This window comes from Bradyrhizobium sp. 22 (assembly GCF_000482425.1).
GTDB lineage: Bacteria > Pseudomonadota > Alphaproteobacteria > Rhizobiales > Xanthobacteraceae > Bradyrhizobium > Bradyrhizobium japonicum_B.
Genome location: NZ_KI519399.1, coordinates 2,251,512 through 2,309,182 on the forward strand (window position 1 = coordinate 2,251,512; position 57,671 = coordinate 2,309,182).

General features: G+C 65.0%; 51 protein-coding genes and 1 pseudogene (1 of these 52 only partly in view). 29 read left to right on the forward strand and 23 right to left on the reverse strand.

The window, feature by feature from the left end:
* The coding region (locus tag K410_RS0111985; protein WP_155253358.1) for an integrase core domain-containing protein at positions 1-226 on the forward strand (226 nt) is incomplete at its 5' end.
* Positions 227-259: 33 nt separating this feature from the next.
* Here the strand turns inward: K410_RS0111985 and K410_RS0111990 are convergent.
* Together K410_RS0111990 and K410_RS0111995 are read right to left on the reverse strand one after the other, a co-directional pair.
* Positions 260-1,060: an SDR family NAD(P)-dependent oxidoreductase gene (locus tag K410_RS0111990; protein ID WP_028135073.1), complete on the reverse strand. Its 801-nt coding sequence runs from the start codon at positions 1,058-1,060 to the stop codon at positions 260-262.
* Positions 1,061-1,444: 384 nt separating this feature from the next.
* Positions 1,445-2,233: a thermonuclease family protein gene (locus K410_RS0111995; RefSeq protein ID WP_028135074.1), complete on the reverse strand. Its 789-nt coding sequence runs from the start codon at positions 2,231-2,233 to the stop codon at positions 1,445-1,447.
* Positions 2,234-2,433: 200 nt separating this feature from the next.
* On the opposite strand from K410_RS0111995, the gene K410_RS0112000 reads away from it, so the two are divergent.
* The 4 genes from K410_RS0112000 to K410_RS0112015 all read left to right on the forward strand — a co-directional run bounded on the left by K410_RS0112000 (position 2,434) and on the right by K410_RS0112015 (position 7,564).
* Positions 2,434-4,032, forward strand: a complete 1,599-nt coding sequence (locus tag K410_RS0112000; RefSeq protein WP_028135075.1) for a GMC family oxidoreductase — start codon at positions 2,434-2,436, stop codon at positions 4,030-4,032.
* A gap of 198 nt (positions 4,033-4,230) precedes the next feature.
* Positions 4,231-4,680 (forward strand): hypothetical protein, encoded by a 450-nt coding sequence (locus K410_RS0112005; RefSeq protein ID WP_028135076.1) that lies wholly within the window; start codon positions 4,231-4,233, stop codon positions 4,678-4,680.
* A gap of 81 nt (positions 4,681-4,761) precedes the next feature.
* Positions 4,762-5,781, forward strand: a complete 1,020-nt coding sequence (locus K410_RS0112010) for a S1C family serine protease (RefSeq protein WP_028135077.1) — start codon at positions 4,762-4,764, stop codon at positions 5,779-5,781.
* A 58-nt stretch (positions 5,782-5,839) separates the two neighbouring features.
* Positions 5,840-7,564, forward strand: coding sequence for an FAD-dependent oxidoreductase (locus tag K410_RS0112015; protein WP_028135078.1), 1,725 nt, complete (start codon positions 5,840-5,842; stop codon positions 7,562-7,564).
* A 159-nt stretch (positions 7,565-7,723) separates the two neighbouring features.
* Here the strand turns inward: K410_RS0112015 and K410_RS0112020 are convergent, their stop codons facing one another.
* A complete protein-coding gene (locus K410_RS0112020) occupies positions 7,724-11,200 on the reverse strand; it encodes an indolepyruvate ferredoxin oxidoreductase family protein (RefSeq protein ID WP_028135079.1) in 3,477 nt (1,158 codons plus the stop codon).
* Between the two features lie 165 nt (positions 11,201-11,365).
* Between K410_RS0112020 and K410_RS0112025 the strand changes: the two genes are divergently transcribed.
* The 3 genes from K410_RS0112025 to K410_RS0112035 all read left to right on the forward strand — a co-directional run bounded on the left by K410_RS0112025 (position 11,366) and on the right by K410_RS0112035 (position 15,012).
* Positions 11,366-12,316: a hypothetical protein gene (locus K410_RS0112025; RefSeq protein ID WP_028135080.1), complete on the forward strand. Its 951-nt coding sequence runs from the start codon at positions 11,366-11,368 to the stop codon at positions 12,314-12,316.
* Positions 12,317-12,635: 319 nt separating this feature from the next.
* The gene (locus K410_RS0112030) at positions 12,636-13,334 is read left to right on the forward strand and encodes a cysteine hydrolase family protein (protein WP_028135081.1); all 699 of its coding nucleotides are present in this window, start codon (positions 12,636-12,638) and stop codon (positions 13,332-13,334) included.
* Between the two features lie 10 nt (positions 13,335-13,344).
* Positions 13,345-15,012 carry a hypothetical protein gene (locus K410_RS0112035; protein ID WP_028135082.1) on the forward strand — a complete coding sequence of 556 codons (1,668 nt, stop codon included), beginning with the start codon at positions 13,345-13,347 and terminating at the stop codon, positions 15,010-15,012.
* A 50-nt stretch (positions 15,013-15,062) separates the two neighbouring features.
* Here the strand turns inward: K410_RS0112035 and soxA are convergent, their stop codons facing one another.
* The 7 genes from soxA to K410_RS0112070 all read right to left on the reverse strand — a co-directional run bounded on the left by soxA (position 15,063) and on the right by K410_RS0112070 (position 21,242).
* Positions 15,063-15,842 carry a sulfur oxidation c-type cytochrome SoxA gene (gene soxA / locus K410_RS0112040; protein WP_028135083.1) on the reverse strand — a complete coding sequence of 260 codons (780 nt, stop codon included), beginning with the start codon at positions 15,840-15,842 and terminating at the stop codon, positions 15,063-15,065.
* Entirely contained in the window at positions 15,839-16,156 is a 318-nt protein-coding gene (gene soxZ, locus K410_RS0112045) for a thiosulfate oxidation carrier complex protein SoxZ (protein WP_028135084.1), read from the reverse strand. The genes soxA and soxZ overlap by 4 nt, the downstream gene beginning before the upstream one ends.
* Entirely contained in the window at positions 16,156-16,623 is a 468-nt protein-coding gene (locus K410_RS0112050; protein WP_028135085.1) for a SoxY-related AACIE arm protein, read from the reverse strand. The genes soxZ and K410_RS0112050 overlap by 1 nt, the downstream gene beginning before the upstream one ends.
* A gap of 7 nt (positions 16,624-16,630) precedes the next feature.
* Positions 16,631-17,053: a sulfur oxidation c-type cytochrome SoxX gene (soxX, locus tag K410_RS0112055; RefSeq protein WP_245269364.1), complete on the reverse strand. Its 423-nt coding sequence runs from the start codon at positions 17,051-17,053 to the stop codon at positions 16,631-16,633.
* A gap of 214 nt (positions 17,054-17,267) precedes the next feature.
* Positions 17,268-18,539 (reverse strand): NAD(P)/FAD-dependent oxidoreductase, encoded by a 1,272-nt coding sequence (locus K410_RS0112060; protein ID WP_028135087.1) that lies wholly within the window; start codon positions 18,537-18,539, stop codon positions 17,268-17,270.
* A gap of 55 nt (positions 18,540-18,594) precedes the next feature.
* Positions 18,595-20,781, reverse strand: a complete 2,187-nt coding sequence (locus tag K410_RS0112065) for a xanthine dehydrogenase family protein molybdopterin-binding subunit (RefSeq protein ID WP_028135088.1) — start codon at positions 20,779-20,781, stop codon at positions 18,595-18,597.
* Positions 20,782-20,792: 11 nt separating this feature from the next.
* Positions 20,793-21,242 carry a (2Fe-2S)-binding protein gene (locus K410_RS0112070; protein ID WP_028135089.1) on the reverse strand — a complete coding sequence of 150 codons (450 nt, stop codon included), beginning with the start codon at positions 21,240-21,242 and terminating at the stop codon, positions 20,793-20,795.
* Between the two features lie 269 nt (positions 21,243-21,511).
* Here K410_RS0112070 and K410_RS0112075 point away from each other — a divergent pair, with 269 nt between their 5' ends.
* A complete protein-coding gene (locus tag K410_RS0112075; protein WP_028135090.1) occupies positions 21,512-23,131 on the forward strand; it encodes a B12-binding domain-containing radical SAM protein in 1,620 nt (539 codons plus the stop codon).
* 7 nt (positions 23,132-23,138) lie between these two features.
* On the opposite strand, the gene K410_RS0112080 is transcribed toward K410_RS0112075, so the two are convergent.
* Positions 23,139-24,527 (reverse strand): MFS transporter, encoded by a 1,389-nt coding sequence (locus K410_RS0112080; protein WP_028135091.1) that lies wholly within the window; start codon positions 24,525-24,527, stop codon positions 23,139-23,141.
* 177 nt (positions 24,528-24,704) lie between these two features.
* Here K410_RS0112080 and K410_RS0112085 point away from each other — a divergent pair, with 177 nt between their 5' ends.
* Positions 24,705-25,025 carry a hypothetical protein gene (locus K410_RS0112085; protein ID WP_155253360.1) on the forward strand — a complete coding sequence of 107 codons (321 nt, stop codon included), beginning with the start codon at positions 24,705-24,707 and terminating at the stop codon, positions 25,023-25,025.
* Positions 25,026-25,044: 19 nt separating this feature from the next.
* Here K410_RS0112085 and K410_RS0112090 read toward each other — a convergent pair whose 3' ends face one another.
* The 5 genes from K410_RS0112090 to K410_RS0112110 form a co-directional block, all read right to left on the reverse strand.
* Entirely contained in the window at positions 25,045-26,772 is a 1,728-nt protein-coding gene (locus tag K410_RS0112090; protein WP_028135093.1) for a SulP family inorganic anion transporter, read from the reverse strand.
* A gap of 329 nt (positions 26,773-27,101) precedes the next feature.
* Positions 27,102-27,377, reverse strand: a complete 276-nt coding sequence (locus K410_RS0112095) for a hypothetical protein (RefSeq protein WP_028135094.1) — start codon at positions 27,375-27,377, stop codon at positions 27,102-27,104.
* A 14-nt stretch (positions 27,378-27,391) separates the two neighbouring features.
* The gene (locus K410_RS0112100) at positions 27,392-27,823 is read right to left on the reverse strand and encodes a pyridoxamine 5'-phosphate oxidase family protein (RefSeq protein WP_028135095.1); all 432 of its coding nucleotides are present in this window, start codon (positions 27,821-27,823) and stop codon (positions 27,392-27,394) included.
* A 120-nt stretch (positions 27,824-27,943) separates the two neighbouring features.
* The gene (locus K410_RS40360; RefSeq protein ID WP_018322718.1) at positions 27,944-28,120 is read right to left on the reverse strand and encodes a hypothetical protein; all 177 of its coding nucleotides are present in this window, start codon (positions 28,118-28,120) and stop codon (positions 27,944-27,946) included.
* A 185-nt stretch (positions 28,121-28,305) separates the two neighbouring features.
* Positions 28,306-29,049, reverse strand: coding sequence for an SDR family NAD(P)-dependent oxidoreductase (locus K410_RS0112110; RefSeq protein ID WP_028135096.1), 744 nt, complete (start codon positions 29,047-29,049; stop codon positions 28,306-28,308).
* A 148-nt stretch (positions 29,050-29,197) separates the two neighbouring features.
* On the opposite strand from K410_RS0112110, the gene K410_RS0112115 reads away from it, so the two are divergent.
* From K410_RS0112115 to K410_RS0112130, 5 genes and pseudogenes are all read left to right on the forward strand, one after another.
* Positions 29,198-29,968: a methyltransferase domain-containing protein gene (locus tag K410_RS0112115; protein ID WP_028135097.1), complete on the forward strand. Its 771-nt coding sequence runs from the start codon at positions 29,198-29,200 to the stop codon at positions 29,966-29,968.
* Between the two features lie 193 nt (positions 29,969-30,161).
* Positions 30,162-31,163, forward strand: coding sequence for a DctP family TRAP transporter solute-binding subunit (locus tag K410_RS0112120; RefSeq protein ID WP_028135098.1), 1,002 nt, complete (start codon positions 30,162-30,164; stop codon positions 31,161-31,163).
* Between the two features lie 155 nt (positions 31,164-31,318).
* A pseudogene (locus K410_RS41415) lies at positions 31,319-31,798 on the forward strand (TRAP transporter small permease); the annotation flags it as partial.
* Between the two features lie 216 nt (positions 31,799-32,014).
* Entirely contained in the window at positions 32,015-33,295 is a 1,281-nt protein-coding gene (locus K410_RS41420; RefSeq protein ID WP_245269464.1) for a TRAP transporter large permease, read from the forward strand.
* 178 nt (positions 33,296-33,473) lie between these two features.
* On the forward strand, positions 33,474-35,402 hold the full coding sequence (locus K410_RS0112130; RefSeq protein WP_028135100.1) for an alkyl/aryl-sulfatase: 1,929 nt from the start codon (positions 33,474-33,476) through the stop codon (positions 35,400-35,402).
* A 178-nt stretch (positions 35,403-35,580) separates the two neighbouring features.
* Here K410_RS0112130 and K410_RS0112135 read toward each other — a convergent pair whose 3' ends face one another.
* Positions 35,581-36,651: a glycosyltransferase family 4 protein gene (locus K410_RS0112135; RefSeq protein WP_028135101.1), complete on the reverse strand. Its 1,071-nt coding sequence runs from the start codon at positions 36,649-36,651 to the stop codon at positions 35,581-35,583.
* 274 nt (positions 36,652-36,925) lie between these two features.
* Between K410_RS0112135 and K410_RS0112140 the strand changes: the two genes are divergently transcribed.
* Genes K410_RS0112140 through K410_RS0112155 form a run of 4 tightly spaced genes read left to right on the forward strand, consistent with a single transcriptional unit; the run spans position 36,926 to position 42,801 of the window.
* A complete protein-coding gene (locus tag K410_RS0112140) occupies positions 36,926-38,689 on the forward strand; it encodes an ABC transporter ATP-binding protein (protein ID WP_028135102.1) in 1,764 nt (587 codons plus the stop codon).
* A 58-nt stretch (positions 38,690-38,747) separates the two neighbouring features.
* Positions 38,748-40,952 carry an amylo-alpha-1,6-glucosidase gene (locus K410_RS0112145; protein ID WP_028135103.1) on the forward strand — a complete coding sequence of 735 codons (2,205 nt, stop codon included), beginning with the start codon at positions 38,748-38,750 and terminating at the stop codon, positions 40,950-40,952.
* Positions 40,953-40,972: 20 nt separating this feature from the next.
* Entirely contained in the window at positions 40,973-41,491 is a 519-nt protein-coding gene (locus K410_RS0112150; RefSeq protein WP_028135104.1) for a PRC-barrel domain-containing protein, read from the forward strand.
* Positions 41,492-41,514: 23 nt separating this feature from the next.
* On the forward strand, positions 41,515-42,801 hold the full coding sequence (locus tag K410_RS0112155; protein WP_028135105.1) for an MFS transporter: 1,287 nt from the start codon (positions 41,515-41,517) through the stop codon (positions 42,799-42,801).
* An 82-nt stretch (positions 42,802-42,883) separates the two neighbouring features.
* Here K410_RS0112155 and K410_RS0112160 read toward each other — a convergent pair whose 3' ends face one another.
* The 4 genes from K410_RS0112160 to fixL form a co-directional block, all read right to left on the reverse strand.
* Positions 42,884-43,582 (reverse strand): helix-turn-helix domain-containing protein, encoded by a 699-nt coding sequence (locus K410_RS0112160; RefSeq protein WP_028135106.1) that lies wholly within the window; start codon positions 43,580-43,582, stop codon positions 42,884-42,886.
* A 103-nt stretch (positions 43,583-43,685) separates the two neighbouring features.
* On the reverse strand, positions 43,686-44,102 hold the full coding sequence (locus K410_RS0112165; protein ID WP_028135107.1) for a response regulator: 417 nt from the start codon (positions 44,100-44,102) through the stop codon (positions 43,686-43,688).
* Positions 44,103-44,145: 43 nt separating this feature from the next.
* Positions 44,146-44,763: a response regulator FixJ gene (gene fixJ, locus K410_RS0112170; RefSeq protein ID WP_028135108.1), complete on the reverse strand. Its 618-nt coding sequence runs from the start codon at positions 44,761-44,763 to the stop codon at positions 44,146-44,148.
* 2 nt (positions 44,764-44,765) lie between these two features.
* Positions 44,766-46,283 (reverse strand): sensor protein FixL, encoded by a 1,518-nt coding sequence (gene fixL / locus K410_RS0112175; RefSeq protein ID WP_028135109.1) that lies wholly within the window; start codon positions 46,281-46,283, stop codon positions 44,766-44,768.
* A gap of 216 nt (positions 46,284-46,499) precedes the next feature.
* On the opposite strand from fixL, the gene K410_RS0112180 reads away from it, so the two are divergent.
* From K410_RS0112180 to ccoS, 10 genes are all read left to right on the forward strand, one after another.
* On the forward strand, positions 46,500-47,333 hold the full coding sequence (locus tag K410_RS0112180; RefSeq protein ID WP_028135110.1) for a universal stress protein: 834 nt from the start codon (positions 46,500-46,502) through the stop codon (positions 47,331-47,333).
* Between the two features lie 34 nt (positions 47,334-47,367).
* A complete protein-coding gene (locus K410_RS0112185; protein ID WP_028135111.1) occupies positions 47,368-47,793 on the forward strand; it encodes a CBS domain-containing protein in 426 nt (141 codons plus the stop codon).
* A 258-nt stretch (positions 47,794-48,051) separates the two neighbouring features.
* On the forward strand, positions 48,052-49,701 hold the full coding sequence (gene ccoN / locus K410_RS0112190; protein WP_028135112.1) for a cytochrome-c oxidase, cbb3-type subunit I: 1,650 nt from the start codon (positions 48,052-48,054) through the stop codon (positions 49,699-49,701).
* A 12-nt stretch (positions 49,702-49,713) separates the two neighbouring features.
* Positions 49,714-50,448, forward strand: coding sequence for a cytochrome-c oxidase, cbb3-type subunit II (gene ccoO, locus K410_RS0112195; protein ID WP_028135113.1), 735 nt, complete (start codon positions 49,714-49,716; stop codon positions 50,446-50,448).
* Between the two features lie 13 nt (positions 50,449-50,461).
* Positions 50,462-50,626 carry a cbb3-type cytochrome oxidase subunit 3 gene (locus K410_RS0112200; protein ID WP_028135114.1) on the forward strand — a complete coding sequence of 55 codons (165 nt, stop codon included), beginning with the start codon at positions 50,462-50,464 and terminating at the stop codon, positions 50,624-50,626.
* Between the two features lie 6 nt (positions 50,627-50,632).
* Positions 50,633-51,508 (forward strand): cytochrome-c oxidase, cbb3-type subunit III, encoded by an 876-nt coding sequence (ccoP, locus tag K410_RS0112205; protein WP_028135115.1) that lies wholly within the window; start codon positions 50,633-50,635, stop codon positions 51,506-51,508.
* A 120-nt stretch (positions 51,509-51,628) separates the two neighbouring features.
* Entirely contained in the window at positions 51,629-53,095 is a 1,467-nt protein-coding gene (gene ccoG, locus K410_RS0112210) for a cytochrome c oxidase accessory protein CcoG (RefSeq protein WP_028135116.1), read from the forward strand.
* Between the two features lie 15 nt (positions 53,096-53,110).
* On the forward strand, positions 53,111-53,596 hold the full coding sequence (locus K410_RS0112215) for a FixH family protein (protein WP_028135117.1): 486 nt from the start codon (positions 53,111-53,113) through the stop codon (positions 53,594-53,596).
* 11 nt (positions 53,597-53,607) lie between these two features.
* Complete coding sequence (locus K410_RS0112220) at positions 53,608-55,791, forward strand: cation-translocating P-type ATPase (RefSeq protein WP_028135118.1); 2,184 nt, start codon at positions 53,608-53,610, stop codon at positions 55,789-55,791.
* Complete coding sequence (gene ccoS, locus K410_RS0112225; RefSeq protein ID WP_028135119.1) at positions 55,791-55,958, forward strand: cbb3-type cytochrome oxidase assembly protein CcoS; 168 nt, start codon at positions 55,791-55,793, stop codon at positions 55,956-55,958. Before K410_RS0112220 ends, ccoS begins: the two co-directional genes overlap by 1 nt.
* Here the strand turns inward: ccoS and K410_RS0112230 are convergent.
* Complete coding sequence (locus K410_RS0112230) at positions 55,955-57,157, reverse strand: MFS transporter (protein WP_028135120.1); 1,203 nt, start codon at positions 57,155-57,157, stop codon at positions 55,955-55,957. The two genes, ccoS and K410_RS0112230, sit on opposite strands and share 4 nt — an antisense overlap.
* A gap of 92 nt (positions 57,158-57,249) precedes the next feature.
* Positions 57,250-57,671 carry the 3' portion of a cupin domain-containing protein gene (locus K410_RS0112235; protein ID WP_028135121.1) on the reverse strand. It continues 61 nt past the right edge of the window, so the window shows 422 of its 483 coding nt (coding positions 62-483); its start codon lies off the right edge, out of view; it ends in the stop codon at positions 57,250-57,252.

Sequence of the window (57,671 nt, forward strand, 5' to 3'; positions counted from 1 at the left end):
CATGACGGCATCAATGAGCCGCAGGGCCGATTGCTACGACAACGCCCCGATGGAAAGCTTCTTCCATACCCTGAAGACCGAGCTCGTCCATCATCGCAACTACAAGACCCGCACTGAGGCCCAGCGCGATATCTTCAGCTTCATCGAAGGATTCTATAACCGGACAAGGCTCCATTCCGCACTCGGATATATCCCCCCGATCGAGATGGAGCTAAAAGCCGCTTAACCCGTCCACTTTATCGGGGGAAGATCACCTCACCTACCCCCGTCTCACGCTCGCTCCGCCGTCCACTGGCAGGGTCACGCCGGTGATGAAGTTCGCCTCGTCGGAGGCCAGAAACAGTGCGGCGTTGGCGACGTCCCACGCCGTTCCCATCTTTCTGCGCAGCGGCACCTTGCTGTCGCGGTCGGCTTCGACCTCGGCCCGGGTCTTGTGCCATTCGCGGGCGCGGGTATCGACGGCCATCGGCGTGTTCATCAGGCCGGGCAGGATGACGTTGGCGCGGATGCCGTAGTCGGCGTTCTGGTAGGCAAGCTGTTCGGTGAAGGCGATCATCGCCGACTTCGTCGCCTTGTAGGCGACGTAGGGGTAGGTCGTGATCGCGGCCATCGAGGAGATGTTGATGATGGCGCCGCTCTTCTGCGCGCGCATGATCGGGATCACTTCCTTGGCGGCGAGAATGCAGCTCTTCAGGTTGATGGCGACGACGCGGTCGAACGCTTCCTCTGTCAATTGCAGCAGCTCGGCGTCCCCGCCGGAGAGGCTGACGCCGACATTGTTGTGCAGCACGTCGATCCGGCCCCAGCGCGACTGCGCGTCCTCAACCATCGCCTTGATCTCGGCCGACCTGGTCACGTCGGCCTTGAACGCCGCGGCGGTGCCGCCCTTCGCGGCGATCATCGCAACGGTCTCCTGCGCGGATTCCAGATGATGGTCGACGCACAGGACCTTCGCGCCCTCGCGCGCGAAGGTCAGCGCGGTGGCGCGGCCGTTGCCTATGCCTTCGCCGGGGCTTTGTCCGGCTCCGACCACGATGGCGACCTTGTCGTTCAGGCGCATGACGCTTTCTCCCCGCTTTTTCATCACGATAGCACGGACGATGCGAGGCAGAAGACAGATCGTGCCGGTCATGGTCGCGCCCGGCGCACGCGGTCCCGCCGGGCATGCATGGCGCATCTGAATGCGAACATGGCGCCGATGGACCAGATCATGCGGATGCAGTGACGAGACCCGCCCCAAAAAAGAAGAGCCGCTTGCGATGACAAGCGGCCCAAGTCTAGGGAGGAAACGCCCAAGCAAAGACAATCCGATGAGGATCGTCCGCCAAGGAAACGCTCGCGCAAGCGCTTGCGTACGCATACAAATGCAGCAAGTCCCGGCCTGGTTCAATTCCGGATCAATACGGAGCCGGACTACTACTCACGGCTGCGTGAAGCGCTTTGCTCACTTCGGGCGGCGGCAATTATAAGCCTTGCGAAAGCCGGCCGCCTGGGCGTCGTCCTCCGAGCAGAACCAGCGGTCCGGCCTGGTGGTCGCCGGATAGCTCGGGCAGCCCCGCAAATGATAGATGCCGATATTGCCGGTGACGCGCGCGCGCACCGCAAGCTTGCCCTTGATGCTGCAGCTCGGGGGCATCGTCAGCTCCTCGGGGAACAGCACGGCGCGAATCTCCTTGTCGCGATCCGGGCGGCAGGCCGAGCCCAGGAGTGCGCCGTCCTTCTTGCCGGCGCGGAAGTCCTGCGGTGCAACAAAGCAGCCCTTCCAGATTCCGGCCGACGCCGTCTTGGCTTCGCTGGCCGCCGGCTTGACGTTCGCCTTGATCGGCTCCCGCGCGACGGCAAAGCCGAGCCTGATCAGCTGCTCGTTCAGGCTGACCTTGTCGCCCTCGGCCGTGCAGATTGCCCGGTGCCGCTTGCCGAAGCTCTTCTCCGGCCCGACATCGTCGCAGCGCACGGAGCGCTTGTTGATCAGCTTGGCCAGCTGGTCGCGCGCCTCGATACCGCAGGTCCAGGGATCGGCGTGATCGTCGATGCAGACCTGGTCCAGCTCGGGCGCATCGACGCCGTCGAGCCGGTAGGTGACGTCGCCGAGCTGGATGGAATTGCCGTCGCGGGCCGTCGCGGCGGCGGTCAGCGCCGCGGCCGGCTGGGCAGACGCCAGGAAGCCGGGCAAGGCGCAGAACCAAACGAGCGCGAAGGCGCGGGCGGCGGCAAAGACATTTCGGAAGGACATGCGGTCTCGCTATCGATTGCCAGTCTGCCCGTTCCTAGCATCCGGATATGGCGATACCAATGGTCTGCACCCCACGAAGTGCGTCATTCCGGCCTCGCGGCTTTACTCCCCCGCCGCTCTGATCCTATCGTTCGCGGGACTTGCGAACCGTGCAGGCCGAATCGCCCGGAAAGCGGCGAGGGCGGGAGGAAAAGGTTGCGATGAAAGACCCCGTGGACGTCCTGATCATCGGCGCCGGCGCTTCGGGCGCCGCGGTGGCGTGGTCGCTGGCCGAGACCAAGATGCACATTCTCTGCCTGGAGCAGGGCGGCTGGATGAACCCGGCGGAATATCCGAGCACCAGCCGGGACTGGGAGGCCAAATTCTACGGCGAGTGGTCGTCGAGCCCGAACGTGCGCGGCCGGCCCGAGGACTATCCCGTTAACGACGACAATTCGCCGATCAAGGTCGTCAACTACAATGCGGTCGGTGGCTCGACGGTGATGTACACCGCGCATTGGCCGCGGCTGCATCCCTCCGATTTCAAGGTGAAGACGCTGGACGGGGTCGCCGACGACTGGCCGATCGACTACGACGCGCTGACCCCGTTCTTCGAGGAGAACGACCGCATGATGGGCACGTCGGGCCTCTCAGGCGATCCGCTCTCGCCGCTGACCCATCCGCCGATGCCGCAGCAGCCGCTCGGCCTGTCCGGCGCCATCATCGGCAAGGCCATGAACGAGCTCGGCTGGCACTGGTGGCCGTCGGACACCACGGTCGCGACCATGGACTATGAGGGCCGGGCGCGCTGCATCAATCTCGGCCATTGCACCCCGGCCTGTGCGCAAGGCGCGAAGTCCTCCACCGACATCACCTATTGGCCGCATGCGATCCGCGCCGGCGTTGAGCTGCGCACCCATTGCCGGGTGCGCGAGATCACCACCGACGAGAACGGCATGGCCTCGGGCGTGGTCTACTACGACAAGGACGGCGTCGAGCAGTTTCAGCCCGCGCATGTCGTCATCATCGCCTGCAACGGCGTCGGCACGCCGCGGCTGCTCTTGAATTCTGCCTCCAGCCGCTTCCCGAATGGGCTCGCCAATTCGTCCGGTCTCGTCGGCAAGAATTTGATGTTCCATCCCTATGCGCAGATCTACGGCTATGTGACGGAGCCGACCGACAGCAACCGTGCGCCGCCGACCTGCCTGTGGAGCAAGCAGTGGTATGACACGGATCTGTCGCGCGGCTTCGTGCGCGGCTACGGCGTGCAGTTCGTGCGGGGCGCGGGCCCGGTGTTCGAGGCCGTCGTCAGCGAGCAGAAGGGCATCTTGCCCTGGGGTAAGGATCATCACCGTATCTTCCGCAAGCTCAATGGCCATCGCCTGGGTTTCTCCGCGATCTGCGAGGATCTGCCGGAGGAGCACAACCGGGTCACGCTCGATCCCGTGCTGAGGGATAGCCACGGCATTCCCGCGCCGAAGGTCGACTACACGATCAGCGAGAACAGCCGGAAGATGATGGAGCATGCACTCGCCCGCGGCCGGGAGATTCTGGAGACGGCAGGCGCGACCGACATCTGCATCAACTCACCGATCCCCTGGGGCGGCTGGCATCTGCTCGGCACCGCGCGGATGGGCACCGATCCGGAGCGCTCCGTCGTCAACGAATGGGGCCGCACCCACGACGTCAAGAACCTCTTCATCGTCGACGGCAGCATCTTCGTCACCTCGGGCGGCGTGAACCCGACCTCGACCATCCAGGCCCTCGCGCTCTACATCGCCGACCAGATGAAGCAGCGCCTCGCCAATTTGTTCGATTGATCATGATGTGGATCCAAGCAAGCGACGGCCTCGGTGCACCTCTCCCGCTTGCGGGAGAGGTCGGCACGAAGTGCCGGGTGAGGGTTCTCTCCTCTGGGGGAGCCCCTCTGTGGAAAGACCCTCACCCCAACCCTCCCCCGCAAGCGGGGGAGGGAGCGCACCTTCACTGCGGCTGCAAGGTTTCCACGAGAGGACGACATGCCTGAACAGCTCACGCTCACGCCGCGGCAGCGCCAGGATCTCCGCACGATCGCCGCCATGATCATTCCTCCGAGCGAGGAATATCGCGTCCCGGGCGCGGATGACGACATCATCCAGGCCGACATCCTTGCGACGCTCGGCCGCGACGCCAAGCCGGTGGCAGCGGCGCTGGACCATCTGGCGAGGCTTGCGGGGATGCCGCTCGCCGATATCGCCCCCGATGCGCGCGAAGTCGTCGCGCAGGAGTTCCGCAGGGACGGCGGCGCGGCCGCCGCAACACTCGTCCGCGTGGTCCTGCAATGCTACTACCGCGACGACCGCGTGCTGCGCTCGCTCGGGCTCGAGCTGCGCGCGCCGTTCCCCAAGGGCCACGTGCTGCCGGACGGCGACTGGTCGCTGCTCGATCCGGTCAAGGCGAGGGGCGGCTCGCTGAGGCGGGCGCCCTAGCCATCTGGGCAGTCCGGCCCTGCGGTCCTTGCGCGGTAGGGAACAAGCCACCATCTGTGTGAGCCTTCAAGGACTCTTGCCATGCTGGATTTCACCTCAGATGTCGTCGATGACACACCGTCATCGCGAACGGCGGCGGCTGCCCCGGTCGATGACCGGGCGTTGCTGGACGCCTATTCCAATGCCGTGATCGACGTCACCGACCGGGTCGGCCCCGCGGTCGTGCGGGTCGAGACCGGACCAAAAGTGCCTGATAGACGCGAACGCGGCGGGCTCGGCTCGGGCATCGTGATCTCGCCGGACGGGCTCGTGCTCACCAACAGCCACGTGGTCGGCACGTCGAAGGAGATCCGGCTGCGCGATGTCGAGGGTCATGTCGGCGACGCCCAGGTGCTCGGTGTCGATCCCGATACCGACCTCGCCTTGCTGCGCGCCAACGGCGTGCGCCATTTGCCCTATGCCGCGCTCGGCAATTCCAAGACGTTGCGTCGCGGCCAGCTCGTGATCGCCATCGGCAATCCGCTCGGCTTCGAATCGACCGTCACGGCCGGCGTGGTCTCGGCGCTCGGCCGCTCGATCCGCTCGGTGAGCGGGCGCACCATCGAAGACGTGATCCAGACCGATGCCGCGCTCAACCCTGGGAATTCCGGCGGACCGCTGCTGTCGTCGCATGCCGAGGTGATCGGCATCAACACCGCCATCATCAACGGTGCGCAGGGCATCTGCTTCGCGGTCGCCAGCAACACCGCGCAATTCGTGCTGTCGGAGATCATCCGCCACGGCTATGTCCGCCGCGCCTATATCGGCGTCGCCGGGCAGACCGCGCCGGTGCCACGGCGGCACGCGGTGCTGGCCGGCGTCGAGAACAAGATGGGCGCGCTGCTCGCGCAGATCGAGCCGGACGGCCCTGCGGCGAAAGCAGGTCTGCTGCCCGGCGACGTCGTGATCAGGCTGGATGGCGTCGAGATCAACGGCGTCGACGATTTGATCCGCGTGCTCGATCGCGACCGCATCGGCCGGCGGCTCGCCATGGACGTGCTCCGGCTCGGCCGCCTGCGGGCAATCGACATCGACCCGATCGAGCGCAAGCCGCAACGCTAGCTGCAGGCTCAGGGGCGAGGTATGACAATGTCATGCCCCGTCCCAGGAACAATGCCGCATGATGCCGGCGCATGCGACCTACGACGTCATCGTCGTCGGTGCCGGCGCCGGCGGCATGACGGCGGCCGCCGTGGCGGCGGCCGAAGGCCTGCGCGTGCTGATGATCGAGAAGACCGCGTTCGTCGGCGGCACCACGGCCTGGTCCGGCGGCATGGTCTGGATCCCTGCCAATGCGAAAATGAAGGAGGCCGGGCTCTCCGACAGTGTCGCGGATGCCGTCCAATATCTGTCGAGCACGGTGCCCGAGCCCGCCGATGCCGGCCTGCGTGCCGCCTTCCTCGCGCGCGGGCCCGAGGCGATCGCCTATCTCGAAGCCAACACCGAGGTTCGTCTGCAGTCGGTTAAGGCCTATCCGGATTATTATCCGGAACGACTGGGTGCGACTTCGGGCGGCCGCGTGCTGGCGCCGGTTGCTTTCGACGGCAGGCGGCTGGGTGAGGCCTTTGCGCGCCTGCGGCCACCGCTGCCGGAGTCCACGCTGTTCGGCGGGATGATGGTCGATCGTCTCGACATTCCGCATCTGCGCAGAGTTGGAAATTCCCTGCGCTCGACCATGCGCGTGGCAAGGCTGGTTTCGGCCTATGCGTTGCAGCGGCTGCGAAGCCCGCGTGGCACGACGCTGCATCTCGGCAATGCGCTTGCCGCGCGGCTGTACGTCTCGCTGCTGGCGCGGCAGGTCGAATTTCTCTTCAGCGCCGATGTCGAAGATCTCTCGATGCAGGGCGATCGCGTCAGCGGCGTGGTGATCCGCCATGGCTCCCGTGACCGGTCGATCGCAGCGCGCCGCGGCGTGGTGCTGGCGACCGGCGGCTTTTCGCACGATGTCGTGTTGCGCAAGCGTCTTTTTCCGGCGGCGGCCGGATTGGTCTCGGCGGCCAACACCTCCAGCACCGGCGACGGGCTGCGGCTCGCCGCAGCGACAGGCGCCGCGCTCAACACGGACGCGACCAGCCCGGCCTATTGGGTGCCGGCCTCGTTGTTCCCCAGGGCCGACGGCAGCCGCGGCGTATTTCCGCACATGGTGACCGACCGCGCCAAGCCGGGCGTGATCGCCGTCAATGCCGCGGGCCGGCGCTTCGTCAACGAAGCGCTGTCCTGCCACGAATTCGTGCTCGCCATGCTGCGCGACGGCACCGGCGAGCCGGACCGGCCGTTCCATTTGATCTGCGACCGCCGCTTCCTATGGGCTTACGGACTCGGCCGCATCAGGCCGTTCACGCGCCGCTATCGGCGTTATGTGGCGAGTGGCGAGCTGATCGAGGCGGCCGATATCGCGCAGCTCGCCACCAGGATCGGTGTCAAGCCGTCCACCCTCACGGCGACGATCGTGAACTACAATGCCGACGCCGAGGAGGGCCGCGACCCCGAGTTCGGCCGCGGCAGCACCCTCTATCAGCGCCATCTCGGCGATGTCAGCCACAAGCCCAACCCATGCGTGGCCCCGATCACGCGGGCGCCGTTCTTCGCGATGCGCATTCATCCGGCCGATCTCGGCACCGCGATCGGCATGAAGGTCGACGCGCAGGCCCGTGTGCTGCGCGCGGACGGCAGCCCGATTGCTGGCCTCTATGCCTGCGGCAACGACATGGGCTCGATCATGAACGGGAATTGTCCGGGGTCGGGTATCACGCTGGGACCGGCGCTGACGTTCGGGTATATCGCGGGGCGGCATTTGGCGGAGGGGGTGGCAGTGGCGCCGACCGCCGCGAAGAAGGTCGTCTGATTGTAACTCGCTCTATCCCCCGTCATTGCGAGCGAAGCGAAGCAATCCAGAGATGTTTCCGCGGAAGCAATCTGGATTGCTTCGTCGCATCAGCGCAAATTGCTGCGCAATTTTGTCGCGAGCTCCTCGCAATGACGTGGAGAGAGCTGGTCCCAGTCCTTATTCCGCCGCTGCCGCAAAGCGGCTGTTCTCGAGTTCCGCTTCAAGCCGCGCCGTCTCGGTTGCCGCGAGCTTGATGTTGGCTTCCTTGACGTGGCCGAAGCCGCGGATCGTCTCCGGCACGCGCGCGAGCCGCGTCAGCAGCGGGATCTGCTCCGGCTTCAGGTTGGCGATCCGCTGGTCGATCATCGCCAGATAATCTGCGACCAGCTTGCGCTCGGTCCGGCGCTCCTCGGTCCGGCCGAACGGATCGAACGCACTGCCGCGCAGGAATTTCAGCCTGGCGAGCACGCGGAAGGCATGGAGCATCCAGCCGCCGAACTCCTGCTTCTGGAGCCGGCCCGTCACCTTGTCGCGCTTGGCGAAGATCGGCGGCGCGAGGTGATATTTCAACGTGAAGTCGCCGTCGAATTTCTCCGACACTTTCTTCGCAAAGCTGCCATCGGTATAGAGCCGCGCGACCTCGTACTCATCCTTGTAGGACATCAGCTTGAACAGGTTCTTCGCGACGGCCTCGGTCAGCTCCGTTGACGCGGGTGAGACGGCGCTCTCCGCCTTGCGTACCTTGGCGACGGCCGCGAGATAGCGGTCGGCGTAGGCCTTGTCCTGATAGAAGGTCAGGAATTCGGCGCGGGTCGCGATGATGTCGTCGAGTGACTTCGCGGGCGCGGACGCACGGCTCTTGAACTGCAGCACGCTGCGCACCCGCGACATGTCGTGGGCGGCGAGGCGGCCCCAGGTGAAGGCGAGCTTGTTCATCTCGATCGCGGCGCCGTTGATCTCGATGGCGCGGAGCAAAGCCTCCAGCGACAGCGGGATCGCGCCCTTCTGAAAGGCGAAGCCGAGCATGAAGGGATTGGTCGCGATGGAATCGCCCATCAGCGCCGCTGCAATGCCGGTGGCGTCGATGATGTCGAGGTTGTTATCGCCGATCGCGTCGCGCAGCACGGTCTGCATCGTGCCCATCTCGAAGTCGAGATCCGGATTTTGCACGAAGCTCGCGGTCGGCTGCAGATCGGCGTTGATATAGGCCTTCGTCACGCCGCGCTCGGCACGGCTGAGGGCGGCGGGGCCGGCCGAGACGATCATGTCGCAGCCGAGAATGACGTCGGCGCCCCCGGTGGTGATGCGGACGGCGGAGATGTCCTCCGGCTTCGGAGCGATGCGGACGTGGCTCATCACCGCACCGTTCTTCTGCGACAGGCCGGTGAAATCCAGCGCCGAGCAGCCGCGGCCGTCGACATGGGCGGCCATGCCGAGCAGCGCGCCGATGGTGATGACGCCGGTGCCGCCGATGCCGGTGACGAGGATGTTGTAGGGGCCGTCCAGCTCACGCGCCGGCGGCAGCGGCAGGTCGGCGAACAGCTGGCCGGAATCGACCGCCGAAGTCTTCATGCGCTTCAGCGTGCCGCCGTGCACGGTGACGAAGCTTGGGCAGAACCCTTCGACGCAGGAAAAATCCTTGTTGCAATTGGACTGGTCGATCTGCCGCTTGCGGCCGAACTCGGTCTCCAGCGGCTGCACCGAGACGCAGTTCGAGGCCTGCGAGCAATCGCCGCAGCCTTCGCAGACCAGCTCATTGATGAAGGCGCGCTTGGCGGGATCAGGATAGAGCCCGCGCTTGCGGCGGCGGCGTTTCTCGGCGGCGCAGGTCTGGTCGTAGATGATGACGGTGAGGCCCTTGATATCGCGCAGCTCGCGCTGCACGGCATCGAGCTCGCGGCGGTGGTGGATGGTCGCGCCTTGCGGGAAGTAGTTGCCTTGCGGGTATTTGCTCGGATCGTCCGAGACGATCGCGAGCCGCTTGACGCCCTCGGCCCAGACCTGATGGGCGATCTGGGCGACGTTGAAGGCACCTTCGGCTGGCTGGCCGCCGGTCATGGCGACGGCATCGTTGTAGAGGATCTTGTAGGTGATGTTGATGCCGGCGGCCGATGCTGCGCGCAGGGCCAGAAGCCCGGAATGCGTATAGGTGCCGTCACCGAGATTCTGGAAAATGTGCTTCTCGCTCGTGAAGGGCGACTGGCCGATCCAGTTCACGCCCTCGGCGCCCATATGCGAGATCAGATCGGTGCGGCGGGTCGGCATGCTCAGCGCCATGCCGTGGCAGCCGATGCCGGCCATGGCGCGGCTGCCCTCGGGCACGCGCGTCGAGGTGTTGTGCGGGCAGCCCGAGCAGAAGAACGGCGTGCGGGCGAGCTTGATCTGCGTGCTCGTGGTGACGGGATGGTCGAACGCCTCGAGCCGGGCGAGGCGCTGCTCCAGCACCGGGCTGTGGTGGCCGAGCTTGCGCAGCCGCGCCACCAGGGCGCCTGCAACGATGGTCGGCGTCAGCTCGCCCTCGCTCGGCAGCAGCGGCGCGCCGCTTTCGTCGCGCTTGCCGGTGACGGTCGGGCGCTTCGAGGCATCGACGTTGTAGAGGATGCGCATCAGCTGGTCTTCGATGAAGCCGCGCTTCTCCTCGACCACGAGCACGTCCTGGAGACCTTCGGCGAAACGCTTGGCGCCGCTTTCCTCCAGCGGCCAGGTCAGCGCGACCTTGTAGATGCGCAAGCCAAGGTCCTGCGCGTCCTTGTCGGTGATGCCCAAATCCGCCAGCGCCTGCCGCAGGTCGAGATAGGCCTTGCCGGTCGCGACGATGCCGAGCCGCGCCGGCTTGGAATCGAGCACGATGCGGTCGAGCCGGTTGGCACGGGCAAAGGCCTGCACCGCGGCCATCTTCGGCCCGAACAGGCGTTTCTCGGCTTCCAGCGGCGGATCGGGCCAGCGGATGTTGAGGCCGCCCGGCGGCATCTCGAAATCCTCGGGGAGCACGATCTTGATGCGCTCAGGGTCGCTGTCAATCGAGGCCGAGCTCTCGACGGTCTCGCTGATCGCCTTGAAGCCGACCCAGCAGCCGGAGAAACGCGACAGCGCGAAACCGTAGAGGCCGAGATCGAGATAGTCCTGCAGCGTGGCGGGATTGATCACGGGGATCAGCGCGGCCGCGAACACCTGCTCGCTCTGATGCGCCAGGGTCGAGGACTGGCAGCCATGGTCGTCGCCGGCGAGCGCCAGCACGCCGCCATTGCGCGACGTGCCGGCCGCATTGGCGTGCTTGAGCGCGTCGACCGAGCGATCGACGCCCGGGCCCTTGCCGTACCAGATGCCGAACACGCCATCGACCTTGGCGCCGGGAAACAGGCCGACTTGCTGGCTGCCCCACACGGCGGTTGCCGCGAGGTCTTCGTTCAGTCCGGGAACGAAGGCGATGTCGTGCTGCTGGAGGTGCGACTTCGCCCGCCACAACGCGTGGTCGTACATGCCGAGCGGAGAGCCGCGATAGCCGGAGATGAAGCCGCCGGTATTGAGTCCCTGAAGCCGGTCGCGTTCGCGCTGCAGCATGGGTAAGCGGACCAGGGCCTGTGTGCCGGACAGGAAGATCCGCTTCGATTCGAGCCGGTATTTATCGTCCAGCTCGACCTGCAACAGCGTCATGTGGTGGAGTCCTTATTGTTCTGGCCCGGCGAGGATTTTGCACCGCGGGAGGATTGCGGCTTGCGAAGCGGAGGATCCCAGTCAAGAGCATGGGCCGGCGAAGTCAATACGGCTGGCCGCATCCGTGGCGCTCCTGCTAGTCATGGCTTGCGAGCGGAGGACATCATGGCTGCAAAAGCATTCGACACCGAAATCACCGAGACGACCGAGACCCTGATCGGGCCGTGGCGCCAGCCGCGTCAGATGCTACAGGCGCAAACCTACGACGCGCATGCCTCGATCCATGACGACGCCACCGCGCAGAAGCTCGGCTTCAAGGGCGGCACAATCGAAGGCCCGACGCATTTCAGTCAGTTCGCCCCGCTCGGCGCGCGATTGTGGGGACAGGCCTGGTTCGAGACCGGATGCCTGTCCGCGCATTATCGCAGCGTCTGCTACGAGGGCGAAGAGGTGCAGGCGATCCTGTCGAAGCCATTGCCCGGCACCAGCCAGTGCCAGATCCAGATGGTCAAGCGCGACGGCACCGAGGTGCTGCGCGGTACGGCTTCGGTCGGCGAACCGCACGCGGCGACGGCGCTGGAGACCCGCCTTGCCGAGCTCAAGCCGCTCGCCGATCCCGTGATCCTGCGCGATGTGAAGGTCGCTCAGACCGGCAAGCGCCAGACGGTGCGGATGGCGTTCGACCAGATCATGGGTGACCTCTACCCGTTCTCCCTCAGGCAGAAGCTCGCCGTCATCACCGAGAGCTCGCCTTACTACTCGACTGCCGACAATCCCTGGCGCAGGCCGATCATCCCGATGGAGATGCTGAGCGTGCTGTTCCAGTACCGCTCCAAGGACGATCCGCTGCCGGCCAGGGGCCCGGCCGTCGGCCTGTTCGCGGACCAAGAGATCCGGCTGGTGAAGGGCCCGCTGTTCGTCGACGAGGACTACGAGGTCGAGCGCGAGGTGGTCGCGCTCTCCGGCAGCCGCCGCACCGAAAGCGCCTGGGTGAAGACGCGCGTGTTCGACAAGGCGGGCGCGGTGGTGGCGACCATGCTGCTCAACATGGCGACACTGAAGGACTCGTATGCGCCGTATGAGGAGGAGTATCGGCGGCTGTATGGGGCCAAGTAGCCGCCATTCTCTCGGTCGTCATTCCGGCCGCGACGAAGTCGCGAGCCCGGAATCCATACTCACGATCGTGGTTATGGATTCCGGGCTCGCCGCTTCGCGTCGCCCCGGAATGACGGCGGACGGAGCTTCAGCACTCGCCCATCCTTTATGCAAATGCACGTCGCAAAGCCGTCGCACAGCGAATGAGCAGGCGCCGAACGCTCGCCTAACCTTCTGAGCCCACAGCAAATTCTTTCGCAGCCTGGGCGCCATCGCAATTGTACACAATGGCACGCCGCTTGCAGAACTCCTCGCGCAGTTCTCGCGAGGGGCGGGCGTCATGCTGGACTTGAGCAAGCCGACATTGGGCGTCATCAACGCCGAGCCCGAGCCGGTCAGATTGGACTGGTCCGCCACCGCGCTTCTCATCATCGACATGCAGCGCGACTTCATGGAGCCCGGTGGCTTCGGTGAGACGCTCGGCAACGACGTCAGCCAGCTTGCGCACGCGGTGAAGCCGATCGGCGCGGTGCTGAAAGCGGCGCGTGACACCGGCATGCTGGTGATCCACACCCGCGAGGGCCATCTGCCCGATCTCTCCGACGCGCCCCCGGCGAAGATCGAGCGCGGCGCGCCGTCCTTGCGCATCGGCGATCCCGGCCCGATGGGTCGCATCCTCATTCGCGGCGAGGCCGGCCACGACATCATCCCCGAGCTCTATCCGCTCGACAGCGAGGTCGTGATCGACAAGCCCGGCAAGGGGGCGTTCTACGCCACCGAGCTCAATGACGTGCTGGAGAGATACGGCATCGAAAACCTGCTGGTCTGCGGCGTCACCACCGAAGTTTGCGTCAACACCACGGTGCGCGAGGCCAATGATCGCGGCTATCGCTGCGTCGTCATCTCCGACGGCTGCGCATCCTACTTCCCCGAATTTCACGAGATGGGCCTGAAGATGATCAAGGCCCAGGGCGGCATCTTCGGCTGGGTCGCGGATTCAGCCGCAGTTCTGGAGGCAATGAAGGTTTCGACCACATAGGGGTACTATCATGAGCACATTGACGGGGGCGGCCGGCAGTTCTGATCTGAACAAGTCCGAGTTCAAGCCGGCGCTATGGACATCGGGCGACTGGAATGCGTTTTTCGGCTTCGGTACCAACATCCTCGTCAACATGCTGGTGCTGACGGGCCTGTTGCGCTTCGTCCTGAAGATGCCGGACAGTCTGGTGTTTGGCCGCATCCTGCCCGCGCTCGGGCTGATGATGTGCCTGTCGACCTTCTACTACGCCTACCTTGCCTATCGTCTGGCGCAGAAGACCGGCCGCAGCGACGTCTGTGCGCTGCCCTCGGGCGTCAGCGTGCCCCACATGTTCATCGTCACCTTCGTGATCATGCTGCCGATCACCCTGAAGACCGGTGATCCGCTCAAGGGCTGGTCCGCGGGCCTGGTCTGGGTGTTCTTCCAGAGCTTCATTCTCATGATCGGCGGCTTCATCGCGCCGTTCATCCGCAAGATCACGCCGCGCGCGGCGCTGCTCGGCACGCTTGCCGGCGTCTCCGTCACCTTCATCTCGATGCGGCCGGCGCTCGAAATGTACATGACGCCGCAGATCGGTCTGGTCTGCTTCGCCATCATCCTGGTGAGCTGGTTCGGCGGAGTGAAGTATTGGCGCGGCATTCCCGCCGGCCTCGTCGCCATCGCCGTCGGCATGGTCATCGCCTGGGGCTCCAATCTGTTCGGGCTCGGCACCGGCGGCTTGAGCCTCGCCGGCGTCGGCGCAGCATTTGCCAATTTCGGCTTCTCGGTGCCGATCCCGGCAATAGGCTATGTCTTCTCCGGCTTCGAATTCCTCGGCATCATCCTGGTCACTGCCATTCCGTTCGGCATCTACGATCTGGTCGAAGCCATGGACAATGTCGAGAGCGCGGAGGCTGCCGGCGACGAATATCCGACCACGCGCGTGCTCACGGCTGACGGCGTCGTCAGCCTGATCGGCTGCCTGATGGGCAATCCCTTCATCAACGCCGTCTATATCGGCCATCCCGGCTGGAAGGCGATGGGCGACCGGATCGGCTATTCCGCTGCGACCGGCATCATGGTGATCGTGCTGTCTTGGTTCGGCATCATTTCGGTGCTGCTGGCCCTCGTGCCCGTCGTCGCGATCTCGCCGATCCTGCTCTATATCGGCATGCTGATCGGTGCGCAGGCGTTCCAGACCACGCCGGTCAAGCACGCGCCCGCGATCGTGCTGGCGCTGACGCCGCATCTGGCCGCCTGGGCCAAGCTCCAGATCGACACGATGCTGGGCTCGACCATGAATGCGGCGGCAACCGTCGGCGGCTTGGCGGCCGACAAGGCCGACGCCGTCAAGGCGGCCGCGATCGCCGCGCTGCCGCAGCAGGGCGTGTTCTATCATGGGCTCGAGGTGATGGGCGGCGGCTCCATCCTCGGCGGCCTCATCCTCGGCGCGATCGGCGTCTTCATCATCGAGCGGGATTTCGAGAAGGCCTCGGCCTTTGCTCTGGTCGGTGCCGTGCTCACCTATTTCGGCTTCATGCATGGCGAGGCCGTCGGCATCGGTGGCGGCTTTGGCGTGACGCCCGCGGTCGCGCTGGCCTACGCCGTGATGGCGGCCGGCCTGTTCGCCGCCGGCAAGCTCGGCGTCAGCGAACATTATGCCGCGCATCCGGAGATGTCGGCGGCGCCGGCGGAGTAGGCAACGCGCGAACGCGTTCGAAGCGGCCGGCAAATGCCGGCCGGTTCCTTTCAAGGACGCACCGCCGGCGTCTCCATCGGCAGGCCACGCGCCCGCGACATCAGATAGAGCTCGAGCGCGACCAGCTCGGGCGAGCCGTAGTCATACGCTTGGGCCCGGACGCCCGTCATGCAGCTCCGCAGCCGCCGCTCGAGCGATCCCAGCGTCTGCCATTCCAGGCGGTAGAGCGGATAGCCGGTCGGCTGCGCTTGCGTGATCGGCGCGCCCGCAAGGCGCTTGTCGAAATTGTCGTCATGGCAATTGGTGCAGGCAAGGTTGAGCTGGCCCTCGCGCTGCATGAAGAGCTCGCGGCCCTGCTCCACGAAGGGTTTTGCCTGCGGATCGTCGCCGGCGGTGATCGCGACACCGCGCGATTGATGGGCGACGAACGCGGAGAGCGCCAGGAGGTCGCGGCTCTCGTAGGGCAGCGGCGTTGCCCGCTGGTGATCGGCGCGGCAGAGATTGATGCGCTGGTCGAGCGTGACGGGACGGCGACGCGCCTTGTCGATGGCGGGATAGCGCGCCGCGACGCCCTTCATGCTGGCGCGCGCCTCCCCATGGCAATCCGCACAGGCCTTCTCCGCGCTGCCGGTCTTCTTCGCCCACAGCGCCTCGCCGTCGAGCACGAACAGCATGGCCGGATTGGAGGTGTCGTCGTCCTGCATCGCCCGGGTATCCGGCCCCATGAACGAATAGCCGGATCGGCGCGCATCGGGCGGGATTTCGCCGGCAATCAAGGCAGGGGCCGTGGCGAACAAGGCCGCCGCCGCTATCGCGCGCCAAACGCTCATTCGACCGTGATCGATGCCGATGCGGTTGTCGAATAGCCGTTGTCGCCGATCCATTCGAACTCGAATCTGCCGCTGTCCTTGGCGACGGTGAAGAACGACAGATACGGATTGGCCGCGATCGCCGGAAAGAGATCGGCGCGAAAGATCTCGGCGCCATTGTAGCGGCAGGAGAAGCTCGTGATGATGTCGCGCGGCACCAGCTTGCCGTCCACGGTGTGGCGAAATCCGGTCTCCATGATGTGCGAGGTCAGCGCGCGGATCTCGATGACGTCGCCGCGCCTGGCCTTTGGGGGAACGTTGATGAGCGCGGCCATCAGTTCATCTCCTCGGTGCAGGCGGCCAGAGTCACGACCACGTCGGCGGCGACCTGCCAGAACGTGTCGTCGGACAGGCGCGCGATCGCCACCACTTTCTGGGTGTCGGCGAGCCTGATCCGGGTCGAGACCTGGGCCCGGCCGGAGGAGGGGCCGAGATAGAAATTGCCGATGTTCGGCTGCGGGTTCTTCTCGTTGAAGACGTGGATGCTCTTGACGTGGTCGTCTGCCGTCATCGGGCTTGCGACGCTCACCGTCATCGGCACCACGTTGCCGTTCTCGACCAGCGGCGGAATGTCGAGCTTCATCCTGCCGGTGCGGATCGGGGCTTCGCCGACGATATTGCGGATCGCGTGATCGAGCATCGCGGGCGTTGCTTGCAGCGGACGCAGGGTGACGACCGGGATCGTCCCGGCGGCCGTGACGCCTCCGGCGAGGCTCAGGAATTGTCGTCGCGTGGTTGGCATGACGGTCCTAGTCGCGAAGCGTTGCAAGAAAGGCCACGATGTCCTCGATCTCGGCAGCCGACAAGATCGGCTTGCCGGCGAAATTGCGCCCGACCCGCACGAGGCCGTCGGTGCGATAATAGGACGGCATGATGGTCTCGGCGTTGAATCGTGACGCATCGACCAGTCGAAGCCGCAACTGGCTCACCGTCCATCGGTTCCCGGCGCCGGCAAGGTCGGGCGCGAGATCTCCCTGGAACCGCGTTTCCGGGAACGGGCCGGAATGACAGAGGATGCAGGTCGTGGTGCGCGCGAGCACGAGCGCGCGTCCGCGCTCGGCATCGCCGGGCGAGCCGGTGAGCGATTGCGGGATGCCGTCGCCGACGATGTTGTAGGGGATGAGGTCTTCGGCTCTAGCGTTGATGGCAAGCGTAAAGCCTATCGTGATCACCGCGGCGGCAATCGATCGAATGTAAGAGGAGAGGTCGAGCCGCGGGCTCCTCTTACCTCTCCCGCTTGCGGGAGAGGTCGTCGCGCAGCGGCGGGTGAGGGCTCTCTCCTCTTGGGGGTTCTCGCGAGCGGAGAAACCCTCTCCCCAACCCTTCCCCGCAGGCGGCGGAGGGAGCGCACCGTGATGGTTCCGGCAGCTTCTTCCCATCATTGCTCTAGCCAAAGGTGTCCGCCGTGATGGCTTCAAACCAGCGCTCCGCTTCAGCGGCCTCGCGCACCCGCAATTCGCGCGGGGCATCGACTGGGCTGGTCGCGCCGCCCTCGACCTCGGCGAAGATGTCGCCTCTTGGCTGGTAGTTGCCGGCAAGGGAGAAGCCGTAGCCGGGAGCGACGGTGCTGTAGCAGATGCCGGCCAGCCGCGGCGTTTGCGGCGCTCGGCCGGCGAGGAGATCGGTGATGGCCGCGGCGCAGGCCTTGCCTTGCCAGCTTGCGGCCGACGCCGATTTGGGAATGCCGCCGCCGAGGCAGGCATCGCCGATGACATGGATGTTCGGGACGAGTTTCGACTCGAAGCCGACGGGATCGATCGGACACCAGCCGGTCGCATCCGCAGCGCCCGCGATCTCGGCGATGCGTCCTGCACGTTGCGGCGGGATGACGTTGGCGACATCGGGCGTGTAATTGCCGAATTCGGTGACGATGGTCATGGTTGCCGAATCGACCGAGATGACGCGGCCGCCTTGCGACAGCGCGATGCGCTCGATCATGCCGCCGTAGAGCTCCTTCCAAGCCTTCTCGAACAGCCGCTGCTGGGAGAAATTGTCCTTGGCATCGAGGATCAGCACCTTGGAGCGGGGCTTGTTCGTCTTCAGGTAATGCGCGATCAGGCTGGCGCGCTCGTAAGGCGCGGGCGGACAGCGCGAGGGATTGGCGGGAATGGCAATGGCGACCGTGCCGCCGTCGTCCATCGCTTCCAGCTGCTTGCGCAGAAGCAGCGTCTGCGCGCCTGCCTTCCAGGCATGGGGCATTATTTCCGATGCCGCATCGTCGTAGCCGGGCAGGGCTTCGACATGGAAGTCGATGCCGGGCGAGAGCACGAGACGATCATAGGGCAGCACCGTGCCATCGGCCGTCGTGACGTGTCGCTGCTGCGGCTCGATCTTCGCGGCGGCCTGGCTGATCACGGTGACGTCCGCAGCAGCGAGCTTGTCGTAGCCGAAATGTTGCGTCTCCATCTTGCGCAGGCCGGCGATCACCTCGTTACTGAACGGGCAGGAGGCGAAGATCTTGTTCGGCTCGATCAAGGTGACCTGCAGGTTCGCGCCGGCGCGCTTGAGCGCACGCGCGCAGGCCGCGCCGCCGAAGCCGCCGCCGACCACGACGATGCGGCCTGCCGATTGCGCGCGCAGGATCGAAGGTATGGCGAGCGATGCGGCCGCGGCGGTGATGCCGAGGACGGCATTCCGCCGTGTCACCGGCACATTCATGGGACTTGTCCGGAAAAGCGTGCGGCGGCGGCCGTCGTGGCCGCCGCCGCGTGTCTCAGGCAAAGGTGATGTTCTGGTCGCGCAGCGGCACCGAGCGGATGCGTTTGCCGGTCGCTGCGAAATACGCGTTGAGCACCGCCGGCGCCGCGACGCCGATGGTGGGTTCGCCGACGCCGCCCCAGAACCCGCCGCTCGGCACCATCACCGATTCCACCTTCGGCATCTCGCCGATGCGCATCGAATTGTAGGTGTCGAAGTTGGTTTGCTCGATCTTGCCGTCCTTGACGGTGCAGCCGCCGTAGAACAGCGCGGAGAGGCCATAGACGAAGGAGCCTGCGATCTGCCGCTCCACCTGCGCCGGATTGACGACGTAGCCGGGATCGGTGGAGGCGACGATGCGATGCACCTTGATCTTGCTGCCGTCGGTCACCGAGATCTCGGCGGCGGCGGCGACATAGCTGCCATAGCCCATCACTTGCGCGATGCCGCGATAGACGCCCTGCGGCGCCGGTGTGTCCCAGCCGATCTTCTCGGCGACCGCATTGAGCACCGCGAGGTGCTTGGGGTGATTGCCCATCAGCTTGCGGCGGAATTCGAGCGGGTCCTGGCCTGCGGCCTGGGCCAGCTCGTCCATGAAACATTCCATGTAGATCGCGTTGTGATTGACGTTGACGCCGCGCCAGAAGCCGGGCGGGACGTGCGGGTTGCGCATCGCGTGCTCGACCAACAGATTCGGCACCGAATAGCCGAACGCGGCCTCGCCGGATTGGGCGACGCCCTGGAAGGCCGCCGGATCCATGCCGTTCTGCAGCGCTTCGGGGCGCAGCGAGAACAGGATCGATTGCCCGGACAGACGGTAGTGCAGCGCGATCAGATTGTTGTTGGCGTCGAACGCGCCGGTCATCTTGCACTGGGTGATCGGGTGATACCTGCCGTGCGCCATGTCCTCTTCGCGCGACCACAGCAGCTTGACCGGGGTGCCCGGCATCTGCTTGGCGATCATCACGGCCTGACGGACATAATCGGTCTGGCCGCGCCGGCCGAAGCCGCCTCCAAGCATCACCTTGTGGACGTCGCACTTCTCCGCCGGCAGGCCGGAGGCCTCCAGCACCGCTGCGAAGGCCGCCTCGCCGTTCTGCGTGCCGCACCACACCTCGCATTTGTCCGCGGTGTAGAGCGCGGTGGCGTTCATCGGCTCCATGGTGGCGTGGTTCTGGTAGGGATAGGAGTAGACGGCCTCGACCTTCCTGGCTGCGCTGGCGATGGCGGCCTTGGCGTCGCCGTTCTTGTTGCCGACATAGGCCGGCTGGTCGTCCTTGAGCCCCTCGGCCAGCCATTTTGCAATCGACTCGCTCGAGACCTTGGCGTTGTCGCCTTCGTCCCAGACGATCGGCAGCGCCTCCAGCGCGGTCTTGGCGTGCCACCAGGTGTCGGCGACCACGGCAACCGCGGTATCGCCGACCTTGACGACCTTCCTGACGCCTTTCATGGCGGCGATCTTGGCTTCGTCAAAACTCTTCAGCTTGCCGCCGAACACCGGGCAGTCCTTGATCGCGGCGTTCAGCATGCCCGGCAGCTTGACGTCGGCGCCGTAGATCATGGCGCCGGTGGTCTTGTCGAGGGTGTCGAGCCGCTTCACGCCCTTGCCGATCAGCTTCCAGTCCTTCGGATCCTTCAACTTGACCTCGGCCGGCGGCGTCAGCTTCGCGGCGGCTTCGGCGACCTTGCCGTAGGTCGTGGTTCGGCCCGAGGGCTTATGGGTGATGACGCTGTTTTCGGCCGTGCATTCCGAGGCCGGCACTTTCCATCCGTCGGCGGCGGCCTGGATCAGCATCACGCGCGCGGTGGCGCCGCCCTTGCGGACATAATCCTGCGAGGAGCGGATGCCGCGGCTGCCGCCGGTGGAGAAATCGCCCCAGACGCGCTTGCGGGCGACGCTCGTGCCGGGGGTCGGGTATTCGGTCGTGACCTTGGTCCAGTCGCATTCGAGCTCCTCGGCCACGAGCTGGGCGAGGCCAGTGAGCGAGCCCTGGCCCATCTCGGAGCGGGCGATGCGGATCACGACAGTGTCATCGGGCCTGATCACGACCCAGGCGCCGATCTCGGGCGAGCCGTCCGCGGCGCGGACCACGGCGGGGCCGCCGAAGGGGATGTCGAGGCCGATGGCGAGGCCGGCGCCCAGCGTGGCGCTGCCGATGACGAAGGCACGGCGGTTCATCCTGGGAGAAACATGCTTGTTCATGAGGCGGCTCCTTACGCGCTGGCGATCGTGTGGATCGCTTCACGCACCTGTTGGAAAGTGCCGCAGCGGCAGATGTTGGTGATGGCCTCGTCGATGTCGGCGTCGGTCGGTTTCGGCTTCTCGTTCAGCAGCGCGGCCACGGCCATGATCATGCCGCTCTGGCAATAGCCGCATTGCGGCACGTCCTGGGCGATCCAGGCCTCCTGCACCTTGTGCAGCGTGTCGCCCGAGGCGAGCCCTTCGATCGTGGTGATCTTCTTGCCTTCGGCCTCGCTGACCGAAACCCCGCAGGAGCGGGTGGCGACGCCTTCGATGTGAACCGTGCAGGCGCCGCATTGTGCAATGCCGCAACCGTATTTCGTGCCGGTCAGGCCCGCATTCTCGCGAATCGCCCACAGCAGGGGCGTATCCGGCTCGACGTCGAGGGTGAAGGTTTTTCCGTTGATTGTTAGGTTTGCCATCGCAGTCCCCTGATTGGCCCAATCCACCGGATTGAACTCAGGCGCGCAATGTGTCCGGCAAACTGGAACGGTTCAAATCAACAGTCCGAGGGGTCGCTGCCGAAGAATCTGGCTATCGCGGGCCGCAAGATCTCTCTTCAGGCGCCGGCTGCCGGGCTTGAGGCGACGTCTGCGGTTCCAGCGCATGTGGCCGAGCGACAGTTTGTCCTTTTTGCCGGGATGCAAGACGACCGCGCTTTGCTACACTGCGCCGACGCAAAAGGAGTTCCATTGACGTGCCAAGCCCCTGCAACGTGTTGATGCTCTATCCGCTGTTCACGGCGGAATCGTTCTGGAGCTTTGGCGAATCCTGCAAGCTGATGGGGGTGCGGCGTCCCGCGGCTCCGCTCGGTTTGATCACCGTCGCCGCGATGCTGCCCGAGAGCTGGACGGTCCGGCTGATCGACTGCAACACGCAGGAGTTCGATGACGACGAGCTCGCCTGGGCCGACGTCGTCTTCACCGGCGGCATGTTGCCGCAGCAGGCGGATACGCTGCGCCTGATCGATATGTGCCGCGCGGCGGGCAAGCCGGTTGTCGTCGGCGGTCCCGATCCCACCTCCAGTCCGCACATCTATGAGAAGGCCGACTTCCGGGTGCTCGGCGAGGCCGAGAGCGTCATCGACGACTTCATCGCGGCCTGGGAGAGCGGGGCCCGCTCCGGCACCTTCACCGCGCCGAAGTTCCAGGCCGACGTCACCAAGACGCCGGTGCCGCGCTTCGACCTCCTGAAGTTCGAGGACTATCTCTATCTCGGCGTGCAATATTCCCGCGGCTGCCCGTTCACCTGCGAGTTCTGCGACATCATCGAGCTCTACGGCCGCGTGCCAAGGACCAAGACGGTCGAGCAGATGTTCGTCGAGCTCGAGACGCTCTACAAGATGGGCTACCGCGGCCATCTCGACTTCGTCGACGACAACTTCATCGGCAACAAGAAGTCGCTGCGCCAGTTCCTGCCGCAGCTCGCCGAATGGCAGCGCGCCCATGGTTACCCCTTCGAGCTATCGACCGAGGCGTCGGTCAATCTCGCCGACGATCCTGAACTCCTGGAGCTGATGGGCGCGGCCAACTTCTTCGCCATCTTCGTGGGCATCGAGAGTCCCGACCCTGCGACCCTGGTCGCGATGCGCAAGAAGCAGAACACAAGGCGCAACATCGCCGAGAGCATCCACAAGATCTATGCCGCCGGCATGCTGGTCACCGCCGGCTTCATCGTCGGCTTCGACAACGAGAAGGTCTCGATGGCCGATGCGATGATCGATTTCATCGAGGAGGCCGCGATTCCCGTCGCCATGGTCGGCCTGCTCTACGCGTTGCCGAACACGCAGCTGACGCGGCGGCTGGAGCGCGAAGGGCGGCTGCATCCGGGCCACGACGTGGCGCCGACCATCGGTGCCGATCAATGCACGGCCGGCATCAACTTCGATCCGGTCCGCCCGCTGCGCGAAATTCTGACGGACTACAAGCGGGTGCTGGAGCACATCTACAGCCCCGCAGCCTATGCGGGACGCATCGAACGCCTGATGACGTTGCTCGATCGATCCAGGCAGCGCTCCGAGCTGACCGAAGGGGATATCCGCTCCAAGCTGGGGGCGATGGAAACGGTGCACAAGGTGGTCACCGCCCTTCCCGAGGCGCGGGGGCCGCTGTGGCAGGCCTTCATGAACTGCGCCAAGCGCGATACGTCATCTGCACGCATCGCGGTGCAGATGATCGCCGCCTACGCCCACCTCGGACCGTACTCGCGCAAGGTCATCGCGGCCATCGACACGCGCCTTGCCGCGATCGAGGACGAGACGGTCGTTCCGGCGGCGACGTCCGGCATGACGGCCGCCCGGCATCTGGCCTAAGGGGGCCTTACTTCACCGCCAGCCGCAGGAAGCTCATCACGCTGCCGAGGGCGGCAAAGCCGGCGCCGAGCGCCAGCGCCAGCGTTGCGCCCTCGTGGCCGGCGAGCGCAAAGCAGGCGGCGGCAAGCGCGGCGCCTGTCGTCTGTCCCGTCAGGCGCGCGGTGGCGACGATGCCCGAGGCGCTGCCGCTGCGATGCGGCGGCGCGCTCGACATCACCGCCTTCATGTTCGGCGCCTGAAAGAAGCCGAACCCCATGCCGCAGATCACCATCCGCCAGATGATGTCGGCAATGGCGGGGTTGGCGGGAAGCGTCGCGAGCAGTGCCATGCCGAGGCCGAGCAGCACGAGGCCGATGCCGCCGAGCAGGCCGACGGCATGGCGGTCGGACAGGCGTCCGGCGATCGGCGCCATGATGCCGACCACCAGCGGCCACGGCGTCATGAAGAAGCCGGTCTCGACCTGCGAGCGGCCGAGCACGTCCTCGAAATAGAACGGCAGCGCGACGAAGGCGAGGCCCTGGACCGCGAAGGAGCACACGGCCGTTGCCGCCGACAGCGCGAACATGGGCCGGGCGAACAGGTCGATCGGCAGCATCGGCGCGGGATGGTCGGCGTGCCGGCGCGTCAGGATCAAACCGAGCGCGAGCGCGGCGACCAGCTCGATGCCCACGAGCACCGGCGACAGACTATGCGCGGCACTGCCGATGCCGGTGATGAACAGGCCGAGGCAGGCCGACGCCAGGATCGCACCGAGCAGGTCGAAGCCGTGATCGGCGCGCGGCGTCTTCGGCAGCATCGCGAAGCCGATGCCGATCGCGACGAGGCCGAACGGGATGTTGACGGCAAACAGCCAGGGCCACGGGCCGAATGCGAGGATGGCGGAGGCGATCGATGGCCCGAACGTGAAGGCCGTCGCCACCACCAATGCGTTGTGGCCGAAGCCGCGGCCGAGCATCCGTCCGGGGTAGACGAAGCGCACCAGCGCGGTGTTGACGCTCATGATGCCGCTGGCGCCGAGGCCCTGCAGCGTGCGCGCGAGCAGCAGGCTGTCCAGCGACCACGCCACCGCGCAGAACAACGAGGCGATGGTGAACAGGATCAGGCCGCCGAGATAGATGCGCTGGTGCCCGACGATCTCGCCGAGCGCGCCGAGCGGCAGCAGCGTTGCCACGAGCGCGATCTGGTAGACGTTGACGACCCAGACCGACTGCTCCGGGCTGACGTGCAGATCCGCGGCAATGGCGGGCAGGGCGATGTTGGCGATCGCGGTGTCGAGCGAGGCCATCGCCAGCGCGGTGAAGATCGCGGCGATCGCCCATCGGCGCTGGGCTGCCGGGAGACCATCGGCGACGGGGCGGTCGGGCTCGCGCGCAGCGGCGGGTAACGTGGCTGTCATTGCGTTGGCGCGGCGCTCCGGCGCGTGGCTGCAAGGTCCAATTGGCATGTACTACGGTGGGACCGCCTTCCACAGCCATCCGCTTGCATGCTGTCTATGCGCGAAAAGGTGCGGCGGCGGTGCCCCGGGGCTCAAGACAAAAATCGAAAAACAACCCCATGCACAGTAGAATGCCCCTTGAAAGATAAGGGATTTTCGAAACGCCGCGTCGGCGGTTGCGATCACGTTGACGCATCGGCCAAACCCCTGCGGATGCAAACCGCGGACGCATACGGTGAAGCCCGCAGCGCGCATCTGTCGGCCGACGTCGAGCCGGATCAACACTCCCGCAGCAGGCTCGCGGAGCTTTCCTGGAGGGCATCGATGGAAGGGGCCGCCGACATGCAGATCCTGCTCAGGGAAATCCGGAATACTCCTTTGCTGTGCGGCAACTCATCTGCCGGCGAGGCTGATTCGTTCTCGCGGGTAGGCCCAGTCACTGCAGGTGCGAGCCGGTAACATTCGTTGCTCTGCCCTTCTACGGGCCAACCTTGACCTGGTCCTCCCAGTCCTCCCACGCGACGTTATTGATCTCCAGATAGCTCGAAACGGCTGAGCCGATGGTCGGAAAGAACTGGGCTTCGCCAAGCTGAGCATACAAGCCAAAACGCTTCAGCTTGTCCTTCACGGGATCCTTGAGCTCGGCAAAGCAGAGTTCAATGCCCCTGGCCTTGAGCGCCTCGTCCAGTTCGGCAACAGTATCGCAGGCAGTAACGTCCACGCTCGTGACCGGTTCGGCGGCGACGACCAGCCAGCGCACAGGCGTTGGCGATGTCTCGATCGCGGCCAGAATTCGCTCCTTGAAGAACTCGGCGTTGGCGAAGAACAGCGGCGCATCCCATCGGAACAGCACCAGTCCGGGGATCAAACGGGCATCGGGATATCTCGTGATGTCGTGATAGCCCTTGACGCCGTACGCGCGCCCGAGAATGGCGGAGTGCGGACGCCAGCCGTCCCACAGGAATTCCGCGATCGCCACCGCAACGGCGAGGCCGATTCCCGGAATTGGGCCGAACACGGCGACGCCCACGAAGCACAGCACGGTCAACCAGAACTCCCACCGCTGGATCCGGTAGATCCGCTTGAGATCGTTGATCTCGATCAGGCCGATCGCGGCTGCGATCACCACTGCCGCCAATGCGGCGTTCGGCAGGTGCTGCAACAAATTGGGCGCAAGCAGTAGAAGGAACGCGATCGCGAGTGCGCCGACGACATTCGCCAGCTGGGTGCGCGCGCCGGCGGTTTCGGCGACCGGCGTACGCGACGAGCTGCTGCTTATCGGAAAACCCTGAAAGAAGCCGGTCGCCAGGTTGGCTGCGCCAAGACCCACCATTTCCTGGTTGGGATCGACCTTGTCACCCAAACGCGCAGCATAGGTTCGCGACAACACGCTGGTGTCGGCGAACGAGACCAGGGCGATGGCGAATCCGCCGGCCAGCACGGGGACCAGATCGCTGTATCCGATCCTGGGAATCGCGAAAGCCGGCAGACCTTGCGGAAGTGGCCCCAGGACCTTCACACCATGACCGGTTGCCAGATCAAGCAGTGCCACGGCAAGGGTCGCTGCGACGACGGCAATCAGGACTCCCGGAAGTCGTTTGCTGCCCTTGAGCAGCAGGATGACGATCAGCGTGCCAAGCCCGACGGCGAATGCGGCCCAATTCATCTTGCCTTCGTGGATCCCGGTGGCGATCGCCCAAAGATCTTTCAGCGGGCCCTCGCTCTCGATCGAGAAGCCGAGCAGCTTTGGCAGCTGGCTGATCAAGACGGTCAGCGCGATGCCGTTCATGTAGCCATAACGTATCGGCTTGGACAGAAGCTCGGTCACAAATCCCAATCGCGCGATGCCCGCCACAATGAGCACCGTTCCTGAAACGAGCGCCATCATCGCGGCAAGCATTGCCGCGCGCACCGGATCACCGCCAGACAAGGGGGCAATCACGCCGAGGATGACGGCAGCCAGCGCCGAGTCGGGGCCAAGCACGACGATCCGACTCGGACCGAACATCGCGTAGACAAGAAGAGGGACGATGGTGGCGTAGAGCCCGTGGATGCCCGGCAGGCCGGACGCCGCGGCATAAGCGATTCCGACCGGAACGAGCATGGCCGCCAGCACGAGACCTGCGAACACATCCTGCCGAAGCCAATCAGCTTCGTAGTGGCGAAGCGTATGGATTCCGGGGGCCCAACGTGTCCAATCGTTCACGGAGTTCACTCCAATGGCCGGCCGCCCTGCGGGCTATGGCCCATACCGGCGGCAGGCTGGTGTCGGCTCGCCGATCGCGCGCAAAGATCTGGCAGCGTCTCGAACGTTCCCTTGACGCAAATCAGCGTTGTCGACGCCTCGACGCTGCTGCGGCGTAGCAACGTTCAGGACGTGGAGCAAGAACCTGCATTTCCGTAATTGATACCGTCGCTCCCCATCCCCGGGGGCAGATCGCATTTGGCGCGCTGCGCGAACTGAGCGCGTCTCGAAGCAGGGCCGCAAGCTTGCAGCGGTAGGGCCGTCGTCTCACCCGTCGATTGTCTCCCGGTTCACGGCAGAAGCGTCATGAACTCATAGATGACGACGGCGGCGCCAAGACAGCGCCGCCAGGGATTCACGCCGCGAACGATCTCGTCGATGCCCCAGATGACGAGTCCGCCTTTCAACACGATCGTCAAGCCGACGCTGGCTTTGCCTGCGGAAGGCCAGATCCAAAGCAGAACACCCGCAACGATCACGGTCCACAGAAGGAGATTGGGCCACTGCGCGACGGTGATGGCACCGGTCTCGCGGTTCTGGAAGAACCACTGAAGGAATCGCCGCACGATGAACTCGCCGATCAGAGCTCGATCTCACCCTCGTCTCGCCCCTTCCAATAAGCAATGCGGCTCGCCTTGACCTTGATCAGGACGATGCCCGGCGTATCGATGCCGTTGTCGAACCATTTGTCGAGATCGCTGGTCCAGTGTTGTTGGAAGGCCGCCTTGTCGCGGATCAGCTCGGCGGTCCCTTCGACGGCGACGTAGATGCCCTTCGAGAACAGGCCCGCTTCCGACGAAAATCCCAGCGCCACTTTCGGGTTTCGCTGGATGTCCGCTACGGTACGAGTCCGCTCATAGGCAAAGTAGTAAGACGTGCCGTCGTAGGCGACATCGCCGTTGTTGCTCATGGGACGATTGGCGATTTCGCCGTTCTCGGTATGGGTCGACAGGATGGCGATGTCGATTCCGGCCATTTCCTTCGCGATCTCGGCGAGCGGTGTCTTGGGCATGGACTTTCCTCCAGTGAGGCCGGAGCAACGGCGCGATGCGCTGCATGTTCCGCGCGCTGGCATTGCCCAAACAAAAACCGCCCCCGGTTTCGACCGGAGGCGGTTTTGAACTGGATCGGCTCAGTGTCCAGTGCCGGGCTTGGTGGTCTTCGGCGGCTTGCCGTCTTCCATGCGGCCCTCGTTGCGAAGATCGCGTCCCTCCTGAGCCTTGCGCTGGCTCTCGGGGTCCTTGCCGTGCTCGTTCATCTCTTCCTTAATGTAACCGGCACCTTCCTTGATCTTGCCTTCAACGCTCATGATGGTCTCCTTCTATATAGGAGACAACGCGGTTGCGGACTGACCGTTCCGGCATCACCAGGCAGTGATGTTGCGCGGAACCAGCGCGTAGGATGGGTGGAGCACTTGCGAAACCCATCATGCTGCGGCCTGGCTTGGATCGATGGGTTCGCTGCGTTCTACCCATCCTACGGGATCGGTCTTGTCTAAAACTGATACCGCCGCAATCCGCCGTCCACCGGGATCACCGTGCCCGTGATGTAACGCGCCACCGGCGAGGCCAGGAACACTGCGAGCGCCGCCAGATCCTCCGGCTCGCCCCAATAGCCGACCGGAATTTCCTCTTCCGCAAAGCGCTCGCGATAATCGGGTGCGTAGTTGCGGCGGATCTGCTCGCTCATGATGCGGCCGGGCGGGATGCAATTGATGGTGATGCCGTGCTCGCCGATCTCGCGCGACAGGCCCTTGGCCCAGGCGTGCACCGCGGCCTTGGCGGCGAAGGCGGCGTTGAGGCCTTCGGGCTCGGACTTGCCGGTGATGTTGACGATGCGGCCCCATTTGCGTTCGATCATCTGCGGCAGCAGCGCATGCGCGATGCGGCGGTAGCTGGTGAAATTCAGCGCGATCGCCTCGTCCCATTTGCTGTCGGGCGCATCGACCGGCAGCGGCCGGCTGCCGCCGGCATTGTTGACGAGGATGTCGACATGACCGAGCGCCTTCAACGCGAAGGCCGTGATCCGCTCCGCCGCGTCCTTGGCCATGACGTCCTGCTCGAACGGCGTGATCAGCCCGCCTCCGACTTCCTTCACGAGCTCTGCGAGCAAGTCGCCGCGCCGCGCCACGCCGACGACGCGCACGCCTTCGGCCGCGAGGCCCTTGGCAATGGCGCGTCCGATGCCGATGCTCGCGCCGGTGACAACAGCGGTTTTCGATTTGAGCCCGAGGTCCATGGTTACACGCTCTCTTGATTGTCTTCTTGCTTGTTGCTGATCGCTTCCTGTCCCATCCCGCCGGCCTTGCGAATTGCCTGAGCGGGACGAGCAGTGGTAACCAAGAGCGGCGTTGAAGGAAACACGAAAAAGAAAAAGGCGTTGAGCGATGGTCTGGGATCCGCAGCAATATCTGAAATTCTCCGGCCATCGGCTCCGGCCCGCCGTCGACCTCTTGATGCGGATTCCGGATTTTGGCCCGCGCGAGATTGTCGATCTCGGCGCGGGCGCCGGCAACGTCACCAAACTGATTAGGGAGCGCTGGCCGGAGGCGAGCGTGACTGGCGTCGAAGGTTCGGCCGAGATGGTCGCCGCCGGCCGCATGGCGGCACCGGATGTGGAATGGTCACATGAAGATCTCGGCCATTGGCATCCGGCCAGGCAGTACGATCTGATCTATTCCAATGCCGCACTGCACTGGCTGCCCAATCATGCGGCACTGTTTCCGTCGGTGATGGAGAGGGTGAAGCCTGGCGGCATGCTTGCGGTGCAGATGCCGCGCAACTTCCTGGCGCCGTCGCATGTGTTGATCGGCGAGACCGCGCTCGATGGTCCCTGGCGATCCAAGGTCGAGCATCTCGTCACGCCGCCGCCGGTCGAGGGGCCGGCCTACTACCATGACCTTCTCGCGCCGATGTCGGCCAATATCGACATCTGGGAGACCGAATATCTGCAAGTGCTCGAAGGCGACAACCCGGTCAAGGAATGGACCAAGGGGACCTGGCTGACGCGCTATCTCGACGTGCTCGCGGGGGACGAGAAGATGGCGTTCGAAGCCGCCTATGGCGCGCGCGTTGCGAAAGCCTACCCGAAGAATGCGGCGGGGCAGACCCTGTTCCCGTTCCGCCGTCTCTTCATGGTCGCCCAGCGCAAGGGCTGATGCATTGCCGCAATGCGATATAAGCGCTCGTTCCTACGAACGGGCGCGCGAGCCGGGTTGCGCAGACAGCGTCCGTCAAGATAGCTTGAGTGCGGCAGATTGGGCTTAGGTCTGGTTGTTCGGCTCGCGGATTGCTGCCAATACTGACCGCAAAACAAAAGAACCCGGTTTCGAGGTTGTTGGGGAGGTCTTCATGCGCAAATTGCTTCTCGCTGTCGCGGCGGTCGCATTCGGTCTGGCGCCCGCCTCTGCGCCGGCACAAGCTCCGATCGTCATCAAGTTCAGCCACGTTGTCGCCAACGACACCCCGAAAGGGAAGGGCTCGCTGAAATTCAAGGAGCTGGCCGAGAAATACACCGACGGCAAGGTCAAGGTCGAAGTCTACCCGAACTCCACCCTCTACAAGGACAAGGAGGAAATCGAGGCGCTGCAGCTCGGCTCGGTGCAGATGCTCGCGCCCTCCACCGCGAAATTCGCGCCGCTCGGCGTCAAGGAGTTCGAAGCGCTGGATCTGCCCTGGCTGTTCAAGGACGATGCGGTCTATGCCAACGCGATGAAGGGCACGATCGGCAAATGGCTGTTCCAGAAGCTCGAGGCCAAGGGCATCACCGGTCTCGCCTATTGGGACAACGGCTTCCACATGCTCTCCGCCAACCGCGCCTTGCTGAAGCCGACGGATTTCCAGGGTCTCAAATTCCGCATCTCCGGATCGAAGATCGCCGACCAATATCTCCGCATCATGGGCTCGATCCCTCAGATCATGGCGTTCTCGGAGGTGTACCAGGCCTTGCAGACCGGCGTGGTCGACGGCTGCGAGAACACCGCGTCGAACTACCTGACGCAGAAGTTCTACGAGGTGCAGAAGGACATCACCGTATCCTATCATGCCCATCTGCAATATGCCGTGATCGTCAATTCCAAGTTCTGGTCGGGCCTGCCGCCCGACATCCGCGCCCAGCTCGACAAGGCGATGGCGGAGGCGACCGACTACACCAACTCGATCGCGCGCCAGGAGAACGAGGACGCGCTGGCCGCGATCAAGAAGACGGGCAAGACCAATCTGCACTATCTCACCGACGCCGACCGCAAGGCCTGGCAAGAGGCGATGCAGCCGACGTATAAATGGGCAAAGGGGCGGGTCGGGCAGGAGGTGCTCGATCTCCTTGCCAAGGAACTCGACGTCAAGATGAACTGACGGCCACGGCCCAATAAGAACAACGCCGACGGTCGGGGGTGATCGCACTCCCGGCCGTTTCGCTCTTGAATGGACGAACCGAAGCTGGGGGGACCAAGTTGCTGCGAGTGCTGAATCGTTTTCTCGATCATCTCGAGGAATGGCTGATCGCGACGATGATCGCGGCTGCGACGTCGCTGATCTTCGTCGCCGTGCTGCACCGCTACGGCGCCGGGCTGTCGATCGACATCGCCAAATGGGCGGAAGCCCGTAACCTGGCTTTCCTGGCCGTCCCGATGCGCGCGGTGTTCGCCTGGCTTGCCGCGATCGACCTGTCCTGGGCGCAGGAACTCTGCATCTACATGTTCATCTGGATGGCCAAGTTCGGCGCCGCTTACGGCGTACGGACCGGCATCCATGTCGGCGTCGACGTGCTGGTCAACATTCTCCCCGGTGGGTCGCGCCGGCGCGTGATCACCTTCGGCCTGCTGTGCGGCGCTCTTTTCACCGCCATCATCGGCTATTTCGGCGCCGCCTTCGTCGGCCACATGTGGCACAGCGGCCAGCAGTCCAACGATCTCGAAGCGCCGATGTGGATAGTCTATCTCACCATCCCGGTCGGCTCCGGGCTGATGTGCTTCCGCTTCCTGCAGGTCGCCTGGTCGTTCTACCGCACCGGCGAGCTGCCGCACCACGACGTGGCGGGCGTCGAAGGCGTCGAGGTGGATCCCGTGCATCCGGCCCCGGTCACGCCTACGCAGGTGGTTCGGGACGAGCTCAGCCCGCTCGGCTGGATCTTGATGCTGCTGCCGGTCCTGATCGTCGCCGTGTGTATCGCGCATGCGGCCCACATCATCGCGCTGCCGCAGGGCCTGCGCGTCTTCATCGTGTTCGCGCTGCTGCTGTCCTTGATGCTGACGGGCATGCCGATCTCGATCGCGCTGGGTCTCACCGTGCTCAGCTTCATGTTCACGCTGACCGACGTGCGAACCGAATCGGTGGCGCTGAAGCTGTTCACCGGCATCGAGAATTTCGAGATCATGGCGATCCCGTTCTTCATCCTCGCCGGCAACTTCCTGACCCATGGCGGGGTGGCGCGGCGGATGATCACCTTCGCAACTTCGCTGGTCGGCCATTGGTACGGCGGTCTCGCCCTGTCGGGCGTGGTGGCCTGCGCGCTGTTCGCCGCGATCTCCGGCTCGTCGCCGGCGACCGTGGTGGCGATCGGCTCGGTGATCCTGCCGGCGATGGTCGCGCAAGGCTTCCCGAAGCGGTTCGGCGCCGGTGTGATCACGACCTCGGGTTCGCTCGGCATCCTGATTCCGCCCTCGATCCCGATGGTGCTCTACGCCGTCTCCACCAACAGCTCGGTCGGCAAGCTCTTCATCGCCGGCATCGTGCCGGGATTGGTGCTGGCCTCCCTGCTGGGCGCCACGACGTTCTATCGGGCCTGGCGCAACGATTATCCGCGGATGCCGAAGGCCACCTTCCTCGAGCGTCTCGACGCCTTCCGCAAGTCGATCTGGGGCATCCTGCTGATCGTGATCGTGATCGGCGGCATCTACAGCGGCCTGTTCACGCCGACCGAAGCCGCCGCCGTCAGCGCGGTCTACGCCTTCATCGTCGCGGTGTTCATCTACAAGGATCTGAAGCTGCGCGACGTGCCGCGGGTGCTGCTGTCATCGGCGAACCTCTCGGCGATGCTGCTCTACATCATCACCAACGCCGTGCTGTTCTCGTTCCTGATGACTTACGAGAACGTGCCGCAGGCGCTGGCGCAGTGGATGATCGACCAGGGCCTGGGGTGGATCGGGTTCCTGCTGCTCGTCAACCTGCTGCTGCTGATCGCAGGCAACGTGATGGAGCCGTCCTCCATCATCCTGATCATGGCGCCGATCCTGTTTCCGGTCGCGATCAAGCTCGGCATCGATCCCATTCATTTCGGCATCCTGATGACGGTCAACATGGAGGTGGGCCTGTGCCATCCGCCTGTCGGCCTCAATCTCTACGTCGCCTCAGGCATCGCCAAGATGGGGATCACCGAGCTCACGGTCGCGGTGTGGCCATGGCTGCTCACCATGCTGGGCTTCCTCGTGGTGGTGACGTATTGGCCCGGTCTGTCGCTGTGGCTGCCGAGGCTGCTCGGAATGTAGCGGGAAGGTCACTTCGTAGCCTGGATGAAGCGCGAGCGTAATCCGGGCCTTTCTCCCAGCGCGTCGACTTTCCCGGATTGCGCTTCGCTCCACCCGGGCTACGTATCCTTCCGTTGCCGATGGCAAACGTCCGCCAGATGCGGTTAGATGCCGCGCGACAGGCCGGGAGGACACACGCATGACGGACATCGCGAACGAGCCGAAGGACGCAACGCCCTCCGTCGTCGCGCAGCAAGCGGCGATGCTGAACGCGCTGCCGTTTTCCGACACGCAGGATTTCGACGATGCCGCGCGCGGCTTCCTCGGCAGCATCGAGAACGCGGAGATCACGAGCCCGCAGGGGCGGACGGTCTGGAGTCTTCGGCCATATGGTTTCCTGTCCGCCGAAGAGGCGCCGCCCACGGTCAATCCCAGCCTGTGGCGGCAGTCGCGTCTCAACATGCAGCACGGCCTGTTCGAGGTCGTGCCCGGCGTCTACCAGGTGCGCGGGCTCGACATTGCCAACATGACGCTGATCGAGGGCGACAGCGGCGTCATCGTCGTGGACACCCTGACCTCGATCGAAGGCGCCCGCGCCGCGCTCGATCTCTATTTCAGGCATCGCGGCGTGAAGCCGGTCTCGGCCGTCATCTTCACGCACACCCACACCGACCATTGGGGCGGTGCCCGCGGCGTGGTGGAGGAGGATGCGCTCGCCAGCGGCCGCGTGCCCCTCATCGCGCCGAACCTGTTCATGGAGCACGCCGTCTCCGAGAACATCATTGCGGGACCGGCGATGCTGCGCCGCGCGCAGTACCAGTTCGGGCCGCTGCTCGCCAAGGGGGCGCGGGGACAGGTCGATTGCGGTCTCGGCAAGTCGATGGCGGCGGGATCGGTTGCGCTGTTGCGCCCGACCGACCTGATCATGGCGACCGGCGACACGCGCTTGATCGACGGCGTCGCGTTCGAATTCCAGATGGCGCCGAACAGCGAAGCGCCGGCGGAGATGCACTTCTTCGTCCCGCGCTACAAGCTGCTGAACCTCGCCGAGAACTGCACGCACAATTTCCACAACCTGCTGCCGTTCCGCGGCGCCGACGTGCGTGACGCGCTGGCCTGGTCGAAATATCTGGGCGAGGCTTTGCAGCTCTGGGACGGCAAGGCGGAGGCGATGTGCGGCCAGCATCACTGGCCGGTGTGGGGACGCGAGCGCATCGGCACGATGATCCGGCAGCAGCGCGACCTCTACAAATTCGCGCATGATCAGACCATCCGCCTGATGAATCACGGCCTAACGGCTGCCGAGATCGCCGAGACGATCAAGCTGCCGAAGAGCCTGGAGGGCGCCTGGCACGGCCGCGGCTATTACGGCCACATCCGCCACAACGTGAAGGCGATCTACCAGAAATATCTCGGCTGGTACGACGCCAATCCGGTCAATCTCGATCCGCTGCCCCCGGTCGAGTCCGGCAGGAAGTATGTCGAGTACATGGGCGGGGCGGACGCGATCCTGGCGCGGGCGCGCACCGATTTCGACAAGGGTGAATTCCGCTTCGTCGCGCAAGTGCTCGGCCATCTCGTCTTCGCCGAGCCTGACAATACGGCGGCCCGCGGTCTCTTGGCCGATACGCTGGAGCAGCTCGGTTATGCCGCCGAAAGCGCGACCTGGCGCAACGCCTATCTGTTCGGCGCCCAGGAATTGCGCCAGGGCATGCCGAAGGTGCCGGCCCGCCCGCCGATGCCGCGCGAGACGCTGGCCGCGCTGCGCACCTCTCAGCTCTGGGATGTGCTGGGTATTCGCCTCAACGGTCCGAAGGCGGAAGGCAAGCACATCGTCCTGAACTGGAGCTTTTCCGACACCGGCGAGACCTTCGTGCTCAATCTGGAGAACTGCGCTCTGACCTATGCCGAGGGCGCGCAGGCGGAGAGCGCCGATGCTGGCTTTACGCTGGAGCGATCCACACTCGACGAGGTGATCGCCAAGCTGACGAGCTTTCCGGAGGCGGTTGCGGCCGGCAAGGTCAAGCTATCAGGCAACCCGATGAAACTCGCCGAGCTGATGGGCCTGATGGACGAATTCCCGCGGATGTTCGAGATCGTCGAGCCGAAGCGGGCCGTAGTGGTGTAGGGGATCGTGCTTGCCATATACTCCGTCATTGCGAGCGCAGCGAAGCAATCCAGAATCCCTCCGCGGACAGGATCCTGGATTGCTTCGCTGCGCTCGCAATGACGAGTCGATAGATCTGGGCAAACAATTATGGCCGGGACAAGCCCGGCCATAACGCCTGTGGCGAGATGTGGCCTCGCTACTCCGCGCTGCTCACCAGCTTGATCCGCGGCGCCTTTTCTTCGGCGAGGCTGCGGTAGGCGGCGAGATAGTCCAGCGCCATGCGCCGCGCCGTGAAGCGCGTCTCGAATTGCCTGCGGATCGCGGCGCGGTCGAGTTGCGGAAGACGGTTCACCACGCCCGCCGCGCTGATCTCGTCCTCGACGATGAAGCCGGTCAGCCCCTCGTCGATGATCTCGGGCACCGAGCCGCGGTTGAAGGCGACCACCGGCGTTCCACAGGCCATGGCCTCGATCATCACGAGGCCGAACGGCTCCGGCCAGTCGATCGGCAGCAGCAGCCCGAGCGCGCCGCTGAGAAAATCGGACTTCTCGTGATCGCTGATCTCGCCGATGAACTCCACCAGCGGATTGTTCTCGATCATCGGCCGGATCAACTCGTCGTAATAATCCTGGTCGGCACGATCGACCTTGGCCGCGATCTTCAGCGGAATGCCGCAATGCGTCGCGATCTTGATGGCGCGGTCGACGCCCTTCTCGGGCGCGATGCGGCCGAGCACGGCGAGGTATTCCTGTCGCGTGGATTTCGGCGTCAGCAGGTTCTCCGGAAGACCGTGATGGATCGTCGTCACCCAATTGGCCTGCGGCACCGGCCGCCGCTGCGCGTTGGAGATCGAGATGACGGGCATCTTGGAGAAGGTGTTGAAGACCGGCTGATGCTCCGGCAGGTCGAGCCGACCGTGCAGCGTGGTCAGGAACGGCGTCGGCTGCCGGTGAAACAGCGACCAGGGATAATAATCGAGATGGAAGTGGAGGAAGTCGAATTCCTCGTCGTCACATTTCTGCCGCACCTGCTCCAGCAGCACCATGTGCAGCGCATTGGGATCGCGCACGGAACCGTCGAGGCGGAGCGCCTTCGGCCACAAGGCATCGAGCTTGGCAGAGGTCTGCGAGTCGCCGCTGGCGAAAAGCGTCACGTCGTGTCCAAGGGCCACCAGCTCTTCCGTCAACCAATGCACCACCCGCTCGGTGCCGCCATACAGCTTGGGTGGAACAGCCTCCGTCAACGGAGCTACCTGCGCGATGCGCATCTCACCATCTCCTCTGCGATCATGATTGTCGAAACCCCCGCCAGTACGGCACCGGCTATGCCAGACGGGGGAACGTTCCCGCACCTGCGAAGTTCCTTCTCCCAAACGTTACTTATTCGACACGTCCGGGGAGCGTCGCGATGCTGCCACCACATCTTCGCAGATCGTCCGCATCCGCATGTAGTGATGGCGTCGCCGGGGAACCGAGCGGAAGCGGTCGATGTTCACTCGACCAGTAACGAAACGAACAACAGAACAACGGGGCGACAGCCATATGGATCATCTTTCTGGATACGCGCGCAGGCCATTTGCCTTTGTCTTGCGCTATCTTCGGATGCGAATGGCGTCGCATCTGGTGATCCTCACCGCGGTAGTCGGAGCGGTTGCCTGCTCCGTAGGCACCCAGTACGGCGTCAAATCTCTCGTCGACGCCTTGTCGGCGGGACCATCGCAGGGCGGTGGCGTATGGCTGGCATTCATTCTGCTCATGTCGCTGATCGCCGCCGACAACTTCCTGTGGCGGATCGCAAGCTGGACGGCGAGCTTCACCTTCGTCCGGGTCACGGGCGATTTACGGCGTGACATATTTCGTCATCTGACCGGACACGCACCCAGCTATTTCTCCGACCGGATGCCGGGGATGCTGACGAGCCGGATCACGGCGACCTCGAACGCGGTGTTCACGGTCGAGAACATGTTCGTCTGGAACGTGTTGCCGCCCTGCATCGCCACAATTGCGGCGATCGCGCTGATCGGAACCGTCAGTCCTTATATGGCGCTCGGCCTCATCCTGATCGCCGGCGGCATGGTTGTCACCATGTTTCACCTCGCCGCCGCCGGCAAGCCGCTGCACGACGATTTCGCGGACAAGGCGGCCGCGGTCGACGGAGAGATGATCGACGTCATCAGCAACATGCCGCTGGTACGGGCCTTCTGCGGCATCGGCCACGAGCATGAGCGGTTCGACGCGACGGTGAACCGTGAGCTGACTGCGCGAAGCCGCAGCCTGCGCTATCTGGAAAAGCTGCGGTTGCTGCATGCCGCCGTGACCGTGCTCTTGACGATCGCGTTGATGGCCTGGGCCATCACGCTCTGGCAGAGGGGCCATGCGACCACCGGCGACGTCGTGCTGGTCTGTACGCTAGGCATCTCCATCCTGAGCGCGACGCGCGATCTTGCGGTGGCGCTGGTCGACGTCACCCAGCACGTCGCCCGCCTGACCGAGGCGATCGCCACGTTGCTGGTGCCGCACGAACTGCGCGATCACCCCGAGGCCGAGCCGCTGGTCAAGAGCGGCGCGGCGATCGCGTTCAACAACGTCACCTTCGGCTATCCCGGCGGGGAGAAGATCTTCGAGCGGTTCAGCCTTCGCTTGCAGCCCGGCCAGCGCGTCGGCCTGGTCGGCCAGTCTGGCGGCGGCAAGTCGACGCTGTTCACGCTGCTGCAGCGCTTCTACGACGTCGACGAGGGTAACGTCACCATCGACGGGCAGGACATCTCGAAGGTGACGCAACTGAGCCTGCGCGAGGCGATCTCCGTCGTGCCGCAGGACATTTCATTGTTTCATCGCTCCATTCGCGAGAACATACGCTATGGCCGCCCGAACGCGACCGACGACGAGGTGCTGCGCGCGGCGATCGCGGCGCGCTGCGACTTCATCGACGGCCTCCCCGAAGGTCTCGACACCATGGTCGGCGACCGCGGCGTTAAGATGTCCGGCGGCCAGCGCCAGCGCATCGCGATCGCGCGCGCCTTCCTGAAGGACGCGCCGATCCTGCTGCTGGACGAGGCCACCGCCGCGCTCGACAGCGAATCCGAGGAGGCGATCCGCGAGGCGCTGTCGCGCCTGATGCGCGGTCGCACCGTGATCGCGATTGCGCATCGGCTGGCAACGCTGCGCAATTTCGACCGCGTGGTGGTGCTGAGACATGGTAAGATCATCGAAGACGGATCGCCCGAGCGCCTCATGCAGGGGCACGGACCCTATCGTGAGCTGGTCACGCAGGAAATTAGTAGGCTGGCGCAAGCCGCCGCGTAAGCCAACAGTCGCGTTCTCGAGTCGGTCGCGTTTCAAAACAAGCGCAGGGGAGCTGCTCATGTCGGCCGAAGCCGTAACCCAACTCGTCTCCGTGACGCGGACCTCCGCACAGGTCGCGGAGCAACCTTTCTACATTCCGATGACCGGGCCCTCGGCGCGGCCGCGGCGGTCGCTCAAGCACGACGACATGTTCATCGTGCTCGACAGCCATGGCGACATCGGCGCATCGGCAGGCGGGCCGGATGGCCTGTTCCATCACGATACGCGCTACCTCGCACGGCTCGAGCTCGTGCTCGACGATCTCCAGCCGCTGCTGCTCGGCTCCAACCTGCGCGACGACAATTCGGCGCTGACCGTCGACCTGACCAATCCGGACATCTACCGGCAGGACAGCCTCGTCCTGCAGAAGGATCTGCTGCACATCGTGCGCACGATCTTCCTCTGGCGCGGCACCGCCTACCAGCGCATCGGCGTGCAGAACCATGGCGAGCGGAGCACCAGCTTCGAGCTGACGCTGCTGTTCGATAACGATTTCGCCGACCTGTTCGAGGTTCGCGGCGAGCGCCGCCCGCATCGCGGGACCGGCACGAGCAGATTGCTCGGGCCGACCGACGTGCTGTTCGAATATCGCGGTCTCGACGACACCGAGCGCACCACGGCGCTGCATCTCGACCCGCGTCCGACGCGGCTGTCGGTCAACGCGGCGACCTGGCAGCTCGAGCTGGACCCGCACGAATCGACCTCGCTTTTCGTGGCCGTGTCCTGCAACCGGCCGATCGCGGAGAAGCCGGCGCGGTTCTTCCGGGGACTGCTTGCTCACCGCCGCGAGATGCGCCATTCCACCATGGGCGCCGCCAGCATCGAGACCTCCAACAACATCTTCAACGAGGTGCTGTGCCAGGCCATGGCCGACCTCAACATGCTGATGACGGAGACGCCGCAGGGGCGTTATCCCTATGCCGGCATTCCCTGGTACTCGACGACGTTCGGCCGCGACGGCCTGATCACCGCGCTCCAGATGCTGTGGGTCGACCCGCGCATCGCCAAGGGCGTTCTGCGCCGGCTCGCGCATTTCCAGGCGAAGACGGTCGACCCGCTCGCGGACGCGGCCCCCGGAAAGATCCTGCACGAGATGCGCGGTGGCGAGATGGCGGCGCTCGGCGAGGTGCCGTTCGCGCATTATTACGGCAGCGTCGATTCGACTGCGCTGTTCGTGCTGCTCGCGGGAAGCTATTTCGAGCGCACCGGCGACGAGGCCACGTTGATCGAGCTGTGGCCGGCGATCGAGGCGGGGCTGGCCTGGATCGACGGCCCCGGCGACCCCGACCAGGACGGCTTTGTCGAATACCAGCGCGCGACCGAGAAGGGATTGGCCAACCAGGGCTGGAAGGATTCCTACGACGCGATCTTCCACGCCGACGGAAAGCTCGCGGAAGGCAATATCGCCCTCGCCGAGGTCCAGGGCTACGTCTTTGCCGCCAAGCAGCTCGCCGCGCGTTGCGCTTTGCGGCTCGGCAAGCTGGACCGTGCGCGCAAGCTCGACGCCGATTCCAGGGCGCTGGCCGAACGCTTCGAGCAGGCGTTCTGGTGCGAGGAGCTCGGCACCTATGCGCTCGCCCTCGACGGCAGGAAGCGGCCGTGCAAGGTGCGAACCTCGAACGCCGGTCAGGTGCTGTTCAGCGGCATGATCCGCGAGGATCGCGCCCGCCTCGTCGCTGCTGATCTGATGCGGCCGCATTTCTTCTCGGGCTGGGGCATCCGAACCGTCGCGCAGGGCGAAGTGCGCTACAATCCGATGTCCTACCATGACGGGTCGATCTGGCCGCACGACAACGCGCTGATCGCGCTCGGGCTCGCGCGCTACGGCCTCAAGCACTCGGTGGCGCATGTCTTCAAGGGGCTGTTCGACGCGGCGACCTACATGGACCTGCGCCGGCTGCCCGAATTGTTCTGCGGCTTCCGGCGCGAGAAGCGGCGAGGCCCGACGCTCTATCCGGTCGCCTGCGCGCCGCAGGCCTGGGCCAGCGCGACGCCGTTCACGCTGTTGGAGGCGGCGCTCGGACTCGAATTCGACGTCGCGCGCGGCGAAATTCGCCTGCGCAACCCGCATCTGCCGGCGTTCCTCAACGAGGTGATCCTGCGCGATCTGCGGCTGGGCGATTCCAGCGTCGATCTGCGCGTCAGCCGCCACGGCGACGACGTGGCGCTGGAGGTGATGCGCACGCGCGGCCAGATCCAGGTCTCGATCGTGCTGGCGCGCTAGCAGCGCGCAAGGAGGGCGTCATGCGTGCGAATGGAGCATTGATCCTTGGTATAGCCATCGTTGCGAGCCTGGCGGTCGCCACCTCGCATGCTGCGGACGAGCCGCCGACAGGCCCGCGCGAGGCCAATGCGCCGGCGACCCAGCCGCCGGCCTCGACCGTTCCGGTGACACCCAAGGACGCCGCCCCGCCGCCGTCGGTGACCATCATCGGCGCGAGCGAGGCCCACGGCGTGCTCGGCCGCGACGTGCGCAGTGCGGCCGGCGAGGACATGGGCCGGATCGTCGACGTCATTGTCGATCGCACCGGCCACGTGCGCGCTGCCGCGATCGATTTCGGCGGGTTTCTCGGCGTCGGCAGCCGCAAGATCGTGGTGGAATGGAACGCGCTGCGCTTCGGCAAAATCGCCAACAAGAAGGACAGCATCACGCTGGAATTGACCAAGGCGCAGGTTGCGGCCGCGCCGGAATACAAGGAGGACACGCCGATCGTCGTGCTCGGCGCGTCTGGCAGCCTTCAACCGCTGCAAGCGATCCAGTGAGGTGCGGGGAGGGCCCACCGCCTGTGCTGTTGTCGAGGAAGCCGAGCCATGCAGATCGGGAGGGCCGCGTTGAGCAGGACAACGTGGCCGCGCCATCGGTTGCCGGCGTCCCGGCGCCGTCGCGCCAGAGCCTGCGCGGCCTCGACTGGTTCATCTTCTTCCTCGCCGACGTGCAGACCGGATTCGGTCCTTTCATCGCGGTCTATCTGACCACCCAGAAATGGACCCAGGTCGAGATCGGCCTCGTGCTGTCGATCGGCGGCATCGTCGCGTTGATCGGGCAGATGCCGGGCGGGGCGATCATCGATGCCGCGAAATCGGAGCGTCTCGTCGCCGCCCTCGCGATCGCGACCATCGGCGCCTGCGCGCTCGCCTATGCCGCGATGCCGATCTTCGCGGTCGTGGTGACCGCCGCCACCCTGCATGCGATGGCGAGCTGCGTGCTGGGCCCGGCGATCGCCGCGATCAGCCTCGGTCTCGTCGGCCCGCTCGCGATCGGCGAGCGGCTCGGCCGCAACGCGCGCTTTGCCTCGCTCGGCAACGGCGTCGCGGCGGCAGTGATGGGCACGGCGGGCTATCTGCTGTCGAGCCGCTCGGTCTTCCTGGTCACCTTCCTGCTCGTGATTCCGACCCTGATCGCACTCTCGCGCATCCGCGAGAATGAGGTCGATATCAGGCGGTGTCACGGCGAGATGCCGCCCGAAGCCGCCGACCGTGCCGACACCAATATCTGGCACCTGATCCGGCAGCGTCCGCTGATCATCTTTGCCTTGAGCGTTCTGCTGCTGCAACTGGCGAACGCCTCGATGATGCCGCTGATGGCAAGTGCGGTGACGGCGCGGTCCGCCCAATGGGCGACGGTGCTCGTCGCCTTTTGCATCGTCGTCCCCCAAGCGATCGTGGCGCTGCTGTCGCCGACGGTCGGGCGCAAGGCGCAGGCGTGGGGTCGGCGACCCCTGTTGCTGATCGGGTTCGGCGCGCTGGCGATTCGCGGCCTGTTGTTTGCGACCGTGCGCGATCCCTATCTGCTGGTCGCCGTGCAGGTGTTCGACGGCATTACCGCCGCCGTATTCGCGGTGATGATTCCGCTGATCGTCGCCGACGTCGCCTTCGGCAGCGGCCATTTCAATCTGGCACAGGGAATCGTCGGCACCGCAACGGGCATCGGCGCGTCGCTGAGCACCGTGCTCGGCGGCTATGTCAGCGACAAGTTCGGCAACGCGACCGCCTTCATCGGGCTGTCCGGCGTTGCCGCGACCGGACTCTTGCTGATTCTCCTTGCGATGCCGGAGACGCGTCGTACGGCATGACCGGCCGGCCAAGAAAGAAAATGGCCGGTCGAAACGAGTTCGGCCGGCCAAGTTGGTAGGGAGGAGGAGGATCAGGCGAAGCTCAGGCGTCGAGATGTTGCAGACGCTGACGGTTGCGCAACACGATCTGGCGGGCGCCGGAGAAGCCGAGGATACCCTGGGTGTGAAGCTGGGACAGCGCGCGCGACACGGTTTCAAGGGTGAGGCCGAGATAGTCGCCGATGTCGCGGCGGCACATCGGCAGCGCCATCATGCCGGCGACGGCGAGGCGGCGGTCCATTTCGAGCAGGAAGGTCGCGACGCGCTCCATCGCGGTCTTGCGGCCCAGCAGCAGCATGTGGTCTTCGGCATGGCGCAGCTCGGAGGCGGTCATCGCCCAAAGCTTGCGTGCAACCTGGACGTCGGTGCCGGCGGCCTTCTCGAGGCTCGCGCGCTTCACGAGGCGCACGGTGGTGTCGATGATGGCTTCGGCGGCCAGGCGATGAACCGGGCCGGACTCGAGGCCGAACACGTCGCCGGGAAGATGGAAAGCGCCGATCTGGCGACGGCCGTCGGAAAGCAGCTTGTAGCTGCTCACTGCGCCTGAAACAACCTGATAGACGTATTCGGCCGGCTCGTCCTCGCCATAGATTTCCTCGTCCTTCCGGTAGGAGAATTCCGTGGCAACCAGACCCACATGGCCGGTGATGGCGCCGAACTGGTCGGTGACGGGATGGGGGGGAGCAGCCTTGCCGAGAAGCTGGGTATTGATCGCGGGGGTGTTGATCGTCTGCGTCAGCATTTGCGCCATCTCCGTTGTGATGGCGCCTTGGTACGCGGTATCGGGGGCTGCGAAAATTTCGATCGATATCTTAAGGGGGACGCCTTACGTAGAATCCCGTAGGTCAGGCGACGGGGCGGTCCTGGATGGCGTGGCGGATGCAGTTGACCAGGTTTTCCTCGAGAAGCGGCTTCAAAACCACCTCCTTGATGCCCGCCGTCGCAGCCCGGGCCGAGATGTTCTCGTCGGGATAGCCGGTGATCAGGATCACAGGCACGTTGCGGTCGGACTTGCGCAAGCGGCCGGCCAGGTCGATGCCGTTGATGTCCGGCATCTTGTAGTCGATGACGTAACAGTCCGGTCCAGCCGCGCTGCCGATGTTGAGCAGCGCCGTGCCGCTCCTGAAGGTACGCACGGCAAAGCCGTCGGTCTCCAGCAGGAACCGCAGAGATCCCAGGACGGCGGCGTCATCGTCGACCACGAAGACGGTGGGTCGGGCAGGGAATGACGACCGCGCAGGATGTGAGCTAGCCTCGATCATGTTATCTGGCTAGCACGGCGCCGGGAAGGCACCTTGACCTGCCTCAATCGTTTAGCATGCCGGCGCGCATCGCCAGCCGGACCAGTTCCGAGAGGCTGTTGGCCTGCATCTTGGTCATGACGTTGGCCCGGTAGACCTCGATGGTGCGCGGGCTGATGTCGTATTCGCGGGCGATCAGCTTGTTGGAGAGGCCCGCAATCAGCCCTTCCATGACCTGGCGCTCCCTGGGACTCAAGGACGCGACGCGGGCGGCGATGTCCTGCGCGACGACCTCGTTCTTGGCGGCGGGCTCGGCCTGGCGGATCGCCGACTCGATCATGGCGGTAAGGCGGTCGTCGTCGAACGGTTTTTCCAGGAAGTCGACCGCCCCGAGCTTCATCGCCTCGACCGCGAGCGGCACGTCGCCATGACCGGTCATGATCAGGATCGGGAACGGGCTCTGCTGCGCCTTCATCCGCTTGAGCAACTCGATCCCGTCGAGGCCGGGCATGCGCACGTCGGAGACGACGCAGCCGAAGCCGAGGCCTGGCAGGGCTTCGAGAAAAGCGAGGGCGTCGTCGAACAGCGTGACGTCGAAGCCGGCGGAATCCAGCAGGAAGTTCAACGAATCGCGCATCGCTGCGTCGTCGTCGATGACATAGACACGTCCCTTGGTCGTCATGGTCAGCTTTCGTCAGTTGCCGGTAAGGTGAAGCGGAATGTCGCTCCGCCCGCTGCGTTGCTCTCGGCCCACATGCGGCCGCCGTGGGCCTCGATGATCGAGCGGCTGATGGAGAGCCCGACGCCCATACCGGTGTCTTTGGTGGTGAAGAAGGTCTGGAAGAGATTTGGAATAACGTCGTCCCGGAAGCCGGCGCCGGTGTCGGAGACCTCCACCTCGATCATGTCGTCGGCGACGCGGGTGTTGGCAACGACGAGCTCGCGGCGCGGCGACTGCGCCATGGCCTCCAGTGCGTTGCGGAACAGATTGACCAGCACCTGCTGGATCTGCACCCGGTCGGCGAGCACGAGATCAGCGTCGGGATTGAGGCTGAAGCGGAGCTGCACGTTCTGCTCGCGCGCGCCGGCAAGCCCGAGCGCGCCGGCCTCCTCGATCAGCTTGGACAGGCTTTCGACCCGCTTCTCCGACTCGCCGCGGGAGACGAAGTCGCGCAGGCGCCGAATGATCTGGCCGGCGCGCAGGGCCTGCTCCGCCGCGCGATCCAGCGCGTTTTCGACCTTCGGCGTGTTGGGGTCGCTGCTGCCGGCGAGAAGGCGCCGCGACCCCTTCATGTAATTGCTGATCGCCGCCAGCGGTTGGTTGAGCTCGTGGGCAAGCGCCGAGGCCATCTCACCCATCGCGGTCAGCCGCGAGACGTGGACCAGCTCGGACTGCAATTCCTGGAGCCGGGCCTGGGTCTGCTGGTGCTCTGTGAGGTCGCGGACGAAGCCGGTGAAATAGGGCTCGCCGGCGCGCTGGGTCTGCCCGACGGACAGGTGCATCGGGAAAGTCGTGCCGTCGCGCCGCTTTCCCGTCACGATGCGGCCGATGCCGATGATGTGCGGATCATTCGTCCTGAGATAGCGCACGAGATAGCTGTCGTGACGCGACTGATCGGGCTCCGGCATCAGGATGCTGACGTTCCGGCCGATGGCTTCCTGCCGGCTGTAGCCGAACAGCCGCTCCGCAGCGCTGCTGAACAGCTGCATGATGCCGCGGGAATCGATGACGATCATGGCGTCCGGCACGGTCTCGAGAATCGAGCGAAGATGATTCTCCTGGGAGCGCAGGGCGTCCTCGAGTTGCTTTTCCTCGTTGATATCGAGGAAGATTCCGCTGAGGTGACGTGGCGTTCCTGAATCGTCGCGGATCACGCCGGCCCTGGCCCGGATCCATTGACCAGTCCCGGCGGCGCCGCCCAGCCTGAAGGACAGGTCAAGTCCTCCGCCGCCTTCCGAGGCGCGTCCGATCGCCTTCAGAAGGTGGTCCCGATCCCCGGGTTCCAGCAAGGAAAGAAAGAGATCGTAGCTGACGGTCTGGTCCCGCTCGAGGCCAAACAGCCGCCTGGCCATGTCCGACCATTTGAGTTCGTGGGTCTTTAGATCGAGGTCCCAGGTGCCCACCCCGAATTCCTCGATGCGAACCGGGAAATGCTCGCCCCGACCATCGTTTGCCGGTTGGGTCTCGCGGGTCGGCGCCAAACTCTGCTCCTCATCTCGGCCCGGTCGGCAGGACGCCGTTACCGCTGACGCAATTTCGCCCAAGGCGCGCTCCGAGGCAAGCGCGGACGTTGAATTCACTGGCGGATTCCATTGGGAAGGACAAGGGAGCCGGAAGCGCTCATTTTGATCTATCTCATCCTGCTGCATGGCAGCGGGCTTAGGCTCCAACAAGACCCGGTGATGTGGAGATACTCGATGACATACGCGACGGTGATGGTCAGCCTGGCGCTCGATCAGTCCAACGAGGCGCGTCTTCAGGTGGCCGGTGAGCTCGCCGAACGATTCGAGGCGGCCATCGTCGGGGTCGCCGCGGCACAGTTTGCGCCGCCGCTCTATTTCACCGACGGCGCCGAGGCACAAGCGCTGGTCGACGAGGGCGAGGCTTCGGTCAAGCGGCGGCTGGCCGGCCTCGAGGCTCAATTCCGGGCGGCGACCAGGAATCGCGGCGGTCATGCGGAGTGGCGCAGCGCGATGGACTTTCCGGCACGATTCGTCCTGGCGCAGGCGCGCTGCGCCGACATCATCGTCAGCGGCGGGCAGAGCCCGGCCTTCTCCGACGCGTTTGCGCTCGCAAGCCCCAAGGACCTGGTGATGCAGGCCGGCCGCCCGCTTCTCGTCGTCCCCGATCGGGTCACCTGGCTCGACCTGCGCAGCGTGCTGGTGGCGTGGAAGGACACGCCGGAGGCGCGGCGGGCAGTGGCCGATGCGCTGCCGATGCTGCGCAAAGCGAGGGACGTCACCATCGCGACAATTCCCGAGCGCGACGACGACCGTTCGGTCGTGATGGCCGGCGTCACCGACGTCGCCGCCTGGCTCGCCCGCCATGGCGTCACGGCGACGGCGCGCCTGTGCGAAGGCGCCCGGAACGGAAACGCCTCGGCGCAATTGGAAAAAGTCGCAGGGGACGTCGATGCCAGCCTGATCGTCGCGGGCGCCTATGGTCATTCGAGGTTTCGTGAACTGATCCTGGGAGGCGTCACCCAGTATCTGGTCACGCAGACCGCCCGCTGCGTGCTGCTGTCGCACTGACGGCCGGCCGGAATCGAATCGAGGAGGACGCGCCGTGTACAGATTTCTTGAACAGACCGTCGACGGTTACATGACGCGCAACGTCAAGACGGTGCAGCGCGACCGTGACTTGTTCGAGCTCAGCGAGATGTTCGAGACCGACGATTTCAACTCCTATCCGGTCGAGGACGACGGGCAGGTGGTCGGCATCATCACCAAGTTCGACATCCTGAAGTGCTTCGCCTTCACGCCGAGCCAGATGATGCCGCGCTATCACGACCTGATGAGCCGCAGGGTCGGCGACGTCATGACGCCGGAGTTCATCTATGTCAGCCCCGATACGCGGCTGACGCGGGTGCTCCAGATCATGGTCGAGCACCGCATCCGGAGCATCATCGTGCTCAACAGCGCGCAGAAGCTGGTCGGGATCATCGCTCGCGAGGACGTCATCGCGGCGCTCAAGGCGACGACGCGCGACTGACGCACCATCCCTGACCGGCAATCTCATTGTCGCCTCCGTTATTATACGGAGGCTGCTCCCGTATGCGCGCCACGCCGGACCAGTTCCGGCGGGAAACACGTCCGCTGCGGCCAGCCCACATATAATTGAGCTTGCCGCACGGTCCTTGTCTTCACGAAGGGTGGCTGCGGAGAACTTAAGTGCCGCCCTTGATTTCAATCAATTCCCGGTGAGGATGAATGTGGTTTCTGGCGGTGTGTTCTTTCAGAGAGAATCCGCATGAGCCAGCCCTCCATTTCCAAATCCATGACCATCGGTGAAAGCGGCTTGGCTGTCGTGTTCGCAGTCACCGCCTTCCTGTGCGTGGTCGCTTCGGCCAAGGCGCTCGATGCGCCCTTCGCCTTCCATGCCGCGCTCAGCGCGGCGGCGAGCCTCGCGGCGCTGTTCGTCATCGTCAACCGCTACCTCGATCGCCCGGCGGCGCTGCCGCCGGCGGAGATCAATGGACGCCCCAACTACAATATGGGCCCGATCAAGTTCTCGGCGTTCATGGCGATGTTCTGGGGTATCGCCGGCTTCCTGGTCGGCCTCATCATCGCCTCGCAGCTGGCCTGGCCCGCGCTGAACTTCGATCTGCCCTGGACCAGCTTCGGCCGCCTGCGGCCGCTGCACACCTCCGCCGTGATCTTCGCCTTCGGCGGCAACGTGCTGATCGCGACCTCCTTCTACGTGGTGCAGAAATCCTGCCACGTCCGCCTCGCCGGCGACCTTGCACCGTGGTTCGTCGTCCTGGGCTACAATTTCTTCATTCTGATCGCCGGCACCGGCTATCTGCTCGGCGTCACTCAGTCGAAGGAATATGCCGAGCCGGAATGGTATGCCGATTTGTGGCTGACCATTGTCTGGGTCGTCTATCTGCTGGTCTTCCTTGTCACGATCATCAAGCGCAAGGAGCCGCACATCTTCGTCGCGAACTGGTTCTATCTCGCCTTCATCGTGACGATCGCGGTGCTGCATCTCGGCAACAACCCGGCACTTCCCGTCTCGGTGTTCGGCTCGAAGTCCTACGTTGCCTGGGGTGGCATCCAGGACGCCATGTTCCAGTGGTGGTACGGCCACAACGCGGTCGGCTTCTTCCTGACCGCCGGCTTCCTCGCCATCATGTACTACTTCATCCCCAAGCGCGCCGAACGGCCGATCTATTCCTACCGGCTGTCGATCATCCACTTCTGGGCGCTGATCTTCCTCTACATCTGGGCCGGTCCCCACCATCTGCACTACACGGCGCTGCCCGACTGGACCCAGACGCTGGGCATGACCTTCTCGATCATGCTGTGGATGCCCTCCTGGGGCGGCATGATCAACGGCCTGATGACGCTGTCGGGCGCCTGGGACAAGCTGCGCACCGACCCCGTGCTGCGCATGCTCGTGGTCTCCGTCGCCTTCTACGGCATGTCGACCTTCGAAGGCCCGATGATGTCGATCAAGGTGGTCAACTCGCTCAGCCACTACACCGACTGGACCATCGGCCACGTCCATTCCGGCGCGCTCGGCTGGGTCGGCTTCGTCTCCTTCGGAGCGCTCTACTGCCTGGTGCCGTGGGCCTGGAATCGCAAGGGTCTCTACAGCCTGAAGCTCGTCAACTGGCACTTCTGGGTCGCCACCCTCGGCATCGTTCTCTACATCTCGGCGATGTGGGTCTCCGGCATCCTGCAGGGCCTGATGTGGCGCGCCTACACCTCGCTCGGCTTCCTCGAATATTCCTTCATCGAGACCGTCGAGGCGATGCATCCCTTCTACATCATCCGCGCCGCTGGCGGCGGCCTGTTCCTGATCGGCGCGCTGATCATGGCCTACAATCTCTGGATGACCGTTCGCGTCGGCGAGCAGGAAGTCCAGATGCCCGTCGCTCTCCAGCCGGCGGAATGAGGAGCTAAAGCAATGTCGTTCTGGACACGCCACCAAGTCTTCGAAAAGAACTCGATCATCCTGGTCGTCGGCATCCTGCTGGTGGTCGCGATCGGCGGTCTCGTCGAGATCACCCCGTTGTTCTATCTCAAGAGCACGATCGAGAAGGTCGACGGGGTCAGGCCCTACACGCCGCTGGAGCTGGCGGGCCGCAACGTCTACGTCCGCGAGGGCTGCTATCTCTGCCACTCGCAGATGGTCCGTCCGCTGCGTGACGAGGTCGAGCGCTACGGCCACTTCTCGCTCGCGGCCGAGAGCATGTACGACCACCCGTTCCAGTGGGGCTCCAAGCGCACCGGCCCGGATCTCGCCCGCGTCGGCGCCAAGTACTCCGACGACTGGCACGTCACCCATCTGACCAACCCGCGCGCGATCGTGCCGCAGTCGGTGATGCCCGGCTATCCGTTCCTCAGCAAGGCCGAGGTCGACCCGGATGCGATCGCGGGCGACATGCGCGCGCTCAGGACGGTCGGCGTCCCCTATAGCGACGAGCAGATCGCCAATGCCGCCGCCGACATGAAAGCCCAGGCCGATCCGGAGAATGCCGGGACCGACGCCTTCACCAAGCGCTACGCCAAGGCCGTCGTGCGGAACTTTGACGGCAAGGTCGGCACGCCGACCGAGATGGACGCGCTCGTCGCGTACCTGCAGATGCTCGGCACGCTGGTCGACTTCAAGATCTACAACGAGAAAGCCAATCTTCGCTGAGAAGGCATGAACGATGAAAGCCATCCTTACAGTCCACAATCTTGCGTCAGATCTCGTGACGACGATCTGGACACCGGTGTTCGTCGCGATCTTTCTCGCGATCATCGCCTACGCATTCTGGCCCCGTAACAAGGCTGTGTTCGACAAGGCAGCGCACCTGCCCTTGCGGGAGGAGTAGAGAACCATGACCGATCATTCTAGCGACATCGATTCCGTCTCCGGCAAGTCCACGACCGGCCACCAATGGGACGGCATCAAGGAGCTGAACACGCCGCTGCCGCGCTGGTGGGTGATCACCTTCTACCTCACCATCATCTGGTCGATCGGCTACTGGATCGTCTATCCGGCCTGGCCGCTGATCCAAAGCAATACCACCGGCATGTTCGGCTACTCCTCGCGCGCCGACGTCGCGGTCGAGCTCGCGAACCTCGAGAAGATCCGCGGTGACAAGATGGCGGCGCTGGGCACTGCCTCGCTGGTCGACATCGAGAAGGACCCGGCCTTGCTGGCGCTCGCCCGCGCCAAGGGCAAGACCGTGTTCGGCGACAATTGCGCGCCGTGCCATGGCTCCGGCGGTGCCGGCGCCAAGGGTTATCCGAACCTGAACGACGACGACTGGCTGTGGGGCGGCACGCTCGACCAGATCATGCAGACCATCCAGTTCGGCGCCCGGTCCGGTCATGCCAAGGCGCATGAAGGCCAGATGCTCGCCTTCGGCAAGGATGGCGTGCTGAAGCCGGACGAGATCGTCACGGTCGCCAATTACGTGCGCTCGCTGTCGGGCCTGTCGACCCGAAACGGATATGACGCCGCCAAGGGCCAGAAGATCTTCGCGGAAAACTGCGTCGCCTGCCACGGCGACAACGGCAAGGGCAACCTGGAGGTGGGCGCCCCGAACCTGACCGACAAGATCTCGCTTTACGGCACCGACGAAGCGAGCCTGATCGAGACCATCAGCCAGGGCCGTGCCGGCGTGATGCCGGCCTGGGAAGGGCGGCTCGATCCCGCCACCATCAAGGCGATGGCGGTCTACGTCCACTCGCTCGGCGGCGGAAAATAACGGATCCGCGGCACTAAGGCTCAAACGGGGGTGAACAAAAGTGCCCCCGTTTGAGCTGGATCAACTGACGCGGCGGTGTCGGGTCTAGGTTTAATCGCACCTCTTTTAGAAGTCCAAGCGATGAACAAGACCGTCAATCCGAACGAGCTCAAGCCTGTGGACGACGTCGGGCCGCTCTATGCGCCCCGCCAGAAGGTTTACCCCCAGAGCGTCTCCGGCACGTTCCGCCGGATCAAGTGGGGCCTGATGGCGATCTGCCTCGGCATCTACTATTTCCTGCCGTTCGTGCGCTGGAACCGCGGCCTCGGCGCCCCCAGCCAGGCGGTGCTGATCGATCTGCCCAACAGCCGCTTCTACTTCTTCTTCATCGAGCTGTGGCCCCAGGAGGTCTACTACTTCACCGGCCTGCTGATCGTGGCCGCGGTGGCGCTGTTCCTGATGAACTCGGTCGGCGGCCGCATCTGGTGCGGCTATCTCTGTCCGCAGACGGTGTGGACCGATCTGTTCTACGCGGTCGAACGCCTGATCGAGGGTGACCGGCGCGAGCGGATGAAGAAGGCCAAATCGTCCGATCCCTTGAAGCTGGAGCGCGTCTCCGAGATCGTGCTCAAGCATTCGATCTGGCTGATGATCGCCTGGTGGACCGGCGGCGCCTGGGTGCTCTACTTCAACGACGCGCCGACCCTGGTGAAGGAGCTCGTCACCTTCCAGGGGCCGATGCTCGCCTATATCTGGATCGGCATTCTCACCGCGACGACCTATATCCTCGCCGGCTACATGCGCGAGCAGGTCTGCACCTATATGTGCCCGTGGCCGCGCATCCAGGCCGCGCTCACCGACGAATGGGCGCTCAATGTCACCTATCGCTACGACCGCGGCGAGAAGCGCACCTCGGTTAAGAAGGCCGCCGAGCTGCGCGCGCTCGGCCAGCAGGTCGGCGATTGCGTCGATTGCTACCAATGCGTCGCGGTCTGTCCGACCGGCATCGACATCCGCAACGGACCGCAGATGGAATGCATCCAGTGCGGCCTCTGCATCGATGCCTGCGACAACGTGATGGCCAAGATCGGCCGGCCGAAACGGCTGATCGGCTACGACAACGACATCAACATCCATCGCCGCCAGGAAGGCAAGGCGCCGATCTACCGGATCGTCCGGGCCCGCACCATCGTCTACAGCGCGATCATCGCGGCGGTCGGCGGCTTCATGGTCTATACGCTGGCGACCCGTAGCTTGCTCGACGTCAACGTGCTGCACGACCGCAATCCGGTCGCGGTCAAGCTCAGCGACGGCTCGATCCGCAACGCCTACACGGTGCGGCTGCTCAACAAGAGCGGCTACGATCGCGCCATCGCCATCGACGTGGAGGGGCCGATCAATCCCACGATGCATGTCGTCGGCGTCGATTCGGTGACGCCGGATCGGCCGATCATCGTGATCCCGCGCGACTCCACCAGCGAGCTGCGGTTGCTCGTCACCGCGCCGGCTGAGAACAATCCAGAGAAGTCGATTCCGGTCCGCTTCCACGTCATGGATATCGGATTGGGCGTGGCCGCGAGCGCCACCGACAATTTCGTTGCGCCGTAAGTCGAGGAGACCATCATGTCATCCAAGCCGCTGACCGGAACCAAGGTGTTCCTGATGCTGGTCGCTTTCTTCGCCCTCGTGATCGGCGTCAACGCCACCATGATGAAGCTGGCGATCGCGACTCTGCCGGGAACCGAAGTCGACAGCGCCTATGCCGCAGGCCTGACCTACGACCGCGAGATCTCGGCGGCGCAGGACCAGGCGCTGCGCAAATGGAAGGTCAACGCCCATATCGAGCGCCGCAACGACGGCGGTGCCTTGGTGCAGGTCGAGGCGCGCGATGCCGGCGGCCAGCCGCTCTCGGGGCTGAAATTCGGCGGACGCCTGGAGCGGCCGACCGACAAGCGCGCCGATCTCGCCGTCGAGCTCACCGAATCCGGCATCGGCCTCTATCGCGGCGATGCCGCTTCCGTCGCGCCGGGCCAGTGGGACCTGGTGATCGAGGGCGAGGCGCGGGGGACGCGCGTGTTCCTGTCGCGCAACCGCGTGATCCTGAACTGAAGGATTTTGTCATGCACGTCACGCGGGATTTCTCGCACTACGTCCGGGCCGCGGGCGAGGGCGTCCAGCACATCGATCTCGCGGTCGAAGGCGTTCATTGCGCCGGCTGCATGGCCAAGATCGAGCGCGGCCTGTCCGCCATCCCCGACGTCACGCTGGCGCGTGTCAACCTGACCGACCGCCGCGTCGCGCTGGAATGGAAGGCGGGCACGCTCGACCCTGGCCGCTTCATCGATAGGCTCGAGGAGCTCGGCTATAAGGCCTATCCGTTCGAGACCGAGAGCGCGGAGGCGGCGGAGGTCGCCGAATCGCGTCTTCTACTGCGCTGCCTCGGCGTTGCCGCCTTCGCGACCATGAACGTGATGATGCTGTCGATCCCGGTGTGGTCGGGCAACGTCTCGGACATGCTGCCCGAGCAGCGCGACTTCTTCCACTGGCTCTCGGCGCTGATCGCATTGCCGGCGGCGGCCTATGCCGGCCAGCCGTTCTTCCGCTCGGCCTGGCGCGCGCTGTCGGCGAAGACGACCAACATGGACGTGCCGATCTCGATCGGCGTGATCCTCGCGCTTGGCATGTCCGTGGTCGAGACCATCCATCACGCCGAGCACGCTTATTTCGACGCGGCGATCATGCTGCTGACCTTCCTCCTGGTCGGCCGCTTCCTCGACCAGAACATGCGGCGGCGGACCCGCGCGGTCGCCGGCAATCTCGCCGCGCTCAAGGCGGAGACGGCCGCCAAGTTCGTCGGCCCCGACGAGATCTCGCAGGTGCCGGTGGCGGCCATCAATCCCGGCGACATCGTGCTGCTGAGGCCCGGCGAGCGCTGCGCGGTCGACGGCACCGTGATCGAGGGGCGTTCTGAGATCGACCAGAGCCTGATCACCGGCGAGACGCTCTATGTCACGGCCGAGCAGGGCACGCCCGTCTATGCGGGATCGATGAACATCTCCGGCACGCTGCGGGTGCGGGTCTCGGCCGCCTCCGAGGCGACGCTGCTGGCCGAGATCACGCGGCTGCTCGACAACGCGCTGCAGGCCCGTTCGCGCTACATGCGGCTCGCCGACCGCGCCTCGCGGCTGTACGCGCCCGTGGTGCATGCGACCGCGCTTCTGACCATCCTCGGCTGGGTCATGGCCGGTGCGTCCTGGCATGATGCGATCGTGACCGGCGTCGCGGTGCTGATCATTACCTGTCCCTGTGCGCTGGGGCTGGCCATTCCGACCGTGCAGACCATCGCCTCCGGCGCGATGTTCAAGTCCGGCGTGCTGCTGAATTCCGGCGACGCGATCGAGCGGCTGGCTGAGGCCGACCACGTCATCTTCGACAAGACCGGCACGCTGACGCTGCCCGATCTCGAAGTGATCAATGCCGCCGACATCCCCGCCGATATCTTCGAGCTCGCCGGCCGGCTCGCGCTGTCGAGCCATCATCCGGTCGCGGCCGCCGTCGCGCAGGCCGCCGGTGCCAAATCGCCTGTCGTCGGTGCGGTCGAAGAGGCCGGGCAGGGCGTCTGCGCAACCGTGGACGGCGTCGAGCTTCGCCTCGGTCGCCCCTCTTTCTGCGGCGCCGAGGCGCTGGTCGGCAGCGTCGATCCCGAAGCCTCCATCGTCGCATTCAGCAAAGGCAGCGAGAAATTCGTCCTCTCGGTCCGCCAGGGCCTGCGTCCGGATGCGAAGGCGGTGATCGCGGCGCTCAAGGCGCGCAAGATCGGCATCGAGATTCTCTCCGGCGATCGCGAGGCGGCCGTGAAGTCGGCGGCCAACGCGCTCGACATTCCCGAATGGCGCGCCGGCGTCACGCCGGCCGACAAGATCGCGCGGATCGAGGAACTGAAGCAGCGCGGCGCCAAGGTGCTGATGGTTGGCGACGGCATGAACGACGCGCCCTCGCTGGCGGCGGCTCATGTCTCGATGTCGCCGATCTCGGCCGCGCATCTGAGCCAGGCCACGGCCGATCTGGTTTTCCTCGGCCGGCCGCTGGCGCCGGTGGTTGCCGCCATCGACGCCTCGCGCAAGGCGCTGCATTTGATGCGGCAGAACCTCTGGCTCGCGATCGGCTACAACGTCCTCGCCGTGCCGGTCGCCATCAGCGGCGTCGTGACGCCCCTGATCGCGGCAGCTGCCATGAGCGGATCGTCGATCCTGGTCATGCTCAATTCGCTGCGCGCGCGTAGCGCCTCGCGGGAGATCGTGTGATGGAGATCCTGGTCATCCTGGTCCCGCTGGCGCTGATGCTCGGCGGTGCCGGTCTCGTCGCCTTCCTGTGGTCGCTGAAGAGCGGCCAGTATGATGATCTCGACGGTGCCGCCTGGCGCGCCATCGCCGACGAGGAGCCGGCGCCTGAAGCTCCCACCAAGCGCTAGCGTTTCAAGGCGAAGGTGAGCAGGCCTGCGGCCGCAAGGGCCGCGCCGACGCCGAGCACGCAGGCGGGCCATCCGAAAGTGTCGAACAGGCGCCCGAGCACGGCCGTACCGACCAGCCCGCCGCCAAAATAGCATGCAAGATAGGTCCCGCTGGCAATGCCGCGGTTGGCAGCAGCGACCTGTCCGACGAAGGCGGTGGCGGCGGCCTGCGCGAAGAATGTGCCGACGCCGACCAGAACCATGCCGGTGAGGACTTCGCTCAGATGTGGCCTCAGCATCAACGGCAGGCCGAGCCCGGCGATGGCGAGCGCGACCCAGATCGTCGGACGCGTTCCGAGCTTTGATGCCACCCTGCCGGCCAGAACCGTCGTGACGACCGACGGCAGGAAGACGAAATAGACGAGGCCGAGGTCCATCATGCCGAGCGACAGCGGCGGCCGGACCAGCACGAAATTGACGAAGGTGAAGGTGCCGATGAAGGCGAACAGGATGCAGAAGCCGATGCCGTAGGCGGCCCGGAGCGACGGATTGCGCCAGTGCGCGATCGCGGCGATCAGCGGCGATGTCGCAGGCATGGTCGTATGCATCGGCGGTACACGCTTGATCGTGAAGAAGACCAGGATCGCTCCGGCCAGATTGAGTGCGGCGAAGACGTAGAAATTCCAGGCAAGGCCAAGGCCGTCGGCGAGCGCTGCCGAGAATAGGCGCCCAACGAGGTTGCTGGCGACGTTTCCGGTGATGTAGGCGGCAAAAGCGCCGCCGGCATCGATCGTGCTGCATTGCTCGCCGAGATAAGCGAGCGTCAAGGCAAAGGCAGAGGCCATGCAAAGGCCCTGCGCGACCCGCAAGACCGTGAAGACGGCAAGGTTCGGCGCGCTCGCCAGCAGGCTCGTCGGGATGGCGAGGAGCGCAAGGCTGATGAGGATGCCGGTCCGCCTGTTGATGCGTGGGCTGAAGAGGCCGACCACCAGACCTGCGACGGCCATGCCGAAGGTGCTGGCATTGACGGCGAAGCCCATCGCCGCGGGCGAGACGCCGTAATGGCGCGTCAGTGCCGGCAGGATTGCCTGCGTTGCGAACAGGTCGACGACCGTCAGGAATGCGGTCAGCCCGATCACGACCGAGCGAAGCACGAGACCGGACAAATGCGCGTCCATCGCCATTGCGGACGGCTTGAGCGGCGTGGAGAGGTCGGTCATGGCGTGATTGTCCGCGTATCGTGGATAGTCATTCCGGGATGGCGCGGCAGCGCCAGGCCCGGAATGGTGGGGATGCAAGCCCCGAGGCGGCCTCACATGTGATGGTCGTTGGGATCCTTGCGAACGTCGCCGACGTAGAGAATGACGGTCTCCCTGCCGAGATTCTTCCACCAAGGCGAGGTGCCGTGGACCTCGGGACGGATGTCGCCGGCCTTGTGCACGATCGGATCGACGCAGTTGGAGGCGTATTCGACGATCTTGCCCTGCTGCACGAAGATCAGCGCGGGACGGTCGTCATGGCTGTGCCACGGCACGATGCCGCCGGGCGCGATGGTCAGCTTGCGGAAGCGCAGCTCGCGGCCCTCGATACGGGCGGGTTGCTTGCCGAGGTCGATGGCGCCCAGCGTCACGTCGGTGACGCCGACCGGCTTGTAGTCGACCATCTTTTGCGCGTTCGGCTTGACCTTGTCGGCCGGGCATTCGCCCGCGACGGCAGGCTGCGACGCGAATGTCA

Bases quoted from the DNA above. Each gene is read 5' to 3' on its own strand.
- K410_RS0112130 (WP_028135100.1), top strand. From the start codon at position 33,474: ATGACGGACATCGCGAACGAGCCGAAGGACGCAACGCCCTCCGTCGTC.
- ccoS (WP_028135119.1), top strand. From the start codon at position 55,791: ATGGAGATCCTGGTCATCCTGGTCCCGCTGGCGCTGATGCTCGGCGGT.
- K410_RS0112230 (WP_028135120.1), bottom strand. From the start codon at position 57,157: ATGACCGACCTCTCCACGCCGCTCAAGCCGTCCGCAATGGCGATGGAC.
- K410_RS0112050 (WP_028135085.1), bottom strand. From the start codon at position 16,623: ATGCCAACCACGCGACGACAATTCCTGAGCCTCGCCGGAGGCGTCACG.
- K410_RS0112030 (WP_028135081.1), top strand. From the start codon at position 12,636: ATGCTGGACTTGAGCAAGCCGACATTGGGCGTCATCAACGCCGAGCCC.
- K410_RS0112120 (WP_028135098.1), top strand. From the start codon at position 30,162: ATGCGCAAATTGCTTCTCGCTGTCGCGGCGGTCGCATTCGGTCTGGCG.
- K410_RS0112150 (WP_028135104.1), top strand. From the start codon at position 40,973: ATGCGTGCGAATGGAGCATTGATCCTTGGTATAGCCATCGTTGCGAGC.
- K410_RS0112200 (WP_028135114.1), top strand. From the start codon at position 50,462: ATGAAAGCCATCCTTACAGTCCACAATCTTGCGTCAGATCTCGTGACG.
- ccoP (WP_028135115.1), top strand. From the start codon at position 50,633: ATGACCGATCATTCTAGCGACATCGATTCCGTCTCCGGCAAGTCCACG.
- K410_RS0112160 (WP_028135106.1), bottom strand. From the start codon at position 43,582: ATGCTGACGCAGACGATCAACACCCCCGCGATCAATACCCAGCTTCTC.
- K410_RS0112010 (WP_028135077.1), top strand. From the start codon at position 4,762: ATGCTGGATTTCACCTCAGATGTCGTCGATGACACACCGTCATCGCGA.
- K410_RS0112020 (WP_028135079.1), bottom strand. From the start codon at position 11,200: ATGACGCTGTTGCAGGTCGAGCTGGACGATAAATACCGGCTCGAATCG.
- ccoN (WP_028135112.1), top strand. From the start codon at position 48,052: ATGAGCCAGCCCTCCATTTCCAAATCCATGACCATCGGTGAAAGCGGC.
- K410_RS0112060 (WP_028135087.1), bottom strand. From the start codon at position 18,539: ATGAATGTGCCGGTGACACGGCGGAATGCCGTCCTCGGCATCACCGCC.
- K410_RS0112025 (WP_028135080.1), top strand. From the start codon at position 11,366: ATGGCTGCAAAAGCATTCGACACCGAAATCACCGAGACGACCGAGACC.
- K410_RS0112180 (WP_028135110.1), top strand. From the start codon at position 46,500: ATGACATACGCGACGGTGATGGTCAGCCTGGCGCTCGATCAGTCCAAC.
- K410_RS0112070 (WP_028135089.1), bottom strand. From the start codon at position 21,242: ATGGCAAACCTAACAATCAACGGAAAAACCTTCACCCTCGACGTCGAG.
- fixJ (WP_028135108.1), bottom strand. From the start codon at position 44,763: ATGACGACCAAGGGACGTGTCTATGTCATCGACGACGACGCAGCGATG.
- K410_RS0112215 (WP_028135117.1), top strand. From the start codon at position 53,111: ATGTCATCCAAGCCGCTGACCGGAACCAAGGTGTTCCTGATGCTGGTC.
- K410_RS0112145 (WP_028135103.1), top strand. From the start codon at position 38,748: ATGTCGGCCGAAGCCGTAACCCAACTCGTCTCCGTGACGCGGACCTCC.
- ccoG (WP_028135116.1), top strand. From the start codon at position 51,629: ATGAACAAGACCGTCAATCCGAACGAGCTCAAGCCTGTGGACGACGTC.
- ccoO (WP_028135113.1), top strand. From the start codon at position 49,714: ATGTCGTTCTGGACACGCCACCAAGTCTTCGAAAAGAACTCGATCATC.
- K410_RS40360 (WP_018322718.1), bottom strand. From the start codon at position 28,120: ATGAGCGTTGAAGGCAAGATCAAGGAAGGTGCCGGTTACATTAAGGAA.
- K410_RS0112135 (WP_028135101.1), bottom strand. From the start codon at position 36,651: ATGCGCATCGCGCAGGTAGCTCCGTTGACGGAGGCTGTTCCACCCAAG.
- soxA (WP_028135083.1), bottom strand. From the start codon at position 15,842: ATGAGCGTTTGGCGCGCGATAGCGGCGGCGGCCTTGTTCGCCACGGCC.
- K410_RS0112005 (WP_028135076.1), top strand. From the start codon at position 4,231: ATGCCTGAACAGCTCACGCTCACGCCGCGGCAGCGCCAGGATCTCCGC.
- K410_RS0112035 (WP_028135082.1), top strand. From the start codon at position 13,345: ATGAGCACATTGACGGGGGCGGCCGGCAGTTCTGATCTGAACAAGTCC.
- K410_RS0111995 (WP_028135074.1), bottom strand. From the start codon at position 2,233: ATGTCCTTCCGAAATGTCTTTGCCGCCGCCCGCGCCTTCGCGCTCGTT.
- K410_RS0112100 (WP_028135095.1), bottom strand. From the start codon at position 27,823: ATGCCCAAGACACCGCTCGCCGAGATCGCGAAGGAAATGGCCGGAATC.
- K410_RS0111990 (WP_028135073.1), bottom strand. From the start codon at position 1,060: ATGCGCCTGAACGACAAGGTCGCCATCGTGGTCGGAGCCGGACAAAGC.
- soxZ (WP_028135084.1), bottom strand. From the start codon at position 16,156: ATGGCCGCGCTCATCAACGTTCCCCCAAAGGCCAGGCGCGGCGACGTC.
- K410_RS0112220 (WP_028135118.1), top strand. From the start codon at position 53,608: ATGCACGTCACGCGGGATTTCTCGCACTACGTCCGGGCCGCGGGCGAG.
- K410_RS0112140 (WP_028135102.1), top strand. From the start codon at position 36,926: ATGGATCATCTTTCTGGATACGCGCGCAGGCCATTTGCCTTTGTCTTG.
- K410_RS0112080 (WP_028135091.1), bottom strand. From the start codon at position 24,527: ATGACAGCCACGTTACCCGCCGCTGCGCGCGAGCCCGACCGCCCCGTC.
- K410_RS0112115 (WP_028135097.1), top strand. From the start codon at position 29,198: ATGGTCTGGGATCCGCAGCAATATCTGAAATTCTCCGGCCATCGGCTC.
- K410_RS0112110 (WP_028135096.1), bottom strand. From the start codon at position 29,049: ATGGACCTCGGGCTCAAATCGAAAACCGCTGTTGTCACCGGCGCGAGC.
- K410_RS0112165 (WP_028135107.1), bottom strand. From the start codon at position 44,102: ATGATCGAGGCTAGCTCACATCCTGCGCGGTCGTCATTCCCTGCCCGA.
- K410_RS0112065 (WP_028135088.1), bottom strand. From the start codon at position 20,781: ATGAACAAGCATGTTTCTCCCAGGATGAACCGCCGTGCCTTCGTCATC.
- K410_RS0112000 (WP_028135075.1), top strand. From the start codon at position 2,434: ATGAAAGACCCCGTGGACGTCCTGATCATCGGCGCCGGCGCTTCGGGC.
- K410_RS0112015 (WP_028135078.1), top strand. From the start codon at position 5,840: ATGATGCCGGCGCATGCGACCTACGACGTCATCGTCGTCGGTGCCGGC.